Raw genomic sequence first — 49,339 nt, forward strand, 5'->3', positions numbered from 1 at the left:
GGCCCGGCTGCTCCCGCTGCTGCGCGCCGGGATACCCGAGGGCCGCTCGCTGCTGCCCGCCTGGACGTACGGCGGCGACGCCGTCGTGGGCCCCCTGATGACGCACGGCACCGTCGGCTGCTGGTCCTGTGCCGCGCTGCGGCTGGGCGCGGCGCGCGGGGGCGCGGGCGCGGCCGAGCTGTGGAGCGCGCTGGCGCTGCCGGGCAGCCCCCCGGCCGCGGGGCCGGTGCCGGGCCGGCCGCTGGCCGCGATGATCGGCAACCTGCTGGGGTACGAGGTGTTCCGCGCGACCTCGGGGACCCTGCCGGCCGAGACCGCCGGGCGGCTGCTCGTCCAGGACATGGCCTCGCTGGACGTGACGGCCGAGCCGCTGTTCCCGCACCCGCGCTGCCCGTTCTGCGCGCAGGAGGAACCTTCCCCGGTGTCCGTGGACCTCGCCGCCGCGGGCCGCTCGGGCACGCCCGCGCTGCCCACGCTGGAGACGGCCCGGGAGGCGGAGGAGCTCGTCGAGGAGCTGAACCGGCGTTCCGCGGCGGTGCGGCCGTACGCGGGGGTGTTCACCCGGTACGCGGACGAGGAGCTGACGCAGATCCCGCTCAAGCTGGGCGTGGTCGAGCTGGGCATCGGGCACGCCGGGCCGCGCGCGGTGGCCGCCTTCGACATCCACCACGTGGCCGGGGCGCGGATGCGGGCGCTGGACGCCGCGGCGCTGGTGTACGCGGAGCACGTGGTGCCGGCGCGCGGGCTGACCGCGGGCGGCTGGGGCGACGCGGTGACGGCGGCCCGGCTGACGACGGCCTCCGGGATACCGGGCGAGGTGTCCGCGTACCAGCGGGCGGTGTCCCTGCTGACGAAGGAACCGGCGCTGGTCCCGGCGGGCGCGGTGCGGCCGTTCGGCCCGCACAACGCCGACCGCCTCTTCGAGCGCACCCGTGCCGGGGCGGGGGCCGGCCCCTCCCCCGCCGACTCGGCCGCCGCCGGTCTGCTGTCGGCGCTCGGGCACAGCGCGCTGCTGCGGGCCGTGCGCGGCGCCGCGGCGGCCCCGGTGGCGCTGCCGGAACCGCGGGAGGGGGAGGACGCCGAACTCGTCTTCCTCGTGCGGTCGGCGGAGCGGCTCGGGCTGGAGCCGGAGGTGCTGGACCTCGGCGAGGGCGCCCGCAGCGGGGTCGAGGTGCTGCTGGCCCGGTCCGGGGAACACTGGGCGCTGGGCGAGGGGCTGGACCGGCGGTCGGCGGCGGTCGCGGCCCTGCGGGAGCTGCTGGGCGCGGTCCAGTACGCCGCCGATCCGGCGGCCGGAGGCCCGGCCGACACGGGCGATCCGCTGCTGCGGGACCTGGACCCGCGGGCGCTGACGGTCTCCGGTGCGGCCCCCGTGCCGGCGGCGGGCCCGGAGACCACCTGGGACGCGGTGCTGGAGCGGCTGGGCGCCGGCGGACGGGACGCGTACGTGGTGGCGACCGGGGCGCCGGAGCTGGCGGGCGCCGGTGTCCACACCGTGCGGGTGCTGCTCACGGCGGAGCGGGAGCCCGGCGATGACGCGTGACGCCCCCGCCCGCCGGGTGACGGCCGCCGCCTCGGTGTCCGAGGGGCTCGGCCCGGAGGCCGCCGGACGGTTCGCGGCCCTGCTGGACCGCGCCCTGACGGACCTGGACGCTCCCGCGGTGACCCTGACGGCCCTCGGCCTGCGCGACGCCTTCCACGCGCCGGCCCCGGACGCGGCGGTGCCGGGCGGGGCCGGGGTTCCGGTGAGCCTGTACGGGCACCAGGCCGTCGTCGGACCCGTGACCGTGGCGGGTCCGGGGTGCGCGCGGTGCCTGGAGCGGCGCTGGCAGGCCGTCCGGTCCGTCGCGCTGCGGGACGCGCTGGAGCTGGGTAGCGGTACGCGGGCGGTGGGCGGGTGGCCGTACGCGCACCCCTTCGCCGCCGACGCCGTCGCCGCGCTGGTGGCGGCGGTCGCCGGGAACGGTCCGGGGGCGGGCCCGTTCCCCGAGGTGCGGTCGCTCGACCTGCGCACGGGCGCGGTCCGGCGCTACCCGCTGGTGCCCGATCCCGAGTGCCCGGTGTGCGCCACGCCCACCGCGGACGGGCCCGCACCGCCGGGCCTGGCGCCGGCGCCCAAGTACCGGCCGGGCGCCTTCCGTACCCGTCCCGTGGAGGAGTACGCCATCGAGGTGGCGGCCTTCGCCAATCCGCTGTGCGGGGCGCTGGGGCCCTCCCTGGTGCAGGACGTCTCCTCGACGTCCACCTCGGCCACCATCGGCTGCTTCTCGATGCGTTCGGGCGAGTACCTGCGCGAGACCTTCTGGGGCGGGCACACCGACACCTTCGACCGCAGCGCGCGCGTCGGGGTGCTGGAGGGGCTGGAGCGGTACGCGGGGATGCGCGCCCGCTCCCGTACGACCAGCGTCACCGGCTCGCTCCGGTCGTTCGGCTCCGAGGCCGTGGATCCGCGGGAAGTCGGCCTGTACGGGGAGCGGTTCCACCGGGACAACCCCCGGGTGCGGCCCTTCGACCCGGACCGGGAGATCCCCTGGGTATGGGGCTGGTCCCTGCGCGACCGGGAGCCGCGCCTGGTGCCCGAGGTCCTGACGTACTACCACGCGCCCGGCCTGGAGAACCGGTTCGTCCAGGAGAGCTCGAACGGCTGCGCCTCCGGCGGGAGCCTGGCCGAGGCCTGCTACTTCGGGCTGATGGAGGTCGTGGAGCGGGACGCCTTCCTGCTCGCCTGGTACGGGCGCCAGCCGCTGCCGGAGATCGATCCGGCGACCAGCTCCCGGGCCTCCACCCGGGCGATGGTCGACCGGCTGGCCCTGTACGGGTACCGGGCGCGGTTCTTCGACACGCGGATCAGCTTCCCGATCCCGGTGGTGACCGCCGTCGCGGAGCGCTTCGACGGGGGCACGGGCCGGATGTGCTTCGGGGCGGGGGCCGGGCTGGACCCGGAGTCCGCGCTGGACTCGGCGCTGTGCGAGATCGCCACGGACGCGGTGAACCTGCCCGGCCGCACCGAGCGGGACTCAGACCGGCTGCGCGCGATGGCGGCCGACTTCGACCTGGTCACCGCCCTGCACGACCACCCGCTGGTGTACGGGGTGCCGCAGATGGGCCGGCACGCCGACTTCCTGCTGCGCACCCCGTACCCCGGGCCGCCGCGTCCGGTGTCGGCGCTGCTGGGCCCCGACGGGGTGTCGGACGACGTCCGCGAGGACCTGGCGCGGTGCGTCGACGCCGTCGCCGCCCGGGGGTTCGACGTGGTGGTGGTCGACCAGACGATGCCCGAGCAGCGGGCGCTGGGACTGCACACCGTGAGCGTGCTCGTACCCGGGCTGCTGCCGATCGACTTCGGCTGGTCGCGGCAGCGGGCCCTGGGCATGCCGCGGCTGCGGACCGCCCTGCGCGAGGCCGGGCTGCGCGAGCGGGACCTGGAGGACTCCGACCTCAACCCGGCCCCGCACCCCTTCCCCTGACCCGGCCGCCGGCACGCTCCGGCACGCTCCGATCGACCGAGGAGGACCCGTGGGCTACGCCCATGACTACGCCAGCGCCATCATGTACCGGGGCCGGATCCCCATGGAGCCCGTGGACTTCGTGCCCGACTGGGCCGACCGCCCCCGCAAGGCCAAGTTCTACCCGGAGGCGGAGACCCTGCCGCTGCCGGATCCGGCGGACGGGCCGCGGCCCGCGCCGGGGTTCACCCTGCCGCTGCTCTCCGGGATGCTCCAGGACTCGTACGGGCTGACCGGCCGGCGCCTGGGGGTGCAGGCCAACACCGACCTGGCGGCGCTCCCCCACTACACGCAGGCCAACTGGTCCCGGGGCACCGCCTCCGGCGGCGGGCTCTACCCCGTCGGCGTGTACTGGGCCGCCGGGGCGGGCGGCCCCCTCACGCCGGGGGTGTACCACTACGCCCCGCACCAGCACGGGCTGCGCCGGCTGCTGACCGGCGACGTCACCGGTGAGGTCCGCGCGGCGCTCGGGGCGGGCCCGGACGGCTGCACCCAGTACCTGGTGCTCGGCGTCAAGTACTGGCAGAACGCCTTCAAGTACAACAGCTTCTCCTTCCACGCGGTGAGCATGGACGTGGGCGCGCTGCTGCAGACCTGGCGGCTGTGGGCGCGGGCGTACGGGCTGCGGATCGCGCCCGCGCTGTGGTTCGACGAGGAGCGGCTGGCCCGGCTGCTCGGCGTGGTCCCCGAGGAGGAGGGGATCTTCGCCGTGCTCCCGCTGGAGTGGGAGGGCGACGGGCCCCGGGTACCCGCAGCGGCACCCGCCGTCCGCCTCCGTGACAGCGAGCGCTCCCGGACCGTGCTCGGCTTCGAGACGCTGCGCCGGATCCACGGCGCCACGCTGGGCCGGGCGGGCGGCCGGCCGGCTCCGGGCGCGCTGGACGCGGCCGCCGCGTACCCGCCCCGGGGCGGTCAGGGCGTGCCGCTGCCCGTGCCGGACGCCGCCCCGCTGGAGCCGGCAGCGGCGCTGCGGGCGCGGCGCAGCAGCTTCGGCCGGTTCGACGCGAGCCGGCCGGTGACGGCGGGGCAGCTGGCGGCCGCGCTGGCCGACTGCGCGGCCACCCGGGTGGGCAGCGACGCGGAACGGCCCGAGGGGCCGCCGCTCACCTCCCTGTACGCCTTCGTCAACCACGTCGAGGGCATCGCCCCCGGCAGCTACGCCTACGATCCGGCGGCCCACGCCCTGCGCCTGGTGGTGGCCGGGCCGCCCGGCCCCTTCCTCCAGGCCAACTACTTCCTGTCCAACTACAACCTGGAGCAGGCGGCGGCCGTGCTCGTGCCGACCGTGCGGACCACCGCGGTCCTCGACGCGGTCGGCGACCGCGGCTACCGCCTCGTCGGCGCGGCCGTCGGTGCCGTCGCGCAGACCTTCTACGCCTGCGCCGCCGCCCACGGGCTCGGCGCGGGCGTGGCGCTCGGCTTCGACAACGTCTCGTACGCCGAGCGGCTGGGGCTGGAGGACACCGACGAGGCGCCGCTGCTGATCATGCTGCTCGGTCACGAGCGGCCGCGCCCCGCCGACTTCCGCCACGAGATCGCCTGACCGGACGCGAAGTGCCCACCGAGAGAAGCGGAACGATCAGGATGAACACCACCACCCAATGGCGAGCGGGCGACCGCTTCATGCTGCGCGTGGCCGGCCTGCCCCTGACCGCGGCCGACGCGCTGCGCTGCGCGGACACCCGCCGCTGGGCGGCCGACGTGCTCACGGCCGAGGACGCGCTGCGGGCGGACGCCCAGTGGCTGAGCGAGGTGCTGCACCGGGCGGTCGGCGCGACCGACCCGGATCCGGGCGGACCGGACGCGGCGGGGCGCCGCGCGTTGCTGCGGCTGCGGCGGCAGATCCACAACGGGCGGCCGCCCGCCGACCCCGAGGGCGCGCTGCGCACGCTCGCCGACTTCGGCGGACCGGGGGCCGGCGACGCGGTGGAGCGGCTCGGCGGCTGGCTGCTGCGCGCGGGCGAACTGGCGAAGCTGCTGGCCGAGGGCGAGGCCCTGCTGGCCGCCGATCTGGGCCGGGGCCGGGCGGCGCTGCGCGAACTGCTGGCGGACGAGCGGCTGCGGCACGGGCTGCTGCTGGCCTCGCCGGTCCTGGAAGGGCAGCTCGACGCGTACGCGGAGGCCACCGCGGACGGCGCGGTGCCGCGGGGCCGGGCCCGCAAGGCCGAGCGCTCGGTGCTCTCGTACCTCTTCCGCACTGCCTGCAAGACCAGCCCCTTCAGCACCTTCACCGGGGTGGCGACCGGCCGGTTCACGGCGGAGGGCGGGCCGGAGGGGATCCGGGTGGAAGACCACTGGAGCAGCCACGTCCGGCTGAACGTGGTGGTCCTGGCCCGGCTCGCGGAGCTGGTCCTGGCCGATCCGGTGCGCCGCCGGGACCTGCCGCTGCGCCCGGCGCCGGGCTGGGGGCGCGAGGAGGACCGGATCCGCTACGTGCGCCGCTCGGTCACGGCCGGCGACGACTCGGCCGCCGTCACCTTCGACGCGGTCAAGGACCGGCTGTTCTTCCTGCGCCGCAGCGGCACCCTCGACCGGCTGCTCGCCCTGTTCGCGGAGCGGGAGGAGGCCGTCGGGCAGCCGGAGCTGCGCCACCGGGAGCTGGCCGACTGGCTGGCGGCGGAGCACGGGGCGCCGGCGGCGGAGTGCGAGGCGTACATCGCGGCCCTGCTGGAGCTGGGCATGGTGCGCGTGCCGTGCCTGGACACCCAGGTGCACAGCGGGGATCCCGTACGGTCCTTCCAGGGTGCGCTGCGCGCGCTGGAGCGGCCCTGGGCGGAGGCACTCGCCGGACTGCTGGAGGAGCCGGCCCGGGTGCTGGAGCGCTATCCGCACGCGGACCGGGCGGAGCGCGCGGAACTGCTGCGCGCCCTGCGCACCGGGCTGCGCCGGGCGCAGGAGGAGCTGGGCGCGCCCGCGGACGCGCCGCTGCCGCAGACCCTGGTCTACGAGGACGTGAGCGCGGGCCGTGAGCTGCCGGCGCCGGCGCCGGCGTGGGCACGGGAGGGTTCCGGCGGGGGCGCGCTGCGGTCGGTGGAGCGGATCCTGCCGGCCTTCGACCTGACCCTCGCCCAGCGGATCACCTTCGAGGGCTTCTTCACCGCCCGCTACGGGCGGGGCGGGCGCTGCGAGGACCTCCTGGGCCTGGTGCACGACTTCCACGAGGACTTCTTCGACCAGTACCTGTCCTTCACCGCGCGGCGCACCCCCTTCGACGCGCGCGGCGAGTACGTGCCGGAGGAGAACTGGCTCGGGCTGCCCGGCATCCGGGCCCTGGACGCGGCCCGGCGCGCCTTCACCGGCCGGATGCGGGAGCACTGGGCGGCGTACGAGGAGCGGGGCGGCGGCGCCGAACTGCGCCTGACCGAGGACGACGTCGAGGCCGTGGCGGGGGAACTGGAGCCGGTGGTACCCGGTTTCGCGCCGCGCTGCCACCACGTGCAGCTGGCCCGCGACCCGGCCACGGGCGCGGAGCTGACCGTGCTGAACCGCTCCTACGGCGGGCTGTCCTTCCCCTTCAGCCGTTTCACCCACGTCTACGGGGACCGGGACGGCCGGCCGTCCCTCGACGGGCAGTTGCGCGCCACGGCCGCCGCGGTCACCCCGCCGGGCGCGGTGTTCGCCGAGGTCACCGGCGGGCCGGTGACCACCAACCTGAACCTGCACGGACGGCTCACCGACCACGAGATCGTCTGTCCGGGCGAGAGCGGCACCCTGCCGGAGGAACGGCTGCTGCGCCTGGACGACCTGTACGCGCAGCACGTGCCCGGGACGGGCCGGGTGGTGCTGCGGTCGCGCCGCCTGGGCGTGGAGGTGATCCCGGTGTACCTCGGGTACCTGGTGCCGCTCGCGCTGCCCGCCGTACCGCGGACCCTGCTGCTGCTCTCACCGTCCTCGATGTCCCCGCTGGACGTGTGGGCGGGGGTGCCGGACGCCGCGGCGCACGGCGGGGTGAGCGCGCGTCCGCGGGTGGTGCACGGGGACGTGGTGCTGAGCCGGCGCAGCTGGACCACCACGGCGGGGCGACTGCCCGTCCACGGGGCGCGGGAGGCCGCGCACTTCCTGGAGTGGCAGCGCTGGCGACGGGCCCACGGGCTGCCGGAGCGGGTGTTCGCGACGGTGTCGGCGGGTCCGTCGGCGCTGGGGGCGAAACCGCAGTACGTGGACTTCGCGAGCCTGCTGTCGCTGGCGGCCTTCGAGCCGCTGCTGCGGGAGGGCGGCCACCGGGTGGTCTTCCGCGAGATGCTGCCGGACCCCGGCGCGCTGCACACCTTCTCGGAGCGCGGGGCGCACGTCGCCGAACTCGCCGTCGAGACCTTCACCACGACCGCCCCGGGCGCCACGGCCACCCCGTCGGGCCCGGGCTCCCCGTTGTCCTCGAACTCCCCTGATCCGGAAGGCGTTGCCAGATGTCAGAGCTGACCCCGACGCGTGGCGCGTGGCAGGCCATGCACATCTTCTACGCCGCCAACCCGCAGCCCCTGCTGGTGCGGTGCGTGCGCGCGCTGATCGCCTCGCTCGCAGAGGACGGCCTGCTGGCGGGCCACTTCTTCATCAACTACTGGCTGGAAGGGCCGCACGTGCGGCTGCGGCTGTGCCCGGTGGCCCCCGAGGCGGAGCCCGAGGTGCGGCGGCGCACCGAGGAGGCGGTGGCCGCCTTCCTGAAGGCCCGGCCGGCGCTGTACGAGGTGGACTCCGGATTCCTCAACGAGTTCTACAACACGCTCTTCGACATCGAGTTCCCCGAGGGGGACCGGGCCGCCTTCATGGGCGCCGACGGCCGGATGAACCTGCGCCCCAACAACTCCTTCTCCTGGGAGCCGTACGAACCGGAGTTCGGCAAGTACGGCGGTCCGGCCGGGGTCGAGCTCGCCGAGTGGCACTTCGCCCGCTCCAGCGATCTGGTCATGGAGGCCCTGGGCTCGATGAACCTGCACCTGCGGACGGTGCTGCTGGGCACGTCGGCGCAGCTGATGATGGTGATGGCGGGGGTGTTCCTGCCCGACCGGGAGGAGCTCGGCGGCTACCTCGACCGTTACTACGAGTTCTGGCACCGGGCCTTCCCGGGCACCGGGTTCATCGGCTCCTCCGAGTACGACCGCACCTACGAGCAGACCGCCCCCGGGCTCGCGCGCCGCTTCGCGGGGGTGCTGGCGGCGCTCGGCTCCGGGGAGACCGGCCGGCTGCCCGCCTTCCTCGCCGGCTGGGCCGAGCACTGCCGGGAGCTGCGGCGGCGGGCCGAGGCGCTCGCCGTCGGCGGGGAGCTGGTGTTCCGCTCGTGGGACGGGACCCGCGACGAGCGGGTGACGGATCCGGCGGTGGCGCTGCCGCTGCTGCTCTCCCCCTACATGCACATGACGAACAACCGGCTGCACGTGACCATCCGGGACGAGGCCTATCTCGCGCACCTGCTGGGCCGGGTGCTGCGGGAGGGCGTGCCCGGGGGCGCCTCGCCGGACCCGGCCGGGGCGGAGGTGGTCGGGCCGTGAGCACGCCCTCGGGGATGCTGGAGCACCGGCCGGCGCTGCGGCCGGGGATCCTGCTGTCGCCGCCGCTGCTGAACGGCCCGGCCGTGGTGCACCTGGTGAAGGATCCGGTGTCCGGGTCCTCCTTCGAGATCGGGCCGAAGGAGTACTTCCTGGTCTCGCGGCTGGACGGCTCGCGCAGCCTCGCGGAGATCGGCGAGGCCTACGGCCGGGCCTTCGGGCGCCGCCTGGGCGAGCGGAACTGGCAGCAGCTGCTCGGGCTGCTGGGGAGCCGGCGGCTGCTGGCGGACGGTCCGCTCCCGGAGCCCGCGGCCGGACCGGGACCGCAGCGCACCGGGACCCTGCTGCGCGGGACCCTGCGGCTGGTCGCGGACGCCGACGCGACGACGGCGCGGCTGCACCGGTTCCTGCGGCCGGTCCTGCGGCCGGTGGCGGTGGGGGCGCTGATCCTCGTATGCCTGGGCATGGAAGGGGTGCTGGCTCTCGCGGCCGGGGAACTCCTGGAGGACCTGTGGTGGTTGCTGTCGCGCCCGGTGCCGCTGCTGGCGGTGGCCACGCTGCTGTGGTTGAGCACCGCCCTGCACGAGTTCGCGCACGGCATCGCCGCCCGGCACGTCGGCGGTACGGTCGGGGAGATCGGGCTGCGCTGGCGGCTGCCGGTCGCGATCATGTACTGCACCGTCGACAACTACCGCTACCTGCGGCGTCGTCGCCAGCAGCTGGCGGTCGCCGGGGCGGGCGCCTTCGCCAACCTGTTGTTCCTGCTGCCCTTCTTCGGCTGGTGGGCCGCACTGCCCACCGACGACGCCACCGGGCGGGTGCTGGGCGCGCTGCTGCTGCTCGGCAGCGCCCAGGCCCTGGTCAACCTCGTCCCGCTGCCGCCGCTCGACGGCTACGCGCTGCTCGGGCACGCCCTGCGCGTGACCCGGCTGGCGCCCGCCAGCTCGGCCTACCTGCGGCTGCGGATGCGCGACCGCGCCGCCGCGGACGCGTACCCGCGCCGGGCCCGGCGGCTCTACCTCGGCTACGGGATCGGCTCGGCCGTGCTGGTCCTGCTCCTGGCCGGGGCCGCGGCGGCCGCCGTGGTCCTCACCGTCCGTACCTGAACCCGAACCCCTACCTTCCACCCGCTCCGTCTCCGATGCCGCCACCGATACCGATGTCGCTACCGATACCGAGGGAACCGCACCGCCCATGACAACTGACCGCACCCCACCGCCCGAGGCACCCGTCACGGGCCCCGTCGCCGTCTCCGTCCAGGAGGTCCGCAAGCGCTACGGCGACCGCCAGGCCGTGGACGGCATCTCCCTCGACGTGCGCCGCGGCGAGTTCTTCGGCCTGCTCGGCCCCAACGGCGCGGGCAAGACCACCCTCATCGAGATCGTCGAGGGCCTGCGCCAGGCGGACTCCGGCACGGTGGAGGTCCTGGGCGAACGCCCCTGGCCCCGCAACACCGCGCTGCTGCCGCGGATCGGCGTCCAGACGCAGGCGTCGGCCTTCTTCGTGCGGCAGACGGCGCGCGAGCACCTGGCGACCGTCGCCGGGCTGTACCGCAAGGACGCGGCCGCCGCGGACCGCACGCTGGAGACGGTCGCCCTGACCGAGCAGCGCGACGTCCTCGTCGAGAACCTCTCGGGCGGGCAGCGCCAGCGGCTCGCCATCGCCTCGGCGCTGGTCCACGACCCCGAACTGATCTTCCTGGACGAACCGACGGCCGCGCTGGACCCGCAGGCCCGCCGTGACCTGTGGGAGGTGCTGCGCGCCCTCAAGGGCGAGGGCCGCACCATCGTCTACACCACCCACCACCTGGACGAGGCCGAGGCCCTGTGCGACCGGGTGGCCATCCTCGTCGCGGGCCGGATCGCCGCCCTCGACTCCCCGCACCGGCTGGTCGCCTCCGCCGGGGCCCCGGCCCGGCTGCTGGTGCCGGCCGGGCGGATCGGCGTCGCGCAGGCCGCCGCCCTGGAGGGGGTGGACCGGGTGAGCGAGCAGGGCGGCTCCCTGGTGCTGGAGACCTCTGCCCCCGGCCGGGTCCTGCAGGCTGTCGACGCCCTCACCGGACTCGACGGGGTGATGACCCGGACGGCGACCCTGGAGGACGTCTACCTGGAACTCACCGGCCACCACCACGGGCCGGACACCGGCCGCACCCCCGCACACACCACGGAGTCCCCGGCATGAGCGCGTACACGGCACTGACCTCGTCGGGCTACCGAGCCCAGGTCCGGGACAAGGCCACCCTCTTCTTCACCTTCGCCTTCCCCCTCCTCTTCCTCGTCGTCTTCGGCCTGATCTTCAGCGGCCAGGACGTGGAGGAGAGCGGACGCCCCTACATCTCGTACATCGCACCGGGGGTGATGTCCTGGGGCGTCGCCAACGCCGCCGTCTTCGGTATCGCCTTCACCCTGATGCAGTGGCGGCGCGACGACCTGCTGCGGCTGATCCGGCTCACCCCCACGCCGCTGACCACCGTGCTGGCCTCCCGCTACGTCCTGGCCGTGGTCGTGGGCGTCGTGCAGGCGGCGGTGTTCATAGCCGTGGCCATGCTGCCCGGCTTCGGGCTGGTCCTGGACGGCCGCTGGCCGCTGGTGCTGCCGGCGCTGGTGGCCGGAATCACCGCCTTCATGGCGATCGGCGTGATCGTCGGGAACTTCGCCAACACTCCCGAGGCCGTCGCCGCGATCGCCAACTGCCTGATGGTGCCGATGGCGTTCCTGTCCGGGTCCTTCCTGCCGCTCGACATGATGCCGGGCTGGCTGCGGTCGGTCTCCCGGGTGCTGCCCCTGCGCTACCTCAACGACGCGGCCACGGGCGCGCTGACCGGTTCGGGCTCCCTCGCCACCATCGGGATCGGGTGCGCGGCGCTGTGCGGGTTCGCCCTGCTGTTCGGCGGGATCGGGCTCAAGACCTTCCGCTGGAGCAACCAGTCATGACCACGACGAGAGCCGTACGGGAGGGGGTCCCGGCGGGCGCCCCGATGGAAACGGCCCGGCGCGCGCTGGAGGGGGCCCTCGGCGCCGCGGGCACCGGGCCCGCCGTCGTCACCCTGGGGGTGCACGACGCCCTCGGACCGCGCGCCGCCGACCCGTTCGCCCCCGTCCGGCCGGGCGCCACGGTCCACCTCAGCGCCCGGGCCGTACTGGTCGGCCCGTGGGGCGGCGACGGCACCGCGCCCGCCTGCGGGCAGTGCCTGGCGATGCGCTGGCAGCGGCTGCGCAGCCGCAGCGAACGGGACGCGCTGGAGACCGGCGGCGGGCCGGTCACCACCGTGGCGGCGAACTGGCCCCGGCTGTCCCCGTACGTGCTCGACGCGGTCGCCGCCCTGCACGCGGCCGTGGCGGGCGGGGAGGCGGGCGCGCCCGGCCCGTCGCCGGCCGACCGGGCCCTGCCCCAGGTCTCCCGGCTGGACCTGGAGACCCTCCAGGTGCGCACGTACCCGCTGGCCGCCGACCCGCTCTGCCCGGACTGCGGTCCGCGCGGCACCGACGCCCCGCGGCCGTTCACCCCGCGCTCGCGGCCCAAGCCCCACCCGGGGGCGCAGCGGCTGCGTGCGGCGTCCTCGTACCCGGTGCCGCACGAGGCGCTGGCCAACCCGGTGACGGGGGTGCTGGGCGCGGGCACCTGGACCAACGTGACCTCGCCGACCACCGCGCCCGTCGCGGGCAGCGTCTTCATGCGCGGCTACGCCGGGCTGACGGACGTCACCTGGAGCGGGCAGGCCAACAGCTTCTCCGCCAGCCGCGACCTGGCCTTCCTGGAGGGCCTGGAGCGGTACGCGGGCACGCACCGGCGCACCGGCGCCACCGAGGTGCTCACCGCCCCCTACGCGGAACTGGGCGGGCGGGCCCTGGACCCGGCGCTCTGCGGGTTCTACCCGGAGGCGACCTACCGGGACGATCCGCTGGTCTCGCCCTTCGACCCGCGGCGGCCCATCCCCTGGGTGTACGGGCATTCGCTGCGCGACGACCGCCCGGTGCTGGTCCCGGCCCGCCTGGCGTACTACAGCGCGGGCCTCGCGGCCGACAACTTCGTCTTCGAGTGCTCCAACGGCTGCGCCATCGGCGGTTCTCCCGAGGAGGCCCTGCTCGGCGCGCTGCTGGAGCTGATCGAGCGGGACGCCTTCCTGCTGGCCTGGTACGGCGGCCTGCGGCTGACGGAGATCGACCTGGCGTCCGTGCCGGGGCCGGCGGTGCGGACGATGGTGGACCGGGCCGCCCTGCAGGGGTACGACGTGCACGCCTTCGACAACCGGATCGACCTGGCGGTGCCGGTGGTGACGGGGCTGGCGGTGCGGCGCGACGGCGGGCCGGGGCTGTACTCCTTCGGCGCGGGGGCCGCGCTGGATCCGGCGGCGGCGGTGGAGGCCGCCCTGTCGGAGGTGCTCACCTACATCCCGCACCTGCCCGGCCAGGTGGCGGAGCGGCAGGCCGAACTGGAGGCGATGACCCGGGACTTCTCCCTGGTCAAGCACCTGAAGGACCATGCCCAGCTGTACGGGCTGCCCGCGATGTCCCCGTACGTGCGCCCGTACCGGGAGCCGCTCGCCGTGCGGCCGATGGACGGGCTGTACGAGGAGTGGGAGGAGCGGGGGCGCCCGCGGACGGGCGATCTGCGCGACGACCTGATGCTGTGCGTGGGCGAACTCACCTCCGCCGGGCACGATGTGATCGTCGTGGACCAGACGACTCCGGAGCAGCGCCGGGCGGGGCTGAGCACGGTGTGCGCGATCGTCCCGGGGCTGCTGCCGATCGACTTCGGCTGGTCGCGCCAGCGGGCCCCGTACATGCCGCGGATGCGGACGGCGGCCGTGCGCGCCGGGCTGCGCCGGGAGCCGCTGACGGAGGCGGAGGTCCGGCTGGTGCCGCACCCGTTCCCCTGAGCGGGCCGGCCCCGCGCGCCGGATGCCCCGGCCCCCTCGGGAGAGGGGGCCGGGGCATCCGTGTGCACGGCCTGCTGAGCTCGGGTCAGGCGCTGCAGGAGGTGGTGCTGGTGGTGGAGGAACAGGTCGAGGTGGAGCTGCAGCTGGTGGAACCGGCGAGCACGACCTCGCTGGCGTCCGAGTAGTCCGAGATCTCGAAGGTCTCCGACTCCAGCTCCAGGATCTCGTCGGCGAGCGAGGCGAGCGGCGACTTCTCCATGGGGACTCCTTCAGTTGGTGCGGTCACTGGGTGCGCGACCACGGGACGGCCGTCTCCGTGCGGTGCCCCTCCAGGAGAACCGCTCGCACCGTCATGTCACGTGTCCTCCTTCTGACATTCCTCTGACAGAAGGTGTCAGCGGCCTGACAGACCCGGCCGGATCCGGTGGCCGATCATGGGCTCCATGACCGCGACCGTCCCGGCCTCCGCCTCCGCCTCCCCTTCCGCCCCCGGCCCCGCCTCCGCCGTGCTCGCGGCGCTCCCCCCGCTGCTGCGGCCGCTGACCACCCTGTACCTGGATCTGCACCGGCACCCGGAGCTGTCGGGCGGGGAACGACGCACGGCGGGCCGCTTCGCCGACTGGCTGGAGTCCGCCGGGTACGCGACCACCCGCGGGATCGGCGGGCACGGCGTGGCCGGGGTGCTGCGACGGGGCGAGGGCCCGACCGTGGTGCTGCGCGCCGAGCTGGACGCGCTGCCGGTCCGGGAGACCACCGGGCTGCCGTACGCGAGCGAGGGGCCGGTGGCGCACGCCTGCGGGCACGACCTGCACCTGGCCGCGGCCGCCGGGGCCGCCTCCGTGCTGGCGGGCGCCGCCCCGGAGGCCTGGCGGGGCACGCTGGTGGTGGTGGGCCAGCCCGCGGAGGAGACGCTGGAGGGGGCCGCGGCGATGCTCGCCGACGGGCTGTACGAGCGTGTCGGCCGCCCGGACACGGTCCTCGCGCAGCACGCCGCGCCGCTCCCGGCCGGGATGGTGGCGCACGGGTACGGGCCGATGACGGCGGGCAGCGTCACCTTCCGGGTCGTGGTGCACGGCCGGGGCGGGCACGCGGGCGCCCCGCACCTGACGGTGGACCCGGTGGTGACGGCGGCCCACGTGGTGATCCGGCTGCAGACGGTGGTGGCGCGGGAGGCGGCGCCCTCGGAGCAGGTGGCCGTCACCGTGGGCTCGTTCCGGGCGGGCGAGCGCGCCAACGTGGTGCCGGAGCGGGCCGAGCTGCTGATCACGGTGCGGGCCGCGGGCGGGGCGGCGCTCGCGCGGGCCGCGGCCGGCGTGGAACGGATCGTCCGCGCGGAGTGCGCGGCTTCCGGCTGCCCCCGCGAGCCGGAGATCGTCCGCGAGCGCGAGTCTCCCGTCACCCACCCCGATCCGGCGACGACGGGGACGGTGCGGGAGGCGCACGCGGCGCACTTCGGGGCGGAGCGGGTGGCGATGTGGCCGCCGTCGCTCGCCACGGAGGACTTCGGGCTGTTCGGCGACGCGGGGCGGTCGGTGCACGGGGCGGAGGGGGTACGGCTCGCCTACTGGATGCTGGGCGTGGTCGGCCCCGCCGCGTGGGCGGCGGCGCCCGGGGAGGACGCCGCCGCGAAGCTGGCCGCGCTCCCGGCCAATCACGCGCCGGACTTCGCGCCCGACGTGCGGACGGCGCTGCCGGCAGGGGTGGCCGCGCTCACGGCGGCGGCGCTGGCCTGCCTGAACCCGATCCGGTGAGCGGGCCGGCCCCGGCGGCCGGGGTCAGAAGGGCCGGGTCGGGAGGTACTTGCCGTCGAGCGTGATGACGGCGCGCTCGCCGCCGTCGGGGTCGGCGACCTTCCGCACGTCGAGGCGGAAGTTGATGGCGCTGATGATGCCGTCGCCGAACTCCTCGTGGACCAGGGCCTTGAGGGTGGTGCCGTAGACCTGGAGCATCTCGTGGAAGCGGTAGATCGTCGGGTCGGTGGGGACCGAGCCGGGGATCGAGCCCCGGGTGGGGATGGTCTGCAGCCACATCGCGGCGTCCTCGTCGAGGCCGAGGAGTTCGGCGACGGCCTTGGCGGCGGGCTCCGGCAGCGGGTGCTGGCCGAGGACGGCGGCGGTGACGAAGGCCACGGACAGGCCGGTGACGTCGGCGATCTGGCGCCAGGTCAGGTTCTTGCGGACCTTGGCCTCGACGGCCGCGTCGGCGAGGCGCTCACGGACGGCGGGGGCGAACTGGGCGTGCACCATGGGAAGGGTGTCCTTTCGGAGGGGGGAAGGGGTTCGGGGCGGGGAAGGGCGCCGGGACGGAGGTGGCGGGGGTCAGGCCGCGAGGGCGACGGTGCCGCCGGTGCGCTCGATCTCCTCGACGGCGCCGGAGGGGATGTCGTAGACCCAGCCGCGCAGGACCAGCGACCGGGCGGCGAGGGCGCGGGCCACCGGCGGGTGGGTGGCGAGGTTCGCCAGCTGGGCCCGTACGTTCTCCCGTACCAGCGCGTCCAGGGGGTACGGGCCGCCGCCGGCCGGGGCGGTGCGGGCGAGGGCGGCGTCCGCGTGGCGGAGCCAGCCGGCCACCGCCGGGAGGGAGCCGAGGTCGTGGCGCTCGGCGAGCGCGGTCATCGCGCCGCAGGCGGAGTGGCCGCAGACCACGATGTCGGTGACGCCGAGGACGGCGACGGCGTACTCGACGCCGGCCGCCACCCCGTCCGGGCCCGGGGTGTGCGCGGGGACGAGGTTGCCCGCGGTCCGGACGACGAACAACTCGCCGGGCTCACTCTGGGTGATCAGCTCGGGGACCACGCGGGCATCGGAGCAGCTGATGAACAGGGTCCGCGGGCGGTGGGTCGCGGCGAGCTCGGCGAAGAGCTCCGCCTTGGCGGGGAAGACGTCGTGGCGGAACCGCTCGACGCCCTCGGTGAGGTCGTGCATGGTCACTCCCGTTCTTGGGATCCACCCCCTGGGGGGCTGACGAGATCCACCATGCATGACCTGCTGTCATAGTGTCCAAGAGCGGAATTCGATGACTCTCATCGATGTCATCTATAGTCAGTCCATGGCTTTGGAACTGCGCCACCTGCGCTACCTGCTCGCGGTCGCCGAACACAGCAGCTTCACGCGCGCCGCCGAGGAGCTGCGGATCTCCCAGCCCACCCTGTCCCAGCAGGTCAAGCAGCTGGAGCGGACGGTGGGCGTGCAGCTCCTGGACCGCAGCGGACGCGCGGTGCGCCTCACGGACGCCGGAGCGGTCTACGCGGAGCACGCCCGCCGGGCGCTGCGGGACCTCGCGACCGCCGAGCGGGCGGTCCACGACCTCTCCGACCTCAGCCGCGGCCACCTGCGGCTGGCCCTCACCCCCACCTTCACGGCCTACCTCCTCGGCCCGCTGCTCGCCGCCTTCCACACGGCGCACCCCGGCATCACGGTGGAGGTGCGGGAGATGCCCCAGGACCGCATCGAGGCCGCGCTGCTGGCCGACGACACCGACCTCGGCATCGCCTTCCGGGGCGTTCACCTGCCGGGGATCGCCGCGACCGGGCTGTTCACCGAGACCCTGGGCCTGGTGGTGGGCGGCAGCGGTACGGCCCCCACGGCGCCGGAGCCGGATCCGCTGCCGGTGTCGGCCCTGGCGGACCGTCGGCTGGCGCTGCTGAGCGGGGACTTCGCGACCCGGGAGCACATCGACGCCTACCTCGCGGTGCACGGCGTCAGGCCGCGGGTCGCGGTGGAGGCCGGATCCGTCCAGGCGCTGACCGAACTCGTGCAGCGGACCGGCCTGGCCACCGTCCTGCCCGACGCCGTCACCGACGACCATCCGCGCCTGACCCCGGTCCGGCTGGTCCCGCCGCTGCCGCCGCGCACGGTGAGCCTGCTGCGGCGCGATGGCGCGTACCGCAGCGCCGCGGCCCGGGCCTTCACCGCGCTGGCCCGGGAGGTGACCGCCGCCCGGGGGTACGCCCCGCCGGGGGGAACGGACGCCGTACGGGGTCAGGAGAGCCCGTAGCGACGGGCCGACTCCTCCTCCTGCGCCAGCCGGTGCATGGCCTTGAGCACCGGCTCGAAGAGGACGGCGGCGGCGACCGCCGCCTCCACCCTCTCCGCCTCCGAGGGGTAGTCCTCCATGTTGTCGAGGTCGTGGACGGCGACCTGGTGCATCAGACGGGCGTAGGGCGCCAGCATCCGCGCGTCCCAGCGGTAGCCGAGGCGGATGAGTGAGGCCACCGCCAGCACCAGGGAGCGGTGGTCCGGGGAGAGGGGGGCGAGTTCCCGGGCGGTCGACCAGCCCAGCCCCTCCAGCAGCCGGTCCACCTCGGCGCGGGCCGTCACCACGGCGTCGTCCTCCTCGTCCGGCTCCGGTACGCGCGGCAGCGCCCACAGGGCGGCTCCCGTGCGGATCGTCCGGCCCAGCGAGTCGTCGTCGACGTGCCGGAGCACCTCGCGGGCCGTCGCCACGGGCACCCCGCCGACCTGGATCAGCGTGCGCACCAGGCGCAGCCGGCGCAGGTGCGTTTCGTCGTAGTCGGCCGTCGTCGCGCCGATCCGGCGTCCGGGCGGCAACAGGCCTTCGCGCAGGTAGTACTTGATGGTCGCGGTGGAGACACCGCTGCGCTCGCTCAGCTCCGCCAGCCGCATCCCTGTGTGCCTTTCCTTGGAGAGCGCCACTATCTCATCAGGGCGCGCCCGGAAGGGCTCCCCGGACCGCACCCGGCGGCGGGGGGGCGGGCGCTCGCCGGGCGGGCCGGGCCGGGTCGGCCCAGGATGGGAGGGTGTGGGGGTCGGGTAGCGACGGGAGTGCGTACATGAGCGGCAGGCGGTACGAGCTGGTCTTCCCCTCGACCGACGGGACGGGCGAGGACGTCGTGGTCGTGGACCGCACCGACACCGCGGGACCGGGCGGCCACCCGGTGTACGCCGACGCCTCCGGCATCGTCCGTGCGGAGATCAGTGACCGGGGCGAGGTGCGCATGCTCCCCTCGGGCGGCCACCAGGTCCCCGCGCACCCGCTGGCGGCCCGCCCGCTGCCGGACGGGTGACCCCGGTCCGCCGGTCCGGGCGGGCGACGGGACCGGGTGCTCAGGGGTTCGCGCGGGCCGCCGCCTGGCGCTGGCGCTTGCTCTGCTTGGCCAGCGAGAGGTCCTCGGCGGTGCAGCGCAGCCGCTTGAAGCCGTAGCCGCGCTCCGTCAGCCAGCTCTCGGCGGCCAGTTCGGCGCGGGCGGCGGCTTCGAGGATGTCCTCCTCCGCCTCCCCGGAGTCCAGGAAGCGGAAGGCGAAGGAGTTCCGGGCGGCCAGCTCGTAGGAGAGGTTCCCCTCGGTGGTGAACGAGGCGCGCAGTACGTCGTGCGCGGGGGCCGCGGCCGTCAGCTCGGCGTGCTGTTCGGCGGTGAGGCCGTCGAAGAAGCCGCGGACGGTGACGCGGAAGGTGCGGGTGCTCATCGTGGCACCGTAGACCGGGCCGCCCGCGCGGCGCACCGCATTTTCGGCGGTCGCCGGGGCTGGCCCGGACGGCCGCGCGTACGGTCGGGTTCACGTCTCGACGGGGGCTCCGAGGGGGTCGAGGGCGCGGCGCCGGCGGCTGATGGAGTCGGGGTCCCAGCCGGGGCGGGGGACGGAGGCCAGGAGCAGCCGGGTGTACGGATGGTCCGGGGTGGTGAGCAGTTCGGCGACGGGCCGGTGTTCCATGGTCCGGCCGCGGTACATGACGAGGGCCTCGTCGCAGACGTAGCGGACGACGGCCAGGTCGTGGCTGACGAAGACCAGGCCGATGCCGGTGTCGCGGCGGATGTCGGCGAGCAGGTTGAGGACCTGGGCCTGCACCGACACGTCGAGGGCGGACACGGCTTCGTCGAGGACGAGCACGGCCGGTTCGACGGCGAGGGCGCGGGCGATCGCGGCGCGCTGGCGCTGGCCGCCGGAGAGGTGGCGGGGCAGAGCGGCCGCTTCCCGGTCGCCGAGCCCGACCCGGGCCAGGAGCGCCCGGACGCGGGTGGCGCGCTCCGCCGGGTCGCGGGTTCCGTGCAGCCGGAGCACCCCGTCGAGGGTGGCTCCGACGGTGATCCGGGCGTCGAGCGAGAGGTAGGGGTCCTGGAAGACGATCTGCACGGCCTTGGCGCGCGCCAGCCGGGCCGCCCTGCCGCGTACGGACGCGGCCAGGGGGCGGCCCTGGACGTGGATCTCCCCGGAGTCGGGGCGTTCGAGGCCGATGAGCATCCGGGCGGTGGTGGTCTTCCCCGACCCGGACTCCCCGACGATGCCGAGGGCGCCGCCGTGGCGCAGCGTGAAGGACAGGCCGTCCACGGCGACGACCTCGGTGGCGCCGCTCCGGTAGGTCTTGCGCAGGCCGTCGACCCGCAGGAGCGGGGGCTGGTCGGTGGTCACCTGACCTCCTGGTTCCGGTTGGGGTGGTGGTCGCCGTGCTGGTCGCGGTGGGGTGTGAGGGTGAGTTCGCCGGCCCGGTGGCAGGCGACCAGGGCCGGACCGTGCTCGCGCAGCGGGGGCGGTGACTGGTCGCAGCGGCCGGGTTCGGCGAAGCGGCAGCGCGGGGCGAAGGAGCAGCCGGTGGCGGATTCGAGCAGGCCCATGGGGGCGCCGGGGATGGGGACGAGCCGCTCGGGCGCCTTGCCGTCCAGCGGCGGGGAGGAGCCGAGCAGTCCGGCGGTGTACGGGTGCCGGGGCGTGGTGAAGAGGTCTCCCACGGGGGCGGTCTCGACGATGCGGCCCGCGTACATCACGTAGATCCGGTCGCTGACGGAGGCGGCGAGTTCGATGTCGTGGGTGATCAGGAGCAGGCCCAGGCCGCGTTCGCGCCGCAGCCGGCCGAGGACGGCGAGGATCTCCGCCTGGGTGCTGACGTCGAGGGCGGTGGTCGGCTCGTCGCACAGCAGCAGGCGGGGCTCGGCGGTCAGGGCGGCGGCGATCACGACGCGCTGGAGCATGCCGCCGGAGAGCTCGTGCGGGTACTGGTCCAGGTGGCGGACGGGATCGGGGAGGCCGACCGCGCCGAGCAGTTCGGCGGCCCGTGCGCGGGCCCGTTCCCGGGTCCAGCCGTGGACCTGGCGCAGGGACTCGGTGAGGAAGTCCCCGACGCGGCGGACGGGGTTGATCGCGGCGCGCGGGTCCTGGTAGATCATCGCCGCCGTGTCGGTGCGCACCGCGCGCAGGCTCGCGGCGTCGGCTCCGACGAGGTCGGTGCCGTCGACGAGGACCCGGCCGGCGATCCGGGCGCCCTCGGGGAAGAGGCCGAGGGCGGCGCGGGCGGTGACGGACTTGCCGGAGCCGGATTCGCCGACCAGGGCGACGGCCTCGCCGGCCCCGACGGTGAGGCCGATGCCGTCTAGGACGGGGCGGGCCGTGCCGGGCAGGGTGACGCTGAGGTCTTCGTACCGGAGCAGGGTCATCGGGGGTCCCTTCCCGCGAGCTTGTCGGCGAGGCTCTCCCCGACGACGGTGAAGGCGACGACCACGACGACGACCGCGACGGCCGGGACGACCGCGGACAGCGGCTGTCCCTGGAGCACGGCGGCCTGCCCCTGGTTGATCATGGCGCCCCAGTCGGGTGTCGGCGGCTGGACGCCGAGGCCGAGGAAGGAGAGGGCCGCGAGGTCGAGCAGGGCGTAGCCGAAGTTCACCGTCGCCTGGGCGAGGAGCGTCGGGGCGATGTTGGGGAGCATCCGGCGGACCGTCACGAACACGGCGGAGTGGCCCTGGACGGTGTAGGCGGCGATGTAGGGGCGGGCCTTCTCCTGGAGGGCCAGGCCCCGGACGAGGCGTGCGGTGTACGGCATGTAGGCGATGGCCATGGCGAGCACGGGGGCGGTCATGCCCTTGCCGAAGAGGGCGACGGCGAGGATCGCGAGCAGCAGGGCGGGGAAGGCGAACAGCACGTCGAGCACGCGTCCGGCGAGGGCGTCGGTCCGGCCGCCGCGCCACGCGGTGAACAGGCCGACGGCGACACCGATGACGGTGGAGAACACCACGACGGCGAGCGGCCCGACCAGACTGGTCCGGCTGCCGACGAGGAGCGCCGACAGGGTGTCGTGGCCGCCCTGGTCGGTGCCGAGCCAGTGCCCGGCGCCGGGCCCGAGGAGGGTGTCCCCGAGGCTGCCGAAGGTGGGGTCCTGCGGTGCGATCCAGGGCGCCACCGCGGCGACCAGGACGAACAGGACGAGGAGGAAAAGGCAGGTCCGCTGGAGCGGGCCGCCGCCGAGGGCCCGTAGCCGGGTGAGGCGGGCGGGGCGCGACAGGAGCGTGGCGGAGGCCTGGGTGTCAGGGGTCATCGGGCACTCCCCCCGGCCGCCGTGCGCGGGTCGATCAGCGGGTGCAGGAGGTCCACGAGGGCGTTGACCACGACGAAGGCGGCCACGACCAGCAGCACGATCGCCTGGACGACCTGGAAGTCGAGCTGGTCGACGCTCTGGACGAGCAGGGAGCCCACGCCCGACATGCCGAAGGCGGTCTCGACGATGGCGGTGCTGACGAGCATGCCCGAGACGAGGAGCGCGGAGACGGTGACGATGGGGCCCAACGCGTTGCGCAGGACGTGGCGCCGGATCACCGTCCGCCGGGGGGTGCCCCGGCTGAGCGCGACCTCGACGTGTTCGCGGCGCAGTTCGTCGAGCATCGCCGAGCGGGTCACGCGGGTCACCAGGGCCGTGAAGGTCACGGCCAGGGCGACCGCCGGCAGGAAGACGTGGTGCAGCCGGTCGAACACCCCGCTGCCGTTGCCGATGGTCGGGAACCAGCCCAGGCGGACTCCGAGGAGGGAGCGCAGGAGCAGGGCGACGACGAAGGCGGGTGCGGCCGCTCCGATCGTGACCAGCAGCATCAGCGCCCGGTCGGTACGGCTGCCGCGGCGCAGCGCTCCGACGATCCCCGCGCCGACGCCCACGACGGCGATCATCAGGGCCGCGGTGGCGACGAGGAGCAGGGAAGAGGGCAGCCGGGACCAGATGACCGCGGAGACGTCCTGGTGGAAGAGGTGGGAGCGGCCGAAGTCCCCCTGGACGACGCCTTCGAGCCACTGCCAGTAGCGCAGCAGGAAGGGCTGGTCGAAGCCGTACTGGTGGCGCAGTTCGGCGAGTTGCTCGGGGCCGGGGCTGCGCCCGCGCACCAGGAAGGAGACCGGGTCGCCGGGCGCGAGGTAGAGGGAGGAGAACACCAGGAAGGAGGTGACCAGGAGGGTCACGGCCATCCCGGCGAGCCGGCGCAGGACCCGCCCGCCCCGGGCGAGGACCGCCGGCACGGGGGCGGGGGCGGCCGGGGCGGGGGCGGCCGGCACGGGACCGGCGGGGGCGGGCGGCGCCGCACCCGGGGGCTCGTCGGTCATCCCTTGGCTCCGATCTCTGCGGCCCACGGGTAGTAGAGGTAGGCGATGGAAGGCTGGACGCCGGTGATCCGCTTGCCCAGGAAGACGCTCACGGGCTGGGTGTACAGGGGCAGCCAGGGCAGTTCGCGCAGGGCGATGCGCTGGGCCTCGGCATTGGCCGCCGCGTGTCCGGCCGGGTCGTAGGTGTCGACGGCGCGGTCGACGGCCGCGTCGTAGGCGGGGTCGGACCAGCCGCCGTAGTTGCTGAACGCGCCGGTGCGCAGGGAGGCGTACATGTCCAGCGGATCGGTGATGGAGGTGTACCAGAACGTGAGGAAGAGGTCGACGCCCTCGCGGGCGGCGGGGTCGGTGAAGAGCGCGGTGTACTTCTCGGCGGAGACGCTGTCGATCTGCGGTTCGAGTCCGATGGCCTTGGCGGCCTGGGCTACGGCCTGGGTGATGATCGTGGTCTGCGAGTCCAGGGGGCTGGTCGCGATCACGACCTTCTGGCCGGACACTCCGGCCTCGGCGGCGAGCGCCTTGGCCTTGGCCGGGTCGTACGGGTACTTCGGCAGGTCCTTCAGGAGGGCCTCGCGGGTGGCGGCGGGCGCTGCGCTCCACAGGTTGTCGGTGACGAGCGAGTCGGCGACCTCTCCGGCGCCGCCGGCTCCGGCCTTGACGATGCCCTTGCGGTCGATGGCCATGAGCAGGGCCCGGCGTACGCGGGCGTCGCCGAGGGGGCCCTTGAGGTTGCCGACGACCTCGTCGGCGACGGTGGTGCTGCGGCCGAAGTAGAGGTTTCCGGCCTGGGTGGAGCGCAGTCGGTCGTACGCGTTGGGCGGGACCATCCAGCCGCCGTCGACCTCGCCGGACTGGAAGGCGTTGACCCGGGTGGTGGCGTCGGCGAGGAAGACGAACTTCACCTCGCCGGACCTGGCCTTGAGTTCGGGGTTCCAGTAGGCGTCGTTGCGCTTGAGGGTGAGGGACTGGCCGGAGGTCCAGGAGCCGAAGGAGAAGGGGCCGGTGCAGTTGACGCCGGTCTGCGGGTTCCCGTAGTCCTTGCCGGCCTTGGCGAGGGTGGCGGCGGACTCCACCGTGCCGGGAGCGGCGGCGAGGTACTGGTTGAAGGTGGAGTCGGGCTGGCTGAGCGTGACGGTGACCTCCATGTCCCCGCTGCGCTCGACCGACTTGACGTTCTTGAAGGGGTAGGCCCAGACGCTGGCCACGGCCGGGTCGAGGTTGCGGCGCAGCGAGGCGACGACGTCGTCGGCGGTGAGCGGGGTCCCGTCGTGGAACCGCACTCCGGGCCGGATCCGGTAGACCCAGGTGGTGGGGGTGGGGTTGCTGAACGACTCCGCGAGGTTGGGGGAGGTCGTGAGGTCGGGGTTCCAGCGCAGCAGGCTCTCGCAGACGTTGGCGAGGATCTGGTTGGGCGGGTAGTCGAAGGACTGCGCGTAGTCGATGGAGGCGGGCTCGGCGAAGGTCGACCAGGTGAAGGAGGCGAGGTCGCCGGCCGGGGCGGGGGTGCGGTCGGTGATCCGGTAGGCGGCGGCCGCGTCCTTAGCCGGGTGGGCCGTGCCGCTGCACCCGCCGGTGAGGAACACGGCGGTGGCGGCGAGCCCGCCGACCGCGGCGCGCCGCAGGCGGGCGGCACGGGCGGCACGGGGGGTAAGGGGGGTAAGGGGGGTAAGACTGGTGCTCTGCGGGCGTGTCGCTCTCGATCGGGCTGATGGCATCGTCTGCCTCCGTGAGGGGTGAGCTTCCTGGGTGCGTGGTGCTACCCGGCGGCGGGCGGACCGGCCGGGGCGTTGCGGTGCGTCGCCGTGGGGGGACCGGCGCTCAGTCCTTCGCGGCGAAGACCTCTTCGCCGTCGAGGTAGGTGCGGCGCACCCGGGTCCCGGCGATCTCGCCGGGGGGCAGCTCGAAGGGGTTGCGGTCGAGCACGACGAGGTCGGCGTACTTGCCCTCCTCGACGGTGCCGGTGACCGTGTCGAGGTGGTTCGCCCAGGCGCTGCCGGCGGTGTAGGCGGTGAGGGCCTGGGCGAGGGTGAGGGCCTGCTCCGGGAAGAAGGGCGCGACCGGCTCGCGGCGGCCGTGGGGGCCGTCGGCTCCGTCGGGGGTTCCGGCGGCCTCGTCGGGGACGGTCCGGTTGACGGCGACGTGGATGCCCCAGAGCGGGTTGGGGCTGCTCACCGACCAGTCGCTGCCGGCGACCAGGCGGGTTCCGGCGCGCAGGAGGTCTCCGAACGGGTACTGGAGGGCGGCGCGTTCGGGGCCCAGGAAGGGGATCGTCAGCTCGTCCATCTGCGGTTCGTGGGCGGCCCACAGCGCCTGGATGTTGGCGGCCGCCCCCACCCGGGCGAAGCGGGCGATGTCGTCGGGGTGGACGACCTGGAGGTGGGCGAGGTGGTGGCGGTTGTCGTTGGCGCCGTTGGCCGCGCGGGCGGCTTCCAGGGCGTCGAGGACCTCCCGGACCGCGCGGTCCCCGAGCGCGTGGAAGTGGAGCTGGAAGCCCGAGCGGTCGAGGAGCCGTACGGCTTCGGTGAGGAGCTCGGGATCGATGAAGCTGAGGCCGGAGTTCCCGGTGGCGCAGCCGCAGCCGTCGAGGTAGGGCTCCAGCATGCCGGCCGTGAAGTTCTCGGCGATGCCGTCCTGCATGATCTTGACGCTGGTGGCGTTGAAGCGGCCCACCCGTCCGGTGCGGCGGCGCTCCTCGATCTCGGGTATCTGTTCCAGCCCGCGCTCGCGGTCCCACCACAGGGCGCCGACCACCCGGGCCCGCAGCGACCCCTCGCGGGCGGCGCGCAGGTAGACGTCGTAGTTGTCGGGGTTGCCGGGGAAGGCGCCGATCATGGCGTCCTGCCAGCTGGTCACTCCGAGGGAGAAGAGGTGCTCCTGGGCGGCGAGGAGGCCGGCGTGGGCCTCGTCGGCGGTGGCGATCGGCACGTGGCGGGCGACCAGCTCCACGGCCCCCTCCTGGAGGGTGCCGGCCGGGTACCCGTCCGGTTCCCGCTCGATCCGGCCGTCCACGGGGTCTGGGGTGGCGGCGTCGACGCCCGCGAGGCGCAGGGCGGGGGTGTTGACCCAGGCGCCGTGTCCGTCGCGGTTGCCGAGCAGGACGGGCCGGTCGGGCACCACGGCGTCGAGCATGGCCCGGGTGGGGGTGCCGCCGGGGAAGACGTCCATCGACCAGCCGCCGCCGCGGATCCACGGGGCCTCGGGGTGCGCGGCGGCGTACGCGGCCACCACGGCCAGGTAGCCGTCGATGGAGTGCTCCCCGCTCAGGTCGCAGCCGAGCATCTGGACGCCGGCCACGACCGGGTGGACGTGGGCGTCCTGGAATCCGGGGAGGAGCAGCCCGCCCGCGAGGTCCACCACCTCGGTGCCCGCGTCGGCGAGCGAGCGCACGGCGCTCTCGTCGGCGACGGCGAGGATCCGGCCCGCGCCGACGGCCACGGCCGCGTCGACCGGTGTCCCGTGGGTCCCCGTGAACACCTGTCCTCCCACGAAGACGGTGTCCGCCCGCTGCCTGCTGCGCTGCCTGTTCCGGTCCATCGACGCTTCCTCCGGCTCGGCGGGCCGGGCCCGCACGGCGTGTTCGTTGAGGAGGAGTGAACGGGAGCGCAACAGTGTTGTCAACGGTGTTGCGCTGCCTCTGTTCCGCATCGTTACACTGACCGCACCATGCCGAAGTCATCCGAGACACCCACCCGGTCCAAGCGCGCCGGAAGCCAGCTCACGCCCGACGCCATCATCGAAGCGAGCCTGCGCATCGCGGCGCGGGGCAGCGAGGACGCCTTCACCGTGCGCCGTCTCGGCGAGGAGCTCGGCGCCGACCCGACGGCGGTCTACCGGCACTTCCGCGACAAGGACGACCTGCTGCTGTCGGTGGCGGACCGCACCCTGGGCGAGGTCCTCGACCGCATCCCCGGGGGCCTCGACTGGAAGGACCGGCTGCGGGCCCTGGCCGCCGGCTCCCTGGAGGTCGCCCTCAAGTACCCGGTGGTCGGCTCGACCATGGCCAGCCGGACCACCCGCAGGCCCAACGAGTTCCGGGTGGTGGAACTGATCCTCGGCGCCGTCACGGAGGCCGGGCTCGAAGGCGCCGAGGCGGCCGTGCACTACCGGATGGTCGGCGACTCCCTGCTGGCCTACGTCGGCCAGCGCGCCGCCTACCTGCTCTTCGACCCGGACGTCCGCGCGGCCGACGAGTCCTCCTGGAGCCGGGAGTACCGGCTGGTCGACCCCGCGGGCTTCCCCCACATCACCCGGCTGAGCACCGAGCTCGCCGAGGTGACGGAGGAGCAGATCTTCGAGGTCAGGGTCGAGGCCCTGATCACCGCGATCGAGACGCGGGTACGGACCCTGCGGGGAGCCTGAGCCCCCTGCCGCCCCGGCTCGGCCGGGGCGGCAGGAGTGGTCTTACGAGAGCCCGCGCCGGCCGGCCTCCCGCCGGATGCGGGCTTCGGGCACCGGGACGGCCGGGAAGGTCAGGGCCTCCTCGTTCCGGCGCGCCAGTTCCTCGTGCGGCGTGAGGCGGAAGTAGTCGTCGCGGACCCGGCGGTGTTCGGGCGTGTCGGCCTGTTCGAGGTCGCTCATCGCCCGGGAGGCGGCGACCATGGCCCGGGTCCGGTCGCGGCGGCGGTCCTCGTAGGTCCGCAGGGCGAGCGGCAGGTCCTCGCGGGCCTCCGGCCCGGCCAGGGTGTGGGCCAGGACCACGGCGTCCTCGATCGCCATGGCCGACCCCTGCCCGAGGGTGGTCAGCATGGGGTGCGCCGCGTCACCGAGGAGGGTGACGGGGCCCTCTCCCCACCGTTCCAGGAACGGACGGTCGTGGGAGGGCGTGGCGAGGATGCCCTCGGCGGGCGTGGCCCCGATCACCGACCGCACCTCGTCGGCCCACCCCTCGAAGGCCCGCAGGACGTCCTCCTTGGTGCCGTCCCAGGCCTTCGAGCGGGCTTCGGGCATGTTCCGGGTGCCCCACCAGTAGGAGCGCCCGTGGCCGATGTCGATGAGACCGAAGCGCTGTCCGCTGCCCCAGTAGTGGCGCACGGCGCCCGGGGCGAGCCCGGGGTGGCGGAAGGGGACGATGCCGAGCCAGCAGACGTAGCCGCTGTCCTGCGAGGTCTCCGGTCCGACGAGCCCGCCGCGTACGGCCGAGTTGAACCCGTCGGCACCGATGAGGAGGTCCCCGCGCGCCGAACTCCCGTCGGCGAAGCGGACGATGACGCCCGAGTCGTCGCTCTCGAAGCCGGTCGCGGTGGCACCCAGGTGGACGGGGCAGTCCCCGGCCGCCTCCAGCAGGGCCTTCTGGAGGTCCGAGCGGCTCAGGCAGACGCTGGGCGCGCCGACCTTCTCGCAGACCTCCTTGAAGGGCAGGTCCCTGATGAGACGGCCGCTGTGGTCCACGACGGTGAAGGACTCGACGACCCGGCCGCGTTCCTCCAGGCCCAGGTCGATGCCGAGCGTGGCGAGGGCGCTGATGGCGTTGCTCATGACCGACAGGCCGGAACCGGCGGCACGCAGTTCGGTGGCCCGTTCGTACACCTCCACGTCGATCCCGACCCGGCGCAGTGTGACCGCGCAGGCCAGCCCGCCGATGCCGGCTCCGATGACGATGGCCTTCACGGGGCGATTCGTCGGCATGTCGTCAGTTCTCCTCGTGGGTTCCGGGGGTTCCGGGGGTTTCGGACCTGATCAGGTCCGCGACCGTCCTCGCCGTGTGTTCCACGTACGGTTCCTCCATGATCGTGAGATGGTCGCCGGGCACGGCGATGATCCGGAGCCTGCCGCCGGCCATGTCCCGCCAGCCGTTGGACTCGTCCTCGTGGCGGCTTCCGGCCGCGCCGTGCATCGCGGCGAGGACGTCGGGCAGGGGTTCCATGGCGCGGATCAGGGTGAGCCCCCGGTACCCGCCCTCGGGGCGGTACTCCAGCGCCGCCCGCCAGTTCGCCCGGTAGACGGCGAAGAGCCGGCGTATGACGGCTCCCGAACTGCCGGCCGGCAGGACGCCCTCGTCGGCCGCGAGGCGGGCGATGAAGTCGAACTTCTCCTCCAGGCCCTCCAGTTCGTCGGGTATGACCTCCATCGGCGAGTCCCCGCCGCGCTTCAGCCAGAGCAGTTCCCAGAAGAACCACCCCAGCAGCGCGTCGTCGTCGTGCCGGTGGCGCTCCTCGCGGCTGAGCGCGGTGGTGTCCAGGAGCACGAGGTGGGCCACCTCCTCGCCGGCCTCCCGCAGGCGGCGGGCGATCTCGAAGGCCACGAAGCCGCCGTAGGACCATCCGCCGACGCTGTACGGGCCGTGCGGCTGCACCGTCCGCAGGGCGGCGATGTAGCTGTCCGCGAGCTCTTCGACGGTGCCGAGCGGTGTGGTGCCGGGGTCCGCGCCGCACGCCTGGAGCGCGTAGAGCGGCTGGTCCGCGGGAAGGTGCCGGGCGAAGGGTACGTAGCACAGCACGTTGCCGCCCATGGGGTGGACCATGAACAGCGGCGGGCGGGTGCCCTGCGGGCGGATGGGGACCAGGGGGGCGTAGGCGGGGGCCGCGCCGCCCGCGCGCAGCCGTGCCGCGAGACCGGCCGCGGTGGGAGCGGCGATGAACTGCGACAGCGGGACGGCGACGCCGTAGCGCTGCTCGATCCGGACCGTCAGCCGCATCGCGGTGAGCGAGGTGCCGCCCAGGTCGAAGAGGTTGTCGTGGACACCGACGGCGGGCAGTTCCAGCAGGTCCGCCAGCATCTCGCACAGTGCGCGTTCGTGGTCGTCGCGCGGCCCGGTCCCGCCGGCTTCGGCGGTGGCGGCCGTGGCGGCGAGCGGCGTCCGGCGCAGGGCGGCGTCGTCCCGCTTCCCGCTGGGGGTCAGCGGCAGGTGGGTCACCCACTGCAGGTGGGAAGGGACCAGGTGTTCGGGCAGGTCGGTGCGCAGCCGCTCGCGGATGGCCGTCAGGTCCTCGGTGGTGCCCTCGCCCACGAGGAAGGCCACGAGGAGGCATTCACCGTTCTTGTGCCGGGCCACCACCGCGGCGTCGTGCAGCGACGGGTACTGCTCGGTGAGTGCGGTGACGGCCAGTTCCACCTCGGCGGGTTCGACGCGGTAGCCGCGCACCTTGACCTGGGCGTCGGCCCGGCCGGTGTACACGAGCGTCCCGTCGGGCAGCACCATCCCGAGGTCCCCGGTGTCGTACAGCATCCGGTCCTCGCCCGCGAAGGGGTGCCGTACGAAGCGCTCCTTGGTGAGGTCGGGGCGGCCTTCGTAGCCGTCGGCCAGGCAGGTGCCGCCCAGGTGGATCGTGCCGCGCACTCCGGCGGGCACCGGGCGCATCCGGGCGTCCAGCACGTACGCCTCGGCGCCGTCGACGGGGCGTCCGATCGGGGGCAGCGTGGGGAAGGCCGCGGGGTCGCCGGTCATGGTGAAGGTGGTGGCGACGTGGGTCTCCGTCGGCCCGTACTGGTTCTCCAGCACGGCGCCGGGGAGCGCGGCGCACAGGGCCCGGATCTCCCGGGTGACGCGCAACTGCTCGCCCGAGGACACCAGCACCCGCAGGGCACGGGGGGTGATGCCCAGGCTCTGCGCGGTCTCCGCCAGCTGCTGGAGTGCCACGTAGGGGAGGAAGACGCGCTCGATGCCCGCGCGGTCGATCAGCCGGAGCAGCTCCGGCATGTCGCGCCGCTCGGCGTCGCCGATGAGGTGCAGCGTGCCGCCGGAGCAGAGGGTGGAGAAGATCTCCTGGAAGGAGACGTCGAAGCTCATCGGTGCGTACTGGAGCGTGGCGCCGCCCGCGGCGCCGCTCTCCGCCCGTGCCTGCCAGTCGACCAGGCCCGCCAGGGAACGGTGCGGCATGGCCACGCCCTTGGGCCGGCCCGTGGATCCGGAGGTGAACAGGACGTAGGCGGTGGTGTCGGCGGGGATCGTCGCCGGGAGCTCCGCCACGGGCCCCGCGGACGGATCGGTCACCGACTCGGCGGGCAGCAGCAGCGAGCGGTCACGGACGAGACCGGCGTGGGCGGCGGGGGCGATGACCCGGAAGGGCCGGGCCTGTTCCTGCATCTCGGCCAGCCGCTTCGCGGGGTAGCCGACGTCCAGCGGCACCACCGCGCAGCCGGCCCGCAGCACGCCCAGGACCACGGCGACGGTGTGCGGCGAACGGTCCATGGCGATCCCGATCCGGGCCCCGACCGGGGCGCCGAGTCCGCGCAGCCGGCGGGCCACCCGGCCGGCCGTCGCGTCCAGCCGCGCGTAGTCCCACCGCTCCTCCCCCATCACCAGGGCGGTGGCCCGCGGCGTGCGGGCGGCCTGCCGTGCGAAGCGTTCGACGACGGTGGGCCGCGGGGTGGCACGGGCCGGGGACGGCCGGCCGGCGAGGAAGGCGAAGTCGGGTTCGGCGTGCGGGTCCTCCACCATGCTCCGCAGGATCTTCCGGTACCCGTCGGCGAAGAGGGCGGCCTGGCCGGCGGAGAATCCGGTGCCGTCGTGGTCGATCCGCATCCACACGCGTCCGCCGTCCGGCTCGGTCACCACGTTCACCAGGAGGCCGAAGTCGGTCTCCTCCCAGGTGCTGATCTCGCGCAGTCGCACGCCCGGCAGGCCGAAGACCCGGGACAGCTGGTGGAAGTGCACGTAGTTGAAGGCGGTGTCCAGGACGGGACCGCCGTGGTCCTCCCGGATGGCGCTCAGCGGGTAGCGACGGTGGGGGTGGCCGTCCTGTTCCTGCCGGAAGGCCTCGCGCGCCACGTCCAGCCACCGGTCCCGCGCGACGTCGAGGCGCAGGGGCACCGTGTTCAGGAAGAGTCCGGCCGTGCGTTCGGCGCCGGCGAGCTCGGGCCGTCCGTGGGTGATCAGTCCGGTGGTCACGTCACCGGTGCCGGCGAACATGGCCAGCGTCAGGCAGTGCGCCGCCAGGAAGACGGACTTGACCGGCAGGTGCTGTGCGGCGGCGAACTCGCGTACCTGCACGAGGAGTTCGGGGTCGAGGTCGGCGCGGTGCGCCGACGGCTCCCGGTCGGTGCCGGGCAGGTGCGTACGGAACGCCTCGATCTGCAGGGGTTCGCTGCCGGCCAGCCTCTCCCGCCAGTACCGCCGCGACTCCACGGACCCCAGGGCGGCGATCTCCTCCCGTGCGTAGGCCGCGGCCGACGGGGCCGGCGTGTCGTCCACGGCGCCGATGGCCAGGCCCAGGCCGTGCGCGTAGTCCTGGAGCAGTTCCTGGAGGAGGGTGGCCACGCTGCCGCCGTCGAGCAGCGCGTGGTGGAAGCTGAGGACCAGGTCGACGGCTCCGGGCCGGACGTGGGCGCGGAAGAGGTACAGGGGGGCCCGGTCGAAGGCGTAGGGGTGGAGGCGGCGGGCCTCGATGTGTGCCCGGACCTCGGCTTCGGCCGCGTCGTCGTCGAGCGGGCGCAGGTCGACGACGTCGAGGCCCCCGGGGGCCTGCGGGCGGACGATCTGCAGCGGCTCGGAGAAGCCGGCGAGGTCGAAGCCGGAGCGCAGTACCGGATGACGCGCGACCAGCTTGCCGAACGCCTGACGGAACGTTCCTTCGTCCCAGGGCAGTTCGAGGGTGTACCGGAAGACGTCCTTGTACGTGGCGGAGGTCTCGCGCCTGCTGCTGTGGTAGAGCAGGCCGAGCTGGAGCCGGGTGAGCGGCCAGGCGTCCTCGGTGCCTTCCAGCCGGGCCCGGTCCACCCGGGACACGAGGGCGAACGGGGAGGGTGCGGCGCTGTCGTCCGGCGCGGTCGCCTCTTCGGCCCGTGCGGCCAGCCCCGCCACCGTCGGGTTCCGGATGAGGTCGGTGAGGGAGAAGCGCAGGCCCCGGGCCTCGGCCCCGGCACGCACGCTGAGCATGAGGATGGAGTCTCCGCCGAGCGCGAAGTAGTCGTCGTCGACGCCGACGTGCTCCCAGCCCAGCACCTCGGCCCAGACCTCGGCGAGTACGGCCTCGGCGCGGCTCCGCGGCGGCCGGCCGCCGTCCGGGGCCGCGGCGTTGCGGGGCTCGGGCAGCGCGCCGCGGTCGGCCTTCCCGTTGGGGGTCAGAGGTATGGCGTCGATCCGCGTGAAGTGGGCCGGGACCATGAACGCCGGCAGGGTCCGCGCGAGCGGCTCGCGCAGCCGTGCGTCGTCCAGGTCGGCGTCGGCGACGTAGTAGCCGACGAGGTGGGTGCCGCGGTCGGCGGTGCTGCGGTCCACGACGATGGCGTCACGGATGCCGGGCAGCGAGCGCAGGGCGCCCGCGACCTCACCCGGCTCCACGCGGTTGCCCCGGATCTTCACCTGGCCGTCGATCCGCCCGAGGTACTCCAGGGCGCCGTCCGCCAGCCAGCGTGCGAGGTCGCCGGTGCGGTAGAGGCGTCCGCCGGGCGTGAACGGGTCCTCGACGAACTTCTCGGCGGTCAGTTCCGGTCGGTCCAGGTAGCCCCGGGCGACACCGACACCACCGATGCACAGCTCGCCGGCGACGCCTGACGGCTGGGGCAGCCCGGCGGGGTCCAGCACGTACAGCCGGGTGTTGTCGATCGGCCGTCCGATCGGGACCCGGGTCACCTTCCCGGCGGGGTCCCCCGGGCAGTCGTGGTACGAGACGTCGACCGTGGCCTCGGTCGGCCCGTACAGGTTGACCAGCCGTACCGGACGCTCCGCCCCGGAGGCCGCGAAGACGCGGTTGAACCGCTCGACGGCGGCCGGCGGCAGGGCCTCGCCGCTGCAGAAGACGTACCGCAGGCGGTCCAGGCCCGCGCGGCCCTCCGGCAGGGTCTCCAGCAGGTCGAGGAACGGTCCGAGCATCGAGGGCACGAAGTGCAGGGCGCTGACCCCCCGCTCCCGCACGGTCCGCAGGATCTCCTGAGGATCCTGCTGGCCACCGGGCGGCAGCAGCGCCACCGCGGCGCCCTCGACGGCCCACCAGAACAGCTCCCACACCGATACGTCGAAGGAGACCGGCGTCTTCTGCAGCAGGACGTCGCCGTCGCCGAGCGGATGGCGGCGTTGCATCCAGGCGAGGCGGTTGACGACGCTGTGGTGCTCCACCATCACGCCCTTGGGGCGGCCCGTCGAACCGGAGGTGTAGATGACGTACGCCAGGTCGCGGGAGCCGGCGACCGGCGCGAGCGGGGCGCCACCGCCCTCCAGCAGCTCCTCGACGCGCCGCACCCTCGCCCCGTCGGGGAGGCCGGCGGCGGGGCCCGTGCCGTCCACGACGACCACCTTGGCGCGGCTGTCCTCCAGCAGGAACCGCACGCGCTCGGACGGGTAGCCGGGGTCCACCGGTACGTAGGCGCCACCGGACTTCAGGACGCCGAGGAGCGCCACCATCAACTGCGGACCGCGTTCCAGCATCACCGCGACGCGGTCGTCCGCGCCGACGCCGTCCTCGCGCAGGGACCGGGCGACCCGGTTGGCCCGCTCGTCCAGTTCGGCGTAGGTGAGCGTCTCGCCGTTCGCCCCGATGACGGCGGTCTGCCGGGGACGGCGGGCGGCCTGCGCTTCGAACAGGCCGTGCAGCGTGGCCTCGTCGGCATACGGCACCCGCGGACCGTGGGCGCGTATCGCGGTGAGGTCCGCGTGTTCGGCGGGCGTCAGCATCGGGACGGCCGACGCCGGCCCGTCCAGCATGGTCACGCCGCGTTCGAGCATCGTCCGGAGGTGGCCGGCGACCGACGCGATGGGCAGGTCCTCGTCGAAGACGTCGCGGGCGTAGTCCAGGTCGACGCGCATGTCGGCGGTGCCGTCGAAGGCGGACACGATGACGCCCAGGGCGTCCTGGTCGTGCGAGGGGGCCATCATGGCCGTCTGCCGTTCGACGCCGGTGACCGGCTCCGGCGGCGGCCAGTGCAGGTAGGAGAGCGTCACGTCGAACAGCCGGCGCGGGCCGTTGGCCGACGGGGGCAGCTCGCGCAGGACGTCGCCCAGCGAGAGGCGCTCGTGGCGCCGCAGCGCGCGGGTCGCGTCCTGGGTCTCGGCGACCAGTTCCCGCACCGTTCGCCCGCCGGGCGCCGGCACCCGCAGCGGCAGGGTGTTGGCGAACTGGCCGAGGACGTCCTTGTGGTGGTCCTCCGGCCGGTTCAGGAAGGGAATGCCCAGGACCGCTTCCTCGCTGCGGTGCAGACGTGTCAGCCAGGTCCCGAACACGGCGGTGATGTAGGCGAACGGCGAGAAGCCGGCGGCGCGGACCTGCTCGACGAGGCTGCCCTCGACGACGAAGGAATGACGTCCGCGGGTGTGCTCGTCGGCGGTGCGCGCGAAGAGCGCGGGCGTCACACCGGTCAGGGCCTCCCGGTGGAAGGCGCGGTCGCGGTCACCCCCGGGACCGGCGCGGTAGGCGGCCTCCTCCTCGATGAACGCGAGGTAGGAGGAGGTCCCGCAGGGGCCGGTGGCCTCACGACCGGGGCTCGTCTTCCGCTCGTATTCCGCGAAGACCTCATGGCTGAGCCGGTGGACGGTCCAGCCGTCGGCGAGGATGTGGTGCACCTTGACGTGCAGGTGCGTGACGTCCGGGCCCTCCAGGAGCAGTGTGGCCTCGACCAGGGCCCCGCCGTCGGTGAGGGGCAGTGCCGTCTCCATGGAGCGCCGTGTCCACTCGGCGCACGCCACGTCCGGTTCGGGCTCCCGGGTGAGGTCCACCCGGGTGACGCGGATGTCCTCGCCCGCCGCCCACTGGAAGGGCCTCCCCTCCTTTTCGCCGAAGCGCAGCCGGAAGGTCTCGTGACGCCTTAACGCTTCCTCGACGCACCCGGTGAGCGCGTCGTGGTCGACGCGGCCCCGCAGCTTCTCGTGGAGGACGCCGTTGAACTGCGGTGATCGGGGAGCCTGGGAGGCGGCGGCCCAGACGTCCCGTTGATATGCCGTCAGCGGGTGCCGCGCGATGTCGTTCACTGCACTGGATACCTGTCTGCCACTGAAGGCCGCTCCGGTCGCCGCCTTCGCCGTGATCGACATGATGCCGAGCCGCAGGTGGAGATTCGGGACACAGGTGCGAATTGCCGGAATTCGCCCGAAGAGCCTTAAGGGGGCCGTTAGCGCACCTGTACCCCCTTGACGCCCCCGAGGCTCCCGGCACCCGCGGTCGGTCCGACGGGCCCGGTGGCGCCGCTCCCGTCGCGCGGGAGCGGCACCACGCAAGGATGTGGCCCGTCAGGCCTTGCCCTTGAGGGACGCCACCAGCTGCTTCGTCAGCTTGGTGGCGCCCGTGACACCGTTGTCGCTCCCGCTGCTGGCGAGCACGGTCACCACCGAGGTGCCGACCCGCGCGGCCACCAGCGCGGTGCCGCCCTGCCAGGCGGTGCTCGTCTGGGTGATGACCCAGGCGCCGTCGCCCAGACCCGCCAGGGGCTTTTCGGTGACCGTCACCTTGGCGTGGGTGTCGCCGTCGGTGTAGCTCGGGCAGGCCATGGAGATCTTGCCCAGCGCGTCGAGCACGGTCGTGGCGGTCGTGTCCCGGTAGACGTCGATCTCCTGGGCGAACTCCTCGGAGGAGTTCTTGTTCACATAGGCGTTCTGCGCGAACGAGACGCCGGTGATCCCGGTGATCTCCGTCCACGAGGTCCCGCCGAGCTTGGTGCAGTCGGGGGTGGGCACATCGGCGGTGGCCGGCAGCTGGTACGTGTCGCCGGTGTCGCGCGCGAGCTCCGGATCGGGGGTGAAGCCGGACGCGAAGAACGAAGCGGGCGCGAGCGCCGCCTTGAGCTGCTTGCCGGTCGGCAGGCCCTTGTTGGGCTCGGCGGCCGGGGCCGCGGCCGACGGCGCCGCGGCGGCCGCAGGCGATCCCGCGGCCGGGGCCTTCGGGGCGGCCTTCGTGTCGGTGAAGGAGCAGGCGGTCAGCGCCAGCGGAAGTGCCGCGATGGTGAGAAGCCTGGCGGCGGAGGATATCTGACGCACGATGTGACTCGACCTCGATGTTCGCATGCATGACGCACCGGATCACCCGGTACGTCACGGTTCGGCTGAGACCGGATCACCCGGTCCCGCCCCCGCCCGCACGCGGCAGGGCGCCGGTCGGCGCCGAGAGGGGTGGAGCGGGAGGCGGGGCCGACGGGTTGAGGCCCGGCGGAGCTCAGCAAGGGGACTCGCGCATCCCATCGGGTCGCCCCCCGGCAGGGCAAGAGCCCGGCAAATGCTTTGCCAGAGGATGGAAAACGTTTACCGGAATACGCCCGTCCGCCCTCGGATCCTGCTAAAAGGCCTCTTCGGCGGGCGATCCGGTCGGCAGGCCGGGTCGTCCGGTGGCGTCGGGAAGTCCTTCCACGAGGGCGGCGGCTTCGGCGTGGCGGGGGTGGTTGAGCTCCGTCAGGGTGCGATGGGCCGTGGCCAGGGCGGTGCGGGCCTCCTCGTCGCGGCCGAGGTGGTGCAGGGCGATGCCCAGGTCGAGGCGGGCCGGTTCGCTCCAGGCCGGCATGTCCGCGGCCTCGAAGCAGCTGAGCGCCCGGCGCAGGTGGGCTTCCGCCTCGGACCAGCGGGCGAGTACGGCCAGGTCGCCACCGAGGTGGTAGAGGGTGGCGGCGTGGTAGACGGCGATGAGGTCGGGCGACTGGCCCGCGATTCCCGCGCGGCAGATGGCCTCGCTGCTGCGGTGGATGGCGAGGGCATGGCCGGCGTGGCCGGTCTCGCGCAGGTAGACGCCGAGGGTGTTGAGGGTCGTCAGTTCGGCGAGACGGCCTTGGGGGGTGGTGTTGTCGCGGTGGCAGGCGGCGGAGTCGCGCAGCCAGGCGATGGCCTCGCCGGTGCGGCCGAGGCGTTTGAGCGCGCCCGCCCCGTAGCCCAGGGCCCAGCCCATCTGGAGCCGGTCACCGCCCTCCCGGGCCGCGGTGAGGGCCGCGTCGGCGGTCTCCAGGGCGGCGTGGTGGTCGTAGGTGCACATGTTGTAGGCCCAGGCCAGGTAGTTGAGGTGCACGGTCTCGTCCGCGCGGCTGCCCAGCGCGCGGGCGGCGGCGACGGAGAGCCGGAACACCTCCACCCACTGCTCCCAGTGCTGGGTGCGGTCGGAGAACCAGTGCATGGCCTCGGCGGTGTCGACGACCTCGCGGTGCCATCCGGCGGCCCGGGCGTGGTGGAGCGCCCAGAGCCACTGGGCGCGTTCGGCTTCCAGCCAGGCGCGGGCCCCTTCGAGGCCGGTGGGGGCGGTCCCGGGGTCCGGGTCGCCGTCGGGGGTCCGGCCGTGGTCCGCGTCGCCGTCGGGGGTCCGGCCGTGGTCCGCGTCGAAGTGGAGCGCCGCCGCCGCGGCCCGGGTCAGCATCCAGCGGGCGGTGCGGTCACGGGCGCCCGCGAGGGCGGTCGGGTCGTCGTCGGCGGCGAGCTGCTCGGTGGCGAACAGCTTCAGCAGATCGTGGAAGCGGTAGCGCTCTGTTTCCGGGTGCGGCTGGAGGAGACCGCGGTCGGCGAGGTCCTCGACGCACAGCCGGGCCCGGCGCAGGGTGACGCCCGCCAGCACGGCCGCGGTCTCCGGGCTGAAGTCGGGGCCGGCCGCCAGGGCGGCGCGCCGCAGCAGGGTGCGGGCGGTCGGCGTGAGGCGGCGGTAGGACAGCGCGAACGCGGCCCGCATCTCCAGACTCCCCGCCCTCAGGGCGTCCAGGCGGCTTTCCTCGCGAGCGAGTTGGGCGACCAGCTTGCCCAGGCGCTCCTGCGGCCGGATCGCCAGGCGCTGTCCGGCGATCCGGACGGCCAACGGCAGGTGGCCGCACAGGTCGGCGAGGTCGCGGGCGGCCTCGGCCTCCCGGGCGACGCGCTGTGCGCCGATGATCCGGGATATCAGTTCGACGGACTCCTCGCGGTGCAGCAGGGCGAGGTCGACGCGGTGCGCGCATTCCAGGCCGGCCAGGGCGTGGCGGCTGGTGACGACGGTCAGTGAGTTGCCCCGGCCCGGGAGCAGCGGGCGGAGCTGGTCCTCGTCCGCCGCGTTGTCCAGCAGCAGGAGCAGTCGGCGGACCGCGGTGACCGAGCGGAGCAGACCCGTACGGTCCTGGGTGTCGTGGGGGACGGCACGCTCGGACACGCCGAGGGCGCGCAGCAGACGGGCCAGGACCTCACGCGGGTCGGCGGGCCGCTCGTCCATGCCGCGCAGATCGACGGCGAACTGGCCGTCGGGGTAGTGCGGGGCGAGGGAGTGCGCGGCGTGGACGGCGAAGGCGGTCTTGCCGAGGCCCGGCTGCCCGGCGACGACCGCGACGGGGGCCGAGTCCCCTCCGGGGCGTTCGGCCAGGGCGCGCAGGCGGGCCAGGGCCTGGGTACGGGCGGTGAAGTCACTGAGGTCGCGCGGCAGCGGCAGGGTGCCCGGGGGCACGGTGGCCGGGCGTGAGCGGGGACGGCCGAAGGCGGCGGCCCGTTCCAGGCCGCCGCGGTCCGCGGTGTCCAGGGCGAGTGCGCGGGCCAGGGCCTGCACGGTACGGCGCTGCGGTCCGCGGGTACGGCCGCGTTCCAGATCGACGAGGGTGCGGACGCTCACTCCCGCGGCGTGGGCGAGTCGCTCCTGGGTGTGGCCGGCGCGGACGCGCAGGCCGCGCAGCAGCTCCCCGAACCCGCCGGGCGCGGATCCGCCGCCGCTCATGACGGACCGGCTGCTGATGAACGCCCGATGGCAGGGACTCGGCAGGGCTGCCGCACGTGGAACGCTCCTCGTGGTGCCGCGCTCCCCGGGTGCGGCGCGATCTGTACGGCAGAAGTATGCCGGATCCAGTCCTGCGGGCTGAACCGCCTGGTCCGAGCCGTCGGGTGCGTGCTCGACTGGGTCCGGCCGCACGGCCGGAACACGGCACGGCTGGGCACGGCAGGGCACGGCTGGGCACGGCACGGCCGGCCCACGGCCGGCCTCCGAGGCCTCAGGACCGACCCCTCACACCGCACGCCCCTCTCGCGCTGCGGTACCCCCACCCCACCCCATCACCACACCCACCATCCCTCGCCATCACCAACACCGCGGTGCCGGCCCGTGGAAGGACACACCATGACATCGAGCCCCCTGTCCCTGACGAGCCCGGACCGTCCGGCGGCCCGCTACACCGTGGAGGAACTCTCCAGGATCGTCGGCATGTCGCCGAGGAACGTCCGGGCGCACCAATCGCGCAAGTTGCTGCAGCCGCCGATCCGCAGGGGGCGGGTCGGCTACTACGACGACGCGCACGTACGCCGGCTGGAGCACATCGTTTCGCTGCAGCGGCAAGGCTTCAACCTGGTCTCCATCGCGGCCATCCTCGGTGCGGAGGGCCGCGATGACGACCGGGAGAAGCTCACCACCGCCCTGCAGCGGGCGATACGGGAACGGCCCGGCGTCTTCCACTCCCTGAACCGGCACGGCGTGGTCGGCTGGGACGAGGACGGCGCCGTGCGCATCGCCCGGCCGGGCATCCTGCGTGCCTCCCTCGACCTCGTCCGGGCGGGGATCCCCGCGGCGGTCACCCTGCAGTGCCTGGCACGGTTGCTGGACCGGGTCGACGGCGCCGCCGAGGAGCTGATCAAGGTCGTCGGCTCGGACATCCTCGCGCTCAACCTGCCCTGCCACGAGCGGAGTTCCGCTGCCGGACCGGATGACCACAGCACCGGCGTCTTCGCCCAGGGATTGGTGGAGCTCCTGGCGAGCGCGTTCCGCGCGGCTGCCGAGAACCACGGCCGGGAACTGGCCGCGGACCTGCTGGCCGGCGGCCACGGGTCCGCGCCCTGGATCGAGGAATCCGTCGTCGTCGAGAACGGATGAACGATGCGCCTCCCCCGGTGGGCCGGTGACACCGTTCCGTGCCGCGGTCGATCCGGTGTTGGGCACGGGTTCGATCCGTTCGCCGAGGACCGGCCCCATCCGCCCTACGGTCGGTGGCGGCCGGGCTTGCCGCGGGGGTCGCGAGACCGCCGGCCCCCGACCGCGGCGAGCCGCCCGCCCTCCCGTCGATCGCACCACCCACCCACCCATCCATCCATCCACCCACCGACCGACCGACCGACCGTCCCCGTATCAGGATCGTGAAATCCCATGAAACGCACGTCCCCGTTTCCGGGCGCCGCCAAGGTCGAGAGCTATCGGCTGCGCGTCGACGCACGGTTGGACCACGAGCCGGGCGGGTCCCTGGTGCTGGAGCAATCCCGCTACCGGCTGCGCCTCCCCGAGCCGGAGGCCGGCCGGCGCGCCCTGCTCCTGCGCATGGCCGAGGGGTGGCTGAGCGATCTTCAGATAGCCCAGCTCATCACCGGCCTGGAGGGCGAATCACGCGTCCTGCCCGCCCAACTCCTGGTACGACGGCTCCTGTCGCACTGCTGGCTGGAGCGCAGGATCGCCGCCGGGGCCCGGGCGCTGCTGGACGTGGTGCCCCGTGGGCTCGGGGCGCAGAGCGGTCCCGTCCGGCGCCTGCACGGCGCCGGGGTGCTCTACCGGCTGTCCCGCTTCGCGGTTCTCCGCACCGATCGGGGCCGGATGCTGGCCCACTCCCCGCTGAGCACCGTCGCCATCGCCTGTGCGCACACCCAGCTGGGCGCGGTCCTGGCGGGCGCGGCGGGGAACGGGGTCGGCCGGCTCGACGTGGCCAAGGCACTGGAGGTGGACGAGCCCACCGCCGGGTACGTGCTGGACGAACTGCTCTCCGCGCAGGTCCTGGTGACGTCCGAGGAAGCCGAGGCCGAGGTCAGCACCGCGCCGATGGGTCTGTGGTCGCCGGAGGAACTGTGGCTGCACGACCGGACGCGGCCGCAGCGCAACGCGGCGCCGATCGGCGCCACCCACCGCTTCCGCGGCGTCCTGGAACCGGAGCCCGAGCCGGAGCCCGAGCCGGAGCCCGCGCGGGCCGGCGGTCCCGCCGCGCGGCGCACCATCGCGCTGCCCGCGCCCGCCGCGCGCCCCGCCGGCGCGACGCCCGACTCGCTGGCCGCGGTGATGTCCCGTCGGCGCAGCGTGCGCCGCCAGGACGACGCCCGGCCGATCACCGCGGCCCAGTTGGCCGAGTTCCTGCACCGGGTCCAGCACCTCGGACCCGCCGCGACCGGCGAGGTGGACGGTCCGGAGACCGGCAGGCGCCCGTACCCGGGGGCCGGCGGGATCGGCGAACTGGAGATCTATCCGCTGGTCTCGCGCTGCGCCGGGCTGGAGAGCGGGCTCTACCACTACGACTCGGTACGGCACCGGCTGGCGGCCGTCGCCGCCACCGGCCCCGAGACCGCGAAGATGCTCTCGTTCGCGCGCGCCACGGCCGCCATGCCGGACCCGCCCCAGGTGCTGTTCGTGATCACCGCGCGGATCGGACGCCTGATGTGGAAGTACGAAGGAATTCCGTACGCGTTGGCCCTCAAGGACGCCGGAATCCTGACCGCCTGGATGTACCTCGTCGCCACCGACATGGGGCTGGCCCCGTGCGCCCTGGGGGCGGGAGACGTCGCCTCGTTCGCCACGTTGTCGGGACTGGACACGCTGGTCGAACCCGCCATCGCCGAGTTCACCCTCGGCTCCTGCCCGTCCGACTGCGAGGAGCAGCCTTGAGATTCCGCAAACAGGCCCTGCGAAAGCTCGAATCACCCGAGCAACTCGACGAGATCGCCCGACTCGCCTCGATACCGGCCTGGTTGACGACGGTGGCACTGCTGGTCGTGGTGCTCTCCGTCGGCACCTGGTCGGCGTTCGCCTCCGTTCCGAAGACCGTCGCCGCTCCCGGGGTGCTCACCCACGCGGCGGGCGCCGTCACCCTGGACGCCACCCGGCAGGGGCAGGTGGCCTCGGTCCTGGTGTCCCCGAACCAGCGGGTCGGCAAGGAACAGCCTCTCTACACCCTGGTCGGCCAGAACGGCTCGACCGAAACGGTCACCGCGCCGTGGACCGCGCACGTGGTCAGTGTGCGGATCTCCGAAGGGGAGATGCTGCTGCCCGGGAGCAAGGTCGCCGTTCTGGAGCGGCTGGACACGCCCGGCGACCGGTTGGAGGCGATGGTCTACGTCCCTGCGGCCCATGCCCCGCTGCTGCGCGTCGGCATGCCCGTACGGCTGTCGACCACGGCGGCTCCGGTGAGCGTCTTCGGCACGCTGTCCGGAACGGTCTCGGCCGTCGGTTCCCTGCCGGAGACGGAGGAGTCCCTGCACGCCTTCCTCGGCTCCGGCCGCGATGTGACGCCGTTCCTCAGTACCGGTCCGGTCGTCGCGGTGGCCGTCCGCCTCACCCCGGACGCCGGGTCGCCGAGCGGGCTGAAGTGGTCGCGCTCCGCCCCGTCCTTCGCGCTGAACTCGCAGAGCGCGGTGACGGCGACCCTGACCGTGGCCCAGGAGCGCCCGCTGAACTGGCTGGTGAAACGATGAGGGTGACCCTCCCGAAGCGCGACACCGACCGGCCGACCGCCAGGCGGGTGCGCACGCCCACCGTGATCCAGATGGAGGCCACCGAGTGCGGGGCAGCCTCGCTGGGCATCGTACTGGCCCACTACGGCCGGCACGTCCCGCTCGAAGAGCTCCGGCAGGCCTGCGGGGTGAGCCGGGACGGCTCCACCGCGGCCAGCGTCGCCAAGGCGGCGCGCCGGTACGGGCTGACGGCACGCGGTCGGCAGAGTCCCGTCGCGGACCTCGGCTCCGTGCGGCTGCCGGCCATCCTGTACTGGAACTTCGAACACTTCCTGGTGCTGGAGGGCCTGGGGCGGAAGGTCCGGCTCAACGACCCGGCCACCGGCCCCCGTACGGTGAGCTGGGAGGAGTTCGACGACGCCTACACCGGCATCCTGATCGCGGTGGAGCCGGGTCCCGCGTTCGAGCGCGGCGGGCACCCGTTCAGTCTGGTCCGCACGCTGCGCGAACGCTGGCGCAACCTCGGCTCGGTCGTGCCCCAGACCGCGATCCTCGGCCTCCTGGTCGCTCTGGTCGGCATCGCGGTGCCCGCCCTCACCCGGGTCTTCGTCGACCGGGTGCTGCTCGGCTCGGAATCGGCGACCTCCGTCGCGCTGGTCGCGGCGATGGCCGTGGCCACCGTGATCACCCTCGTCGCCGGATGGCTCCAGCAGCGCCTGCTCGTGCGCGCCGAGACCGCGGTGGCGCTCGGCAGCGCGGCCCGCCTGATGCGGCACATGCTGCGGCTTCCGCTGGGCTTCTTCAACCAGCGCATGGCGGCCGATCTGGCCCGGCGGGTACGCACCAACGACCTGGTGGCCGACATCTTCACCCGGCGTCTGGCATCCACCGCGGTGGACATGGCGCTGGCCCTGTCCTACGCCGCGCTGCTGTGCCAGTACGACCTCGTCCTCGGGCTGTGCGCGCTGGTCTTCTCCGGGCTCAACGTGGTCGTGCTGCGCTGGCTGTCCACCATCCGCGCGACCGCCATCGCAGGCCTGCAGGCCGAGCGCGGGCGGCTGTTCGCCGCCGTGTACACCACCATCTCGATGATCGAGACCGTCAAGGCCAGCGGGCAGGAGGAGCTGAGCTACCAGCAGTTCGCCGCGCGTCAGGCGGCGGTGACCACGGGGCAGCAGAAGGCGGGCGTGCCCGCGGCCGTCGTGGCGGCGGTGCCCGCGCTGCTCGCCGCGCTGAACACCGCCGTGCTGATCGCACTGGGCAGTCACCTCGTCCTGACCGGCACCCTGACCGTCGGAGTGCTCGTCGCCATGCAGGGCCTGGCCGTGGCGATGAACCGGCCCGTCACCAGCCTCACCACGGTCAGTGCCCAGGTCGAGGAGATCGGCGCGGACCTGCAGCGCCTCCAGGACGTGGAGCGCTATCCGCTGCCGCCGGCACCCGCCGTCTCCGGCACGCCCACACCGCTGGAAGGCCACGTGGTGCTCGACCGGGTCACCTTCGGCTACAACCCCCTGGTCCCGCCCCTCCTCCAGGACTTCTCGCTCGACCTGCCCCCCGGGGCGCGGGTGGCACTGGTCGGCGGCTCCGGCAGCGGGAAGTCCACCGTCGGCCGGCTGCTCGCCGGACTGCACCAGCCCTGGAGCGGGCGGATCACCGTCGACGGCCGCGAGCCGCAGGCGCTCGACCCGGGGCTGTGGGCCGCCACCATGGCGATGGTCGACCAGGACAAGATCATGTTCGAGGGCACGGTCCGGGACAACGTCACCCTGTGGGACCCGACCATCCCCGACGAGGACGTCGTACAGGCCCTCAAGGACGCGTGCATCCACCAGGAGGTGGCGGCCCGCCCCGGCGGTCTGGCCAGCCCGGTGCACGAAGGCGGACGCAACTTCTCCGGAGGTCAGCGCCAACGCCTGGAGATCGCCCGCGCCCTGGTCCGCAACCCCCGGCTGCTCATCCTGGACGAGGCCACCAGCGCCCTGGACACCGAGACGGAGCGAATGATCGACTCCAACCTGCGCCGCCGCGGCGCCACGTGCCTCATCGTGGCCCACCGCCTGTCCACCATCCGTGACTGCGACCGGATCATCGTGCTCCAGCACGGCCAGGAGGTCGAACGCGGCACGCACGACGCCCTCATGGAACGCGACGGTTCCTACGCGGCGCTCATCCGGCACCAGGCGAGGTCAACGGGGGAAACCACATGAGCACCGCCGCTCCACCCCAGGACTGGGACCTGCTCGCCCGACTGGCGGCCCCCGGCTCCACCGCGGCCCGTCGCATCGACGGGCGGCACACCGTCTACCTGGTCGAAGGCGGGCCCGCCGACATCTTCGCGAGCCGTCTCGCGCCCGAAGGCGACACCTCCCGGCAGCACTTCGTCGCCCGCTGCCCCGCCCACAGCGCCATCCCGTCCTCGACCGCGACCGGCGAGTGGCAGCTCACCGTGGTGCCACTGCCCGGCGGCCGCCTCCGCGGCGTCGACCACGACCAGCTCTCCAGGCTGGTCCGCCAGGTGCGGCCGGAGGAACCGGACGCCGGCCGGCCACCCGGTCACGACGACCGTGTCGCCGACGTGATCAGCGACGCCCTCGACCGGGCCCTGCAGGCCGTCTCGGACGCCGTACGCTCCACCGGCGCCCCGCGGGACGCCCAGGTCCTGCGCTCCCGGCAGATCGTCTCGCTCACGCGCGGCCGTACGGTCGTCGGCAGCGGCCGGCCGTGCTGGATCCGGCTGGCGGACGGCCGCATGAGCAAGAACGGCCTGGCCGACCACGTCGTCTCGGCCGGACGCGAGGCGCTCTTCCTCGGCCTCCAGGACTGGACCCGTGCGGAGTCGGACTGTCTGGTCGAGCTCCTGAACACCCCGGACCTGCTGCGCTCCGGAGCCCTCTTCGAAGCGGTCGACCAGCAGATGGCCCATCTGGTGCGTTCGCTCGGCGACCGCGCCCTGGCGACCGACACCGCGTTCCTGCACGCCCTCGACGCCCGCAAGCGCGCCGCCGAGCAGATGGTGGCGGCGAGTGCCCGACGGGCCCTGGGGGTGCTCGGCGCGAACAGCGCCCGCGGTGGGCGGCTCGCCACCGACGGCGCCCAGGACGCCCGGGCCTGGGCGGTCGAGACCCTCCAGGTGGTCACCGAGGGGGCGGACATCTCCGTGACCGAGCCGCCCACCCACACGCCGGGGACGAGCGACCACGGCGACGAACTCCGGGCGGTCGCCCAGAGTTCGGGGCTCCACCTGCGGCAGGTCCGGCTGTCCGCGAAGTGGTGGCACAACAACGTCGGACCGCTCATCGGCTGGCGCCCGGCCGCCTCGGCCGGCGCCGCCGTGGCCTCGGACTCCGACGCCGACGGGGGCGCCGACGGGGGCGCCCGGCTGATCCCGGTTCCCCTGCTGTTCGCCCGCGGCAGGTACTGGATGGTCAACCCGCACACCCGGGCGCGCACCCCGGTGGACCGGCGGCGCGCGGACACCTTCGGCCAGAACGCCACCCTGGCCCAGTTGCCCCTGCCCGCGGACACCAGTCTGCGGCAACTCCTGCGCCGGGGGGCCTTCGGCACCGCGTCGGAGCTGCGGTCCATGCTGGCCACCGGAGTCGCCGTGGCGTCGCTGAGCCTGGCCACCCCGCTGCTGATCGGCCAGGTGCTCAGTTCCCTGACGTCCGGGGGCCTCCAGGACCTTCCCTGGGCCACCGGACTGTACCTGGTGAGCGCCGTGGCGGCGGCCCTGTTCACCGCGCTCCTCAACCTGCACGCGCTGCGGCTGGAGGACCGCCTGGAATCGGGGATCCAGCTCGCCCTGTGGGACCGGCTGATGCGGCTCCCGTCCGACTTCTTCACCCGGACCACCAGTGGCGTCCTGGCCAGCAAGATGCTGGGCACCGCCTACGCCCGCCAGGCCTTGAACGGGCTGGCGACCCGGATCTTCCTCGCCCTGCTGACCGCGGCGGCCGGACTGGCCCTGACCCTGACGATCAATCCCGTCGTCGGCCTGTACACCCTCGTACTGCTGGCGGGCACCAGCGGCCTGGGAGTCCTCTTCGGCCTGGTGGTGATCCGCCGTCAGCGCCAGGCCCTGCCGGCCGAGCACCACGCCGCGGCCGTGACCAACGAGATCTTCGGCGGCATCATGAAGATCCGGCTGGCCGCCGCCGAGAACGCCATGTTCAGCCGCTGGGCGCAGGCCACCGTGGTGGCGCGCGCCCGGCTGCAGCGGGTGCACCGGGTGCAGGGAGCCCTGTCCGCGGTCGCCGTCACCGTCCCCATCGCCGGACAGCTGATCCTCTTCGCCCTGCTGGCGGGCCCTTTGCGGGGGCAGGTGCCGGCGAGCGGCTTCTTCACCCTCAACGCGGCCTTCGCCCTGCAACTCCAGTCCATGATCCTCCTGGTCACCAGCGGCGCCGAGTTCGTCGTCGTACTCCCCCGCCTGCACGGCCTCACGGAGGTACTGACGGCGCGGGCCGAGCGCGAACCCAGCCACGTCCAGCCGCTGGACCTCCGGGGAGAGATCGAGATCGTCAACGCGACCTTCGGCTACCCGGGCCTGGACACCCCGGTGCTCGACAAGGTGACGCTGCACGCCCGCCCCGGCCAGTTCGTCGCGATCGTGGGTCCCAGCGGCTCCGGCAAGTCCACCCTCCTGCGGCTGCTGCTCGGCTTCGAGCGCCCGCGCAGCGGCTCCGTGCTCTACGACGGGCAGGACCTTTCCGAGCTCGACGTGCAGGCCGTACGCCGGCAGTGCGGCGTGGTCCTCCAGGACGGCCGGCTGTTCAGCGGCACCATCCGGGAGAACATCTGCGGCGCCCAGCCCTACTCCGTCGAGCAGGTCTGGGAAGCGGCCGCCATGGCGGGGCTCGACGAGGACATCCGCCGGATGCCCATGGCGCTCAACAGCCTGCTGTCCTTCGGCGGCGGCGCCCTGTCCGTCGGCCAGAGGCAACGTGTCCTGATCGCCAGGGCGCTGATCTCCAAACCGCGGGTGCTCTTCTTCGACGAGGCCACCAGTGCTCTCGACAACCACACCCAGGAGATCGTCACCGCGAGCACCCGGCAACTCGCCGCGACCCGGATCGTCATCGCCCACCGGCTCTCCACCGTGATCAACGCGGACGTCATCCTGGTCATGGACCAGGGTCGGATCGTCCAGAGCGGCACCTATCACGAACTGCTCGCGGACACCGGCGGGCTGTTCCACCGGCTCGCCCAGCGCCAGCTGTGGGCACAGTCGGCGAACCCGAGCGGTGCCGCCGCCAACTCCCCCGCTCCATGACGGAAAGCGAAGGTCCGCACGATGGAAGAAGCCGAGCGCAGTGATTTCGCCGCTCGATACAACGCGGTGGTCGCGGCCGTCTGGTCGGATCCCGGCAAGGAGCGGATGCTGTCCCGCGATCCCGGGGCCCTGCTCGCCGAGCACGGGATCGAGGTGCCGATGGGCACCGTCATCGACGTCGTCCGCAATCGGCCCGTGACGTCCGGCGTGCTGGAATCCCAGATCCGGGCGTGGGGGGAGATCGCCGACCGCGGCGTCCTCCGGCTGCTGGTCCCGTACCCGGAGCGGTTCGAGGCCGTCGACCTGTCCGAGGAGGAGCTGGACTCCCTCGTCGCCGGCCTCGGCCACCCGGCGCTGTCCGACGTTCCACGCTGAACGCCGCCGCATCCCGGGCAACCGAAACCCGCAGGAAATACAGCAACAGCAGAGGAGAAGGACCGTGAACGAGGAAGACGAGACCTACGCCGCCGATCTCTCGGACGACGACCTCCAGGCGCTCGTGGCAGGCCTCAAGGGGCTGACCGTCACGAACGACGAATAGGCACCACACCATCCGGCGCCCACGGCGGGGGGGGGGGGGGGGGGGGGGGGGGGGCGGGGCGCGGGAGGGGGGGGGAGGGTTTTGGTGGGGGGTGGGGGGGGGGGGGGGAGGGGGAAGAGGAACAAAAGGACACAAAAAAAAAAAAAA

Annotated in this window: 34 protein-coding genes (1 of these 34 only partly in view); 19 read left to right on the plus strand and 15 right to left on the minus strand. The window is 74.1% G+C overall.

The genetic code is table 11. The features are described from left to right. The 9 genes from ACZ5D2_RS17390 to ACZ5D2_RS17430 form a co-directional block, all read left to right on the plus strand. A protein-coding gene (locus ACZ5D2_RS17390; RefSeq protein WP_371675100.1) for a TOMM precursor leader peptide-binding protein crosses the window boundary here: on the plus strand, window positions 1-1,543 show its 3' portion. The gene continues 653 nt to the left of window position 1, outside the view; 1,543 of the gene's 2,196 nt are visible here — the last part of the coding sequence; its start codon lies beyond the left edge, outside the window; it ends in the stop codon at window positions 1,541-1,543. Continuing rightward, complete coding sequence (locus ACZ5D2_RS17395; protein WP_468930111.1) at window positions 1,533-3,467, plus strand: TOMM precursor leader peptide-binding protein; 1,935 nt, start codon at window positions 1,533-1,535, stop codon at window positions 3,465-3,467. Before ACZ5D2_RS17390 ends, ACZ5D2_RS17395 begins: the two co-directional genes overlap by 11 nt. 49 nt (window positions 3,468-3,516) lie before the next feature. After that, complete coding sequence (locus ACZ5D2_RS17400; RefSeq protein WP_468930114.1) at window positions 3,517-5,049, plus strand: SagB family peptide dehydrogenase; 1,533 nt, start codon at window positions 3,517-3,519, stop codon at window positions 5,047-5,049. Between the two features lie 41 nt (window positions 5,050-5,090). Further along, on the plus strand, window positions 5,091-7,925 hold the full coding sequence (locus ACZ5D2_RS17405; RefSeq protein WP_468930117.1) for a lantibiotic dehydratase: 2,835 nt from the start codon (window positions 5,091-5,093) through the stop codon (window positions 7,923-7,925). Beyond that, window positions 7,913-8,992, plus strand: a complete 1,080-nt coding sequence (locus ACZ5D2_RS17410; RefSeq protein WP_468930121.1) for a lantibiotic dehydratase C-terminal domain-containing protein — start codon at window positions 7,913-7,915, stop codon at window positions 8,990-8,992. The genes ACZ5D2_RS17405 and ACZ5D2_RS17410 overlap by 13 nt, the downstream gene beginning before the upstream one ends. 14 nt (window positions 8,993-9,006) lie before the next feature. Then, window positions 9,007-10,095, plus strand: a complete 1,089-nt coding sequence (locus ACZ5D2_RS17415; protein WP_468930175.1) for a peptidase M50 — start codon at window positions 9,007-9,009, stop codon at window positions 10,093-10,095. A gap of 88 nt (window positions 10,096-10,183) precedes the next feature. Continuing rightward, window positions 10,184-11,170: an ABC transporter ATP-binding protein gene (locus ACZ5D2_RS17420; protein WP_371675105.1), complete on the plus strand. Its 987-nt coding sequence runs from the start codon at window positions 10,184-10,186 to the stop codon at window positions 11,168-11,170. Then, complete coding sequence (locus ACZ5D2_RS17425; protein WP_371675106.1) at window positions 11,167-11,922, plus strand: ABC transporter permease; 756 nt, start codon at window positions 11,167-11,169, stop codon at window positions 11,920-11,922. The genes ACZ5D2_RS17420 and ACZ5D2_RS17425 overlap by 4 nt, the downstream gene beginning before the upstream one ends. Further along, window positions 11,919-13,868: a TOMM precursor leader peptide-binding protein gene (locus tag ACZ5D2_RS17430; RefSeq protein ID WP_468930126.1), complete on the plus strand. Its 1,950-nt coding sequence runs from the start codon at window positions 11,919-11,921 to the stop codon at window positions 13,866-13,868. Before ACZ5D2_RS17425 ends, ACZ5D2_RS17430 begins: the two co-directional genes overlap by 4 nt. Window positions 13,869-13,953: 85 nt before the next feature. Here ACZ5D2_RS17430 and ACZ5D2_RS17435 read toward each other — a convergent pair whose 3' ends face one another. Continuing rightward, window positions 13,954-14,127, minus strand: a complete 174-nt coding sequence (locus ACZ5D2_RS17435; RefSeq protein ID WP_007268044.1) for a thiazolylpeptide-type bacteriocin — start codon at window positions 14,125-14,127, stop codon at window positions 13,954-13,956. 184 nt (window positions 14,128-14,311) lie between these two features. Here ACZ5D2_RS17435 and ACZ5D2_RS17440 point away from each other — a divergent pair, with 184 nt between their 5' ends. After that, window positions 14,312-15,619 carry an amidohydrolase gene (locus ACZ5D2_RS17440; RefSeq protein ID WP_371675108.1) on the plus strand — a complete coding sequence of 436 codons (1,308 nt, stop codon included), beginning with the start codon at window positions 14,312-14,314 and terminating at the stop codon, window positions 15,617-15,619. Between the two features lie 24 nt (window positions 15,620-15,643). Here the strand turns inward: ACZ5D2_RS17440 and cynS are convergent, their stop codons facing one another. Together cynS and ACZ5D2_RS17450 are read right to left on the minus strand one after the other, a co-directional pair. Further along, the gene (gene cynS, locus ACZ5D2_RS17445) at window positions 15,644-16,114 is read right to left on the minus strand and encodes a cyanase (protein WP_266846174.1); all 471 of its coding nucleotides are present in this window, start codon (window positions 16,112-16,114) and stop codon (window positions 15,644-15,646) included. Between the two features lie 72 nt (window positions 16,115-16,186). Continuing rightward, window positions 16,187-16,792: a carbonic anhydrase gene (locus ACZ5D2_RS17450; RefSeq protein ID WP_371675109.1), complete on the minus strand. Its 606-nt coding sequence runs from the start codon at window positions 16,790-16,792 to the stop codon at window positions 16,187-16,189. 124 nt (window positions 16,793-16,916) lie between these two features. Here ACZ5D2_RS17450 and cynR point away from each other — a divergent pair, with 124 nt between their 5' ends. Then, the gene (gene cynR / locus ACZ5D2_RS17455; protein ID WP_468930130.1) at window positions 16,917-17,864 is read left to right on the plus strand and encodes a transcriptional regulator CynR; all 948 of its coding nucleotides are present in this window, start codon (window positions 16,917-16,919) and stop codon (window positions 17,862-17,864) included. Here cynR and ACZ5D2_RS17460 read toward each other — a convergent pair. Then, window positions 17,849-18,493, minus strand: a complete 645-nt coding sequence (locus tag ACZ5D2_RS17460) for a MerR family transcriptional regulator (protein ID WP_371675111.1) — start codon at window positions 18,491-18,493, stop codon at window positions 17,849-17,851. The two genes, cynR and ACZ5D2_RS17460, sit on opposite strands and share 16 nt — an antisense overlap. A 167-nt stretch (window positions 18,494-18,660) precedes the next feature. Here ACZ5D2_RS17460 and ACZ5D2_RS17465 point away from each other — a divergent pair, with 167 nt between their 5' ends. Beyond that, the gene (locus ACZ5D2_RS17465) at window positions 18,661-18,894 is read left to right on the plus strand and encodes a DUF6296 family protein (protein ID WP_285538437.1); all 234 of its coding nucleotides are present in this window, start codon (window positions 18,661-18,663) and stop codon (window positions 18,892-18,894) included. Window positions 18,895-18,934: 40 nt separating this feature from the next. On the opposite strand, the gene ACZ5D2_RS17470 is transcribed toward ACZ5D2_RS17465, so the two are convergent. The 7 genes from ACZ5D2_RS17470 to ACZ5D2_RS17500 all read right to left on the minus strand — a co-directional run bounded on the left by ACZ5D2_RS17470 (window position 18,935) and on the right by ACZ5D2_RS17500 (window position 26,716). Continuing rightward, window positions 18,935-19,294: a DUF6204 family protein gene (locus ACZ5D2_RS17470; RefSeq protein ID WP_371675112.1), complete on the minus strand. Its 360-nt coding sequence runs from the start codon at window positions 19,292-19,294 to the stop codon at window positions 18,935-18,937. A 90-nt stretch (window positions 19,295-19,384) separates the two neighbouring features. Next, window positions 19,385-20,236: an ATP-binding cassette domain-containing protein gene (locus ACZ5D2_RS17475; protein ID WP_371675113.1), complete on the minus strand. Its 852-nt coding sequence runs from the start codon at window positions 20,234-20,236 to the stop codon at window positions 19,385-19,387. Then, window positions 20,233-21,255 (minus strand): ABC transporter ATP-binding protein, encoded by a 1,023-nt coding sequence (locus ACZ5D2_RS17480; RefSeq protein ID WP_468930133.1) that lies wholly within the window; start codon window positions 21,253-21,255, stop codon window positions 20,233-20,235. Before ACZ5D2_RS17480 ends, ACZ5D2_RS17475 begins: the two co-directional genes overlap by 4 nt. Next, window positions 21,252-22,133 (minus strand): ABC transporter permease, encoded by an 882-nt coding sequence (locus tag ACZ5D2_RS17485; RefSeq protein ID WP_371675115.1) that lies wholly within the window; start codon window positions 22,131-22,133, stop codon window positions 21,252-21,254. Before ACZ5D2_RS17485 ends, ACZ5D2_RS17480 begins: the two co-directional genes overlap by 4 nt. Further along, window positions 22,130-23,182: an ABC transporter permease gene (locus ACZ5D2_RS17490; protein WP_468930138.1), complete on the minus strand. Its 1,053-nt coding sequence runs from the start codon at window positions 23,180-23,182 to the stop codon at window positions 22,130-22,132. The genes ACZ5D2_RS17485 and ACZ5D2_RS17490 overlap by 4 nt, the downstream gene beginning before the upstream one ends. Continuing rightward, the gene (locus tag ACZ5D2_RS17495; protein ID WP_371675117.1) at window positions 23,179-24,765 is read right to left on the minus strand and encodes an ABC transporter substrate-binding protein; all 1,587 of its coding nucleotides are present in this window, start codon (window positions 24,763-24,765) and stop codon (window positions 23,179-23,181) included. The genes ACZ5D2_RS17490 and ACZ5D2_RS17495 overlap by 4 nt, the downstream gene beginning before the upstream one ends. Window positions 24,766-25,000: 235 nt before the next feature. Next, window positions 25,001-26,716 (minus strand): amidohydrolase, encoded by a 1,716-nt coding sequence (locus ACZ5D2_RS17500; RefSeq protein WP_371675118.1) that lies wholly within the window; start codon window positions 26,714-26,716, stop codon window positions 25,001-25,003. A gap of 129 nt (window positions 26,717-26,845) precedes the next feature. On the opposite strand from ACZ5D2_RS17500, the gene ACZ5D2_RS17505 reads away from it, so the two are divergent. Further along, the gene (locus tag ACZ5D2_RS17505; protein ID WP_468930143.1) at window positions 26,846-27,541 is read left to right on the plus strand and encodes a TetR/AcrR family transcriptional regulator; all 696 of its coding nucleotides are present in this window, start codon (window positions 26,846-26,848) and stop codon (window positions 27,539-27,541) included. 42 nt (window positions 27,542-27,583) lie between these two features. On the opposite strand, the gene ACZ5D2_RS17510 is transcribed toward ACZ5D2_RS17505, so the two are convergent. From ACZ5D2_RS17510 to ACZ5D2_RS17525, 4 genes are all read right to left on the minus strand, one after another. Continuing rightward, window positions 27,584-28,807, minus strand: coding sequence for an FAD-dependent monooxygenase (locus tag ACZ5D2_RS17510; RefSeq protein WP_468930146.1), 1,224 nt, complete (start codon window positions 28,805-28,807; stop codon window positions 27,584-27,586). A 4-nt stretch (window positions 28,808-28,811) separates the two neighbouring features. After that, window positions 28,812-36,011 (minus strand): amino acid adenylation domain-containing protein, encoded by a 7,200-nt coding sequence (locus ACZ5D2_RS17515; RefSeq protein ID WP_468930177.1) that lies wholly within the window; start codon window positions 36,009-36,011, stop codon window positions 28,812-28,814. 267 nt (window positions 36,012-36,278) lie between these two features. Next, entirely contained in the window at window positions 36,279-37,022 is a 744-nt protein-coding gene (locus tag ACZ5D2_RS17520; protein WP_371675121.1) for a hypothetical protein, read from the minus strand. Window positions 37,023-37,317: 295 nt separating this feature from the next. Then, window positions 37,318-39,684 (minus strand): ATP-binding protein, encoded by a 2,367-nt coding sequence (locus ACZ5D2_RS17525; RefSeq protein WP_468930149.1) that lies wholly within the window; start codon window positions 39,682-39,684, stop codon window positions 37,318-37,320. Window positions 39,685-40,080: 396 nt separating this feature from the next. Here ACZ5D2_RS17525 and ACZ5D2_RS17530 point away from each other — a divergent pair, with 396 nt between their 5' ends. The 6 genes from ACZ5D2_RS17530 (at window position 40,081) to ACZ5D2_RS17555 (ending at window position 49,026) form a co-directional block, all read left to right on the plus strand. Beyond that, window positions 40,081-40,827 (plus strand): MerR family transcriptional regulator, encoded by a 747-nt coding sequence (locus ACZ5D2_RS17530; protein ID WP_371675123.1) that lies wholly within the window; start codon window positions 40,081-40,083, stop codon window positions 40,825-40,827. A 270-nt stretch (window positions 40,828-41,097) separates the two neighbouring features. Next, a complete protein-coding gene (locus tag ACZ5D2_RS17535) occupies window positions 41,098-42,591 on the plus strand; it encodes a SagB family peptide dehydrogenase (RefSeq protein ID WP_468930153.1) in 1,494 nt (497 codons plus the stop codon). Further along, a complete protein-coding gene (locus ACZ5D2_RS17540) occupies window positions 42,588-43,397 on the plus strand; it encodes an HlyD family efflux transporter periplasmic adaptor subunit (RefSeq protein ID WP_371675125.1) in 810 nt (269 codons plus the stop codon). The genes ACZ5D2_RS17535 and ACZ5D2_RS17540 overlap by 4 nt, the downstream gene beginning before the upstream one ends. Further along, the gene (locus ACZ5D2_RS17545; protein ID WP_468930156.1) at window positions 43,394-45,586 is read left to right on the plus strand and encodes an NHLP family bacteriocin export ABC transporter peptidase/permease/ATPase subunit; all 2,193 of its coding nucleotides are present in this window, start codon (window positions 43,394-43,396) and stop codon (window positions 45,584-45,586) included. Before ACZ5D2_RS17540 ends, ACZ5D2_RS17545 begins: the two co-directional genes overlap by 4 nt. Next, entirely contained in the window at window positions 45,583-48,651 is a 3,069-nt protein-coding gene (locus ACZ5D2_RS17550; RefSeq protein WP_468930159.1) for an ATP-binding cassette domain-containing protein, read from the plus strand. Before ACZ5D2_RS17545 ends, ACZ5D2_RS17550 begins: the two co-directional genes overlap by 4 nt. A gap of 21 nt (window positions 48,652-48,672) precedes the next feature. Next, entirely contained in the window at window positions 48,673-49,026 is a 354-nt protein-coding gene (locus ACZ5D2_RS17555; RefSeq protein WP_468930161.1) for a hypothetical protein, read from the plus strand. The last annotated feature ends 313 nt before the right edge of the window (window positions 49,027-49,339 follow it).

The sequence above is a fragment of the Streptomyces sp. NPDC031479 genome (assembly GCF_055581065.1).

Coding starts and splice junctions, on each gene's coding strand:
- ACZ5D2_RS17425 (WP_371675106.1), top strand. CDS start 11,167: ATGAGCGCGTACACGGCACTGACCTCGTCGGGCTACCGAGCCCAGGTC.
- cynS (WP_266846174.1), bottom strand. CDS start 16,114: ATGGTGCACGCCCAGTTCGCCCCCGCCGTCCGTGAGCGCCTCGCCGAC.
- ACZ5D2_RS17555 (WP_468930161.1), top strand. CDS start 48,673: ATGGAAGAAGCCGAGCGCAGTGATTTCGCCGCTCGATACAACGCGGTG.
- ACZ5D2_RS17395 (WP_468930111.1), top strand. CDS start 1,533: ATGACGCGTGACGCCCCCGCCCGCCGGGTGACGGCCGCCGCCTCGGTG.
- ACZ5D2_RS17415 (WP_468930175.1), top strand. CDS start 9,007: ATGCTGGAGCACCGGCCGGCGCTGCGGCCGGGGATCCTGCTGTCGCCG.
- cynR (WP_468930130.1), top strand. CDS start 16,917: ATGGCTTTGGAACTGCGCCACCTGCGCTACCTGCTCGCGGTCGCCGAA.
- ACZ5D2_RS17490 (WP_468930138.1), bottom strand. CDS start 23,182: ATGACCGACGAGCCCCCGGGTGCGGCGCCGCCCGCCCCCGCCGGTCCC.
- ACZ5D2_RS17505 (WP_468930143.1), top strand. CDS start 26,846: ATGCCGAAGTCATCCGAGACACCCACCCGGTCCAAGCGCGCCGGAAGC.
- ACZ5D2_RS17450 (WP_371675109.1), bottom strand. CDS start 16,792: ATGCACGACCTCACCGAGGGCGTCGAGCGGTTCCGCCACGACGTCTTC.
- ACZ5D2_RS17550 (WP_468930159.1), top strand. CDS start 45,583: ATGAGCACCGCCGCTCCACCCCAGGACTGGGACCTGCTCGCCCGACTG.
- ACZ5D2_RS17405 (WP_468930117.1), top strand. CDS start 5,091: ATGAACACCACCACCCAATGGCGAGCGGGCGACCGCTTCATGCTGCGC.
- ACZ5D2_RS17465 (WP_285538437.1), top strand. CDS start 18,661: ATGAGCGGCAGGCGGTACGAGCTGGTCTTCCCCTCGACCGACGGGACG.
- ACZ5D2_RS17545 (WP_468930156.1), top strand. CDS start 43,394: ATGAGGGTGACCCTCCCGAAGCGCGACACCGACCGGCCGACCGCCAGG.
- ACZ5D2_RS17485 (WP_371675115.1), bottom strand. CDS start 22,133: ATGACCCCTGACACCCAGGCCTCCGCCACGCTCCTGTCGCGCCCCGCC.
- ACZ5D2_RS17470 (WP_371675112.1), bottom strand. CDS start 19,294: ATGAGCACCCGCACCTTCCGCGTCACCGTCCGCGGCTTCTTCGACGGC.
- ACZ5D2_RS17525 (WP_468930149.1), bottom strand. CDS start 39,684: ATGAGCGGCGGCGGATCCGCGCCCGGCGGGTTCGGGGAGCTGCTGCGC.
- ACZ5D2_RS17410 (WP_468930121.1), top strand. CDS start 7,913: ATGTCAGAGCTGACCCCGACGCGTGGCGCGTGGCAGGCCATGCACATC.
- ACZ5D2_RS17535 (WP_468930153.1), top strand. CDS start 41,098: ATGAAACGCACGTCCCCGTTTCCGGGCGCCGCCAAGGTCGAGAGCTAT.
- ACZ5D2_RS17440 (WP_371675108.1), top strand. CDS start 14,312: ATGACCGCGACCGTCCCGGCCTCCGCCTCCGCCTCCCCTTCCGCCCCC.
- ACZ5D2_RS17530 (WP_371675123.1), top strand. CDS start 40,081: ATGACATCGAGCCCCCTGTCCCTGACGAGCCCGGACCGTCCGGCGGCC.
- ACZ5D2_RS17420 (WP_371675105.1), top strand. CDS start 10,184: ATGACAACTGACCGCACCCCACCGCCCGAGGCACCCGTCACGGGCCCC.
- ACZ5D2_RS17510 (WP_468930146.1), bottom strand. CDS start 28,807: ATGCCGACGAATCGCCCCGTGAAGGCCATCGTCATCGGAGCCGGCATC.
- ACZ5D2_RS17500 (WP_371675118.1), bottom strand. CDS start 26,716: ATGGACCGGAACAGGCAGCGCAGCAGGCAGCGGGCGGACACCGTCTTC.
- ACZ5D2_RS17460 (WP_371675111.1), bottom strand. CDS start 18,493: ATGCGGCTGGCGGAGCTGAGCGAGCGCAGCGGTGTCTCCACCGCGACC.
- ACZ5D2_RS17480 (WP_468930133.1), bottom strand. CDS start 21,255: ATGACCCTGCTCCGGTACGAAGACCTCAGCGTCACCCTGCCCGGCACG.
- ACZ5D2_RS17435 (WP_007268044.1), bottom strand. CDS start 14,127: ATGGAGAAGTCGCCGCTCGCCTCGCTCGCCGACGAGATCCTGGAGCTG.
- ACZ5D2_RS17430 (WP_468930126.1), top strand. CDS start 11,919: ATGACCACGACGAGAGCCGTACGGGAGGGGGTCCCGGCGGGCGCCCCG.